At 29.4% G+C, this 57,671-nt stretch carries 61 protein-coding genes (2 of these 61 running past the window's edge); 39 read left to right on the top strand and 22 right to left on the bottom strand.

Features of this window, described 5'->3' with window-relative positions; translation table 11 throughout:
• The 3 genes in view from BTO07_RS07490 to BTO07_RS07480 are tightly spaced (at most 21 nt apart) and all read right to left on the bottom strand, a layout consistent with a single transcriptional unit that may run on beyond the window.
• Nucleotides 1-638: the beginning of a glycosyltransferase family 2 protein gene (locus BTO07_RS07490; protein ID WP_087520642.1), read on the bottom strand. Its footprint begins 796 nt before the window's first position; the window shows 638 of its 1,434 coding nt (coding positions 1-638); it begins with the start codon at nucleotides 636-638; the stop codon falls past the left edge of the window.
• 1 nt (nucleotide 639) lies between these two features.
• The gene (locus BTO07_RS07485) at nucleotides 640-1,743 is read right to left on the bottom strand and encodes a HEAT repeat domain-containing protein (protein WP_087520641.1); all 1,104 of its coding nucleotides are present in this window, start codon (nucleotides 1,741-1,743) and stop codon (nucleotides 640-642) included.
• A gap of 21 nt (nucleotides 1,744-1,764) precedes the next feature.
• Nucleotides 1,765-2,124 carry a response regulator gene (locus tag BTO07_RS07480; RefSeq protein ID WP_087520640.1) on the bottom strand — a complete coding sequence of 120 codons (360 nt, stop codon included), beginning with the start codon at nucleotides 2,122-2,124 and terminating at the stop codon, nucleotides 1,765-1,767.
• Between the two features lie 432 nt (nucleotides 2,125-2,556).
• Here BTO07_RS07480 and BTO07_RS07475 point away from each other — a divergent pair, with 432 nt between their 5' ends.
• Entirely contained in the window at nucleotides 2,557-3,213 is a 657-nt protein-coding gene (locus tag BTO07_RS07475; protein WP_232457103.1) for an SGNH/GDSL hydrolase family protein, read from the top strand.
• A 1-nt stretch (nucleotide 3,214) separates the two neighbouring features.
• Here the strand turns inward: BTO07_RS07475 and BTO07_RS07470 are convergent, their stop codons facing one another.
• The 9 genes from BTO07_RS07470 to dnaK form a co-directional block, all read right to left on the bottom strand.
• Entirely contained in the window at nucleotides 3,215-3,838 is a 624-nt protein-coding gene (locus BTO07_RS07470; RefSeq protein ID WP_087520638.1) for a hypothetical protein, read from the bottom strand.
• A gap of 46 nt (nucleotides 3,839-3,884) precedes the next feature.
• Nucleotides 3,885-4,313 carry a DUF2141 domain-containing protein gene (locus BTO07_RS07465; protein WP_087520637.1) on the bottom strand — a complete coding sequence of 143 codons (429 nt, stop codon included), beginning with the start codon at nucleotides 4,311-4,313 and terminating at the stop codon, nucleotides 3,885-3,887.
• Nucleotides 4,314-4,591: 278 nt separating this feature from the next.
• Nucleotides 4,592-6,748, bottom strand: a complete 2,157-nt coding sequence (locus BTO07_RS07460) for a TonB-dependent receptor (protein WP_087520636.1) — start codon at nucleotides 6,746-6,748, stop codon at nucleotides 4,592-4,594.
• Nucleotides 6,749-6,840: 92 nt separating this feature from the next.
• Nucleotides 6,841-7,191, bottom strand: a complete 351-nt coding sequence (locus tag BTO07_RS07455) for a hypothetical protein (protein ID WP_087520635.1) — start codon at nucleotides 7,189-7,191, stop codon at nucleotides 6,841-6,843.
• Between the two features lies 1 nt (nucleotide 7,192).
• Entirely contained in the window at nucleotides 7,193-7,501 is a 309-nt protein-coding gene (locus BTO07_RS07450) for a hypothetical protein (RefSeq protein WP_087520634.1), read from the bottom strand.
• Nucleotides 7,498-8,799: an NAD(P)/FAD-dependent oxidoreductase gene (locus tag BTO07_RS07445; protein WP_087520633.1), complete on the bottom strand. Its 1,302-nt coding sequence runs from the start codon at nucleotides 8,797-8,799 to the stop codon at nucleotides 7,498-7,500. The genes BTO07_RS07450 and BTO07_RS07445 overlap by 4 nt, the downstream gene beginning before the upstream one ends.
• 309 nt (nucleotides 8,800-9,108) lie before the next feature.
• Entirely contained in the window at nucleotides 9,109-9,633 is a 525-nt protein-coding gene (locus BTO07_RS07440; protein ID WP_087520632.1) for a hypothetical protein, read from the bottom strand.
• Nucleotides 9,634-9,752: 119 nt separating this feature from the next.
• Nucleotides 9,753-10,724 (bottom strand): IS110 family transposase, encoded by a 972-nt coding sequence (locus tag BTO07_RS07435; RefSeq protein WP_087519519.1) that lies wholly within the window; start codon nucleotides 10,722-10,724, stop codon nucleotides 9,753-9,755.
• A gap of 373 nt (nucleotides 10,725-11,097) precedes the next feature.
• A complete protein-coding gene (gene dnaK, locus BTO07_RS07430; RefSeq protein ID WP_087520631.1) occupies nucleotides 11,098-12,996 on the bottom strand; it encodes a molecular chaperone DnaK in 1,899 nt (632 codons plus the stop codon).
• A 243-nt stretch (nucleotides 12,997-13,239) separates the two neighbouring features.
• Here dnaK and BTO07_RS07425 point away from each other — a divergent pair, with 243 nt between their 5' ends.
• Together BTO07_RS07425 and BTO07_RS07420 are read left to right on the top strand one after the other, a co-directional pair.
• Nucleotides 13,240-13,578, top strand: a complete 339-nt coding sequence (locus BTO07_RS07425) for a DUF2853 family protein (RefSeq protein WP_087520630.1) — start codon at nucleotides 13,240-13,242, stop codon at nucleotides 13,576-13,578.
• Nucleotides 13,579-13,663: 85 nt separating this feature from the next.
• On the top strand, nucleotides 13,664-15,088 hold the full coding sequence (locus BTO07_RS07420) for an L-serine ammonia-lyase (RefSeq protein ID WP_087520629.1): 1,425 nt from the start codon (nucleotides 13,664-13,666) through the stop codon (nucleotides 15,086-15,088).
• 112 nt (nucleotides 15,089-15,200) lie between these two features.
• Here BTO07_RS07420 and BTO07_RS07415 read toward each other — a convergent pair whose 3' ends face one another.
• Together BTO07_RS07415 and yaaA are read right to left on the bottom strand one after the other, a co-directional pair.
• Nucleotides 15,201-15,848, bottom strand: a complete 648-nt coding sequence (locus BTO07_RS07415) for a SanA/YdcF family protein (protein WP_087520628.1) — start codon at nucleotides 15,846-15,848, stop codon at nucleotides 15,201-15,203.
• A 57-nt stretch (nucleotides 15,849-15,905) separates the two neighbouring features.
• On the bottom strand, nucleotides 15,906-16,664 hold the full coding sequence (gene yaaA / locus BTO07_RS07410; RefSeq protein ID WP_087520627.1) for a peroxide stress protein YaaA: 759 nt from the start codon (nucleotides 16,662-16,664) through the stop codon (nucleotides 15,906-15,908).
• A gap of 143 nt (nucleotides 16,665-16,807) precedes the next feature.
• On the opposite strand from yaaA, the gene BTO07_RS07405 reads away from it, so the two are divergent.
• From BTO07_RS07405 to BTO07_RS07355, 11 genes are all read left to right on the top strand, one after another.
• Entirely contained in the window at nucleotides 16,808-17,893 is a 1,086-nt protein-coding gene (locus tag BTO07_RS07405) for a DUF2652 domain-containing protein (protein ID WP_087520626.1), read from the top strand.
• Between the two features lie 59 nt (nucleotides 17,894-17,952).
• Nucleotides 17,953-18,492, top strand: a complete 540-nt coding sequence (locus BTO07_RS07400) for an RNA polymerase sigma factor (RefSeq protein ID WP_087520625.1) — start codon at nucleotides 17,953-17,955, stop codon at nucleotides 18,490-18,492.
• Nucleotides 18,493-18,533: 41 nt separating this feature from the next.
• The gene (locus BTO07_RS07395; RefSeq protein ID WP_087520624.1) at nucleotides 18,534-19,070 is read left to right on the top strand and encodes a hypothetical protein; all 537 of its coding nucleotides are present in this window, start codon (nucleotides 18,534-18,536) and stop codon (nucleotides 19,068-19,070) included.
• A gap of 71 nt (nucleotides 19,071-19,141) precedes the next feature.
• Nucleotides 19,142-20,014 (top strand): hypothetical protein, encoded by an 873-nt coding sequence (locus BTO07_RS07390; protein WP_087520623.1) that lies wholly within the window; start codon nucleotides 19,142-19,144, stop codon nucleotides 20,012-20,014.
• A 53-nt stretch (nucleotides 20,015-20,067) separates the two neighbouring features.
• Nucleotides 20,068-20,544, top strand: a complete 477-nt coding sequence (locus tag BTO07_RS07385) for a hypothetical protein (protein ID WP_157663306.1) — start codon at nucleotides 20,068-20,070, stop codon at nucleotides 20,542-20,544.
• Between the two features lie 11 nt (nucleotides 20,545-20,555).
• The gene (locus tag BTO07_RS17520; protein WP_232457102.1) at nucleotides 20,556-21,464 is read left to right on the top strand and encodes a hypothetical protein; all 909 of its coding nucleotides are present in this window, start codon (nucleotides 20,556-20,558) and stop codon (nucleotides 21,462-21,464) included.
• Between the two features lie 168 nt (nucleotides 21,465-21,632).
• Nucleotides 21,633-21,959, top strand: coding sequence for an ArsR/SmtB family transcription factor (locus BTO07_RS07375; protein ID WP_087520621.1), 327 nt, complete (start codon nucleotides 21,633-21,635; stop codon nucleotides 21,957-21,959).
• A 12-nt stretch (nucleotides 21,960-21,971) separates the two neighbouring features.
• Nucleotides 21,972-22,439 carry a DUF6428 family protein gene (locus BTO07_RS07370; protein WP_087520620.1) on the top strand — a complete coding sequence of 156 codons (468 nt, stop codon included), beginning with the start codon at nucleotides 21,972-21,974 and terminating at the stop codon, nucleotides 22,437-22,439.
• Between the two features lie 150 nt (nucleotides 22,440-22,589).
• On the top strand, nucleotides 22,590-22,832 hold the full coding sequence (locus BTO07_RS07365; RefSeq protein WP_087520619.1) for a type II toxin-antitoxin system ParD family antitoxin: 243 nt from the start codon (nucleotides 22,590-22,592) through the stop codon (nucleotides 22,830-22,832).
• Complete coding sequence (locus BTO07_RS07360) at nucleotides 22,829-23,131, top strand: type II toxin-antitoxin system RelE/ParE family toxin (protein WP_087520618.1); 303 nt, start codon at nucleotides 22,829-22,831, stop codon at nucleotides 23,129-23,131. Before BTO07_RS07365 ends, BTO07_RS07360 begins: the two co-directional genes overlap by 4 nt.
• A gap of 24 nt (nucleotides 23,132-23,155) precedes the next feature.
• Nucleotides 23,156-23,479, top strand: coding sequence for a hypothetical protein (locus tag BTO07_RS07355; protein WP_087520617.1), 324 nt, complete (start codon nucleotides 23,156-23,158; stop codon nucleotides 23,477-23,479).
• Nucleotides 23,480-23,602: 123 nt separating this feature from the next.
• Here the strand turns inward: BTO07_RS07355 and BTO07_RS07350 are convergent, their stop codons facing one another.
• Nucleotides 23,603-24,643 (bottom strand): RluA family pseudouridine synthase, encoded by a 1,041-nt coding sequence (locus BTO07_RS07350; RefSeq protein WP_087520616.1) that lies wholly within the window; start codon nucleotides 24,641-24,643, stop codon nucleotides 23,603-23,605.
• Nucleotides 24,644-24,858: 215 nt separating this feature from the next.
• The gene (locus BTO07_RS07345; protein ID WP_087520615.1) at nucleotides 24,859-25,416 is read right to left on the bottom strand and encodes a PASTA domain-containing protein; all 558 of its coding nucleotides are present in this window, start codon (nucleotides 25,414-25,416) and stop codon (nucleotides 24,859-24,861) included.
• Nucleotides 25,417-25,508: 92 nt separating this feature from the next.
• Between BTO07_RS07345 and BTO07_RS07340 the strand changes: the two genes are divergently transcribed.
• The 7 genes from BTO07_RS07340 to BTO07_RS07310 all read left to right on the top strand — a co-directional run bounded on the left by BTO07_RS07340 (nucleotide 25,509) and on the right by BTO07_RS07310 (nucleotide 31,994).
• Nucleotides 25,509-26,483, top strand: coding sequence for a D-alanine--D-alanine ligase (locus BTO07_RS07340; RefSeq protein WP_087520614.1), 975 nt, complete (start codon nucleotides 25,509-25,511; stop codon nucleotides 26,481-26,483).
• A 197-nt stretch (nucleotides 26,484-26,680) separates the two neighbouring features.
• Nucleotides 26,681-27,043, top strand: coding sequence for a four helix bundle protein (locus BTO07_RS07335; protein ID WP_087522577.1), 363 nt, complete (start codon nucleotides 26,681-26,683; stop codon nucleotides 27,041-27,043).
• Nucleotides 27,044-27,162: 119 nt separating this feature from the next.
• Nucleotides 27,163-27,621, top strand: coding sequence for a pantetheine-phosphate adenylyltransferase (coaD, locus tag BTO07_RS07330; protein WP_087520613.1), 459 nt, complete (start codon nucleotides 27,163-27,165; stop codon nucleotides 27,619-27,621).
• Nucleotides 27,622-27,643: 22 nt separating this feature from the next.
• A complete protein-coding gene (locus tag BTO07_RS07325) occupies nucleotides 27,644-28,606 on the top strand; it encodes an energy transducer TonB (protein WP_157663305.1) in 963 nt (320 codons plus the stop codon).
• Between the two features lie 6 nt (nucleotides 28,607-28,612).
• A complete protein-coding gene (locus tag BTO07_RS07320) occupies nucleotides 28,613-30,358 on the top strand; it encodes a M14 family metallopeptidase (protein ID WP_087520611.1) in 1,746 nt (581 codons plus the stop codon).
• A 13-nt stretch (nucleotides 30,359-30,371) separates the two neighbouring features.
• Entirely contained in the window at nucleotides 30,372-30,884 is a 513-nt protein-coding gene (locus BTO07_RS07315) for a pyridoxamine 5'-phosphate oxidase family protein (RefSeq protein ID WP_087522576.1), read from the top strand.
• Nucleotides 30,885-30,890: 6 nt separating this feature from the next.
• On the top strand, nucleotides 30,891-31,994 hold the full coding sequence (locus BTO07_RS07310) for a lactonase family protein (RefSeq protein WP_087520610.1): 1,104 nt from the start codon (nucleotides 30,891-30,893) through the stop codon (nucleotides 31,992-31,994).
• 25 nt (nucleotides 31,995-32,019) lie between these two features.
• Here the strand turns inward: BTO07_RS07310 and BTO07_RS07305 are convergent, their stop codons facing one another.
• A complete protein-coding gene (locus BTO07_RS07305; protein ID WP_087520609.1) occupies nucleotides 32,020-32,418 on the bottom strand; it encodes a DNA-binding protein in 399 nt (132 codons plus the stop codon).
• A 388-nt stretch (nucleotides 32,419-32,806) separates the two neighbouring features.
• Here BTO07_RS07305 and dcm point away from each other — a divergent pair, with 388 nt between their 5' ends.
• The 5 genes from dcm to BTO07_RS07280 are packed head-to-tail and all read left to right on the top strand — an operon-like array spanning nucleotide 32,807 to nucleotide 39,533.
• Nucleotides 32,807-34,105, top strand: coding sequence for a DNA (cytosine-5-)-methyltransferase (gene dcm / locus BTO07_RS07300; RefSeq protein WP_087520608.1), 1,299 nt, complete (start codon nucleotides 32,807-32,809; stop codon nucleotides 34,103-34,105).
• Nucleotides 34,098-35,630 carry an ATP-binding protein gene (locus BTO07_RS07295; protein WP_087520607.1) on the top strand — a complete coding sequence of 511 codons (1,533 nt, stop codon included), beginning with the start codon at nucleotides 34,098-34,100 and terminating at the stop codon, nucleotides 35,628-35,630. Before dcm ends, BTO07_RS07295 begins: the two co-directional genes overlap by 8 nt.
• 3 nt (nucleotides 35,631-35,633) lie before the next feature.
• Nucleotides 35,634-37,802: a Z1 domain-containing protein gene (locus BTO07_RS07290; RefSeq protein ID WP_087520606.1), complete on the top strand. Its 2,169-nt coding sequence runs from the start codon at nucleotides 35,634-35,636 to the stop codon at nucleotides 37,800-37,802.
• 1 nt (nucleotide 37,803) lies between these two features.
• Nucleotides 37,804-38,787 carry a PD-(D/E)XK motif protein gene (locus BTO07_RS07285; protein ID WP_087520605.1) on the top strand — a complete coding sequence of 328 codons (984 nt, stop codon included), beginning with the start codon at nucleotides 37,804-37,806 and terminating at the stop codon, nucleotides 38,785-38,787.
• Nucleotides 38,788-38,807: 20 nt separating this feature from the next.
• Complete coding sequence (locus BTO07_RS07280) at nucleotides 38,808-39,533, top strand: hypothetical protein (RefSeq protein ID WP_087520604.1); 726 nt, start codon at nucleotides 38,808-38,810, stop codon at nucleotides 39,531-39,533.
• A gap of 98 nt (nucleotides 39,534-39,631) precedes the next feature.
• Here the strand turns inward: BTO07_RS07280 and BTO07_RS07275 are convergent, their stop codons facing one another.
• Together BTO07_RS07275 and BTO07_RS07270 are read right to left on the bottom strand one after the other, a co-directional pair.
• Complete coding sequence (locus BTO07_RS07275) at nucleotides 39,632-41,524, bottom strand: SulP family inorganic anion transporter (protein ID WP_087520603.1); 1,893 nt, start codon at nucleotides 41,522-41,524, stop codon at nucleotides 39,632-39,634.
• Nucleotides 41,525-41,566: 42 nt separating this feature from the next.
• Entirely contained in the window at nucleotides 41,567-42,172 is a 606-nt protein-coding gene (locus BTO07_RS07270) for an NUDIX hydrolase (RefSeq protein ID WP_087522575.1), read from the bottom strand.
• Nucleotides 42,173-42,179: 7 nt separating this feature from the next.
• Here BTO07_RS07270 and pyrE point away from each other — a divergent pair, with 7 nt between their 5' ends.
• Together pyrE and BTO07_RS07260 are read left to right on the top strand one after the other, a co-directional pair.
• Entirely contained in the window at nucleotides 42,180-42,821 is a 642-nt protein-coding gene (gene pyrE / locus BTO07_RS07265; protein ID WP_087520602.1) for an orotate phosphoribosyltransferase, read from the top strand.
• A 12-nt stretch (nucleotides 42,822-42,833) separates the two neighbouring features.
• The gene (locus BTO07_RS07260) at nucleotides 42,834-43,223 is read left to right on the top strand and encodes an orotate phosphoribosyltransferase (RefSeq protein WP_087520601.1); all 390 of its coding nucleotides are present in this window, start codon (nucleotides 42,834-42,836) and stop codon (nucleotides 43,221-43,223) included.
• Here the strand turns inward: BTO07_RS07260 and BTO07_RS07255 are convergent.
• Entirely contained in the window at nucleotides 43,220-43,951 is a 732-nt protein-coding gene (locus tag BTO07_RS07255) for a biotin--[acetyl-CoA-carboxylase] ligase (protein WP_087520600.1), read from the bottom strand. The two genes, BTO07_RS07260 and BTO07_RS07255, sit on opposite strands and share 4 nt — an antisense overlap.
• Nucleotides 43,952-44,038: 87 nt before the next feature.
• Here BTO07_RS07255 and rsfS point away from each other — a divergent pair, with 87 nt between their 5' ends.
• From rsfS to BTO07_RS07210, 10 genes are all read left to right on the top strand, one after another.
• Nucleotides 44,039-44,407, top strand: coding sequence for a ribosome silencing factor (gene rsfS / locus BTO07_RS07250; RefSeq protein ID WP_087520599.1), 369 nt, complete (start codon nucleotides 44,039-44,041; stop codon nucleotides 44,405-44,407).
• A 20-nt stretch (nucleotides 44,408-44,427) separates the two neighbouring features.
• Nucleotides 44,428-46,419 (top strand): ATP-dependent zinc metalloprotease FtsH, encoded by a 1,992-nt coding sequence (gene ftsH / locus BTO07_RS07245; RefSeq protein WP_087520598.1) that lies wholly within the window; start codon nucleotides 44,428-44,430, stop codon nucleotides 46,417-46,419.
• An 18-nt stretch (nucleotides 46,420-46,437) separates the two neighbouring features.
• Nucleotides 46,438-47,022, top strand: a complete 585-nt coding sequence (locus BTO07_RS07240; protein ID WP_087520597.1) for an LUD domain-containing protein — start codon at nucleotides 46,438-46,440, stop codon at nucleotides 47,020-47,022.
• 1 nt (nucleotide 47,023) lies between these two features.
• Nucleotides 47,024-47,818, top strand: coding sequence for a phosphatidate cytidylyltransferase (locus tag BTO07_RS07235; RefSeq protein ID WP_087520596.1), 795 nt, complete (start codon nucleotides 47,024-47,026; stop codon nucleotides 47,816-47,818).
• A 2-nt stretch (nucleotides 47,819-47,820) separates the two neighbouring features.
• Nucleotides 47,821-48,477 carry a phosphatidylserine decarboxylase family protein gene (locus tag BTO07_RS07230; RefSeq protein WP_087520595.1) on the top strand — a complete coding sequence of 219 codons (657 nt, stop codon included), beginning with the start codon at nucleotides 47,821-47,823 and terminating at the stop codon, nucleotides 48,475-48,477.
• A 5-nt stretch (nucleotides 48,478-48,482) separates the two neighbouring features.
• Nucleotides 48,483-48,749 (top strand): acyl-CoA-binding protein, encoded by a 267-nt coding sequence (locus tag BTO07_RS07225; protein WP_087520594.1) that lies wholly within the window; start codon nucleotides 48,483-48,485, stop codon nucleotides 48,747-48,749.
• Between the two features lie 4 nt (nucleotides 48,750-48,753).
• Nucleotides 48,754-49,383 carry a YceI family protein gene (locus BTO07_RS07220; protein WP_087520593.1) on the top strand — a complete coding sequence of 210 codons (630 nt, stop codon included), beginning with the start codon at nucleotides 48,754-48,756 and terminating at the stop codon, nucleotides 49,381-49,383.
• Nucleotides 49,384-49,504: 121 nt separating this feature from the next.
• Nucleotides 49,505-53,083, top strand: a complete 3,579-nt coding sequence (locus BTO07_RS07215; protein ID WP_087520592.1) for a T9SS type A sorting domain-containing protein — start codon at nucleotides 49,505-49,507, stop codon at nucleotides 53,081-53,083.
• A gap of 16 nt (nucleotides 53,084-53,099) precedes the next feature.
• Nucleotides 53,100-53,276 carry a hypothetical protein gene (locus BTO07_RS17415; RefSeq protein ID WP_198342523.1) on the top strand — a complete coding sequence of 59 codons (177 nt, stop codon included), beginning with the start codon at nucleotides 53,100-53,102 and terminating at the stop codon, nucleotides 53,274-53,276.
• 72 nt (nucleotides 53,277-53,348) lie between these two features.
• Nucleotides 53,349-53,798 carry a hypothetical protein gene (locus tag BTO07_RS07210; protein WP_087520591.1) on the top strand — a complete coding sequence of 150 codons (450 nt, stop codon included), beginning with the start codon at nucleotides 53,349-53,351 and terminating at the stop codon, nucleotides 53,796-53,798.
• Between the two features lie 3 nt (nucleotides 53,799-53,801).
• Here the strand turns inward: BTO07_RS07210 and BTO07_RS07205 are convergent, their stop codons facing one another.
• The gene (locus tag BTO07_RS07205) at nucleotides 53,802-54,680 is read right to left on the bottom strand and encodes a TIGR01777 family oxidoreductase (RefSeq protein WP_087520590.1); all 879 of its coding nucleotides are present in this window, start codon (nucleotides 54,678-54,680) and stop codon (nucleotides 53,802-53,804) included.
• A gap of 63 nt (nucleotides 54,681-54,743) precedes the next feature.
• Entirely contained in the window at nucleotides 54,744-57,365 is a 2,622-nt protein-coding gene (locus BTO07_RS07200) for a zinc-dependent metalloprotease (RefSeq protein WP_087520589.1), read from the bottom strand.
• Nucleotides 57,366-57,603: 238 nt separating this feature from the next.
• Between BTO07_RS07200 and BTO07_RS07195 the strand changes: the two genes are divergently transcribed.
• Nucleotides 57,604-57,671: the 5' portion of a vWA domain-containing protein gene (locus tag BTO07_RS07195; protein WP_087520588.1), read on the top strand. 1,057 nt of this gene lie beyond the right edge of the window; 68 of the gene's 1,125 nt are visible here — the first part of the coding sequence; the start codon lies at nucleotides 57,604-57,606; the stop codon falls past the right edge of the window.

Genomic DNA, 57,671 nt, shown 5'->3' with positions numbered 1-57,671 from the left:
GAATTAGCAATTCTTATAACTCCGCCAGAAGCAATAACTTTTCTATCTGTATACTCTAAAAATGGCTTTATCATTTTTTGTAATGAATCTTCGAGTAACAGGCAATCTACATCTATACAAGCTATATAATCATTTCTACTGAAGTTTAAACCCACATTTAAAGCATCTGCTTTCCCTCCATTTTCTTTATCAACAACAATCAATTTTTCAAAAGCAGGATTGGTAGATTTAAAGACACCTGCTCTTAATGGCATTGTTTCTATTTGTTGATTTATTAAGTAATCAACCTTTACCAAATCATAAGTAGCAATGAGTTTTTCTAAACTATCATCTTTACTCCCATCATTCACAAGAATCACATCATAATGAACATAATGACTAGACAATAAGGATCTAACATTTTCAACGATATTTAAACTTTCATTATATGCTGGTGCAATAATAGAAATAGAAGGAGCAATTTCTGAAGACAAAATATCTTTATAGTTTACAAAACTATTTTTACGGATATAAGAAACTGTTTCTTTCATAGAAAATACAGCTAATATAATATATGATAAAAACACACAAAAAGCATATATGAATAAAAGATATTCAAATGCCAATAATATATAGTTAAACCAATTGTGCGTTTCCATTTTAATTATTTTCTATAAATCGAATAATTTCTTTATTAGAAATGTCTTCGTTACATATTTTAAACTCCTGAAATTTTACTGTATTAATTCTCTTTAAAATTTTTATAGCCAATACTTTTATTTCAAAAACAACATCATTTAAATGCTTTAAAACAAAGGATTCATCTTCTTGATCGGCCATGTTTTCTAGCAGTTTAAAAACTGCTAGTTGTTCTTTTTCTGTTAATTTTTTGTACACTTTTAAAAGTTGTTTTTTTGCTTCATTTATGTGAAAATAATTTAGAACCTTTATAACCTCAAACCTAATTTTGGGATTTTTATGATTGATTAACTGTAATAGACTTTCTTTATTTTCAATTCGATTGTGAAATTTTACTAGTTGAATTGTAAATAAAACCACGGAATCATTTTTAGAATTAAGCCATTTGGTTAAACTTGGCATTTCTTGATCATCTATTTTTCTTAGTATTTCAAGAAAACCTATTTGATCCCATATAGAGATCTCACTTTTTAGTTCGCTTAAAAAATCTAATCCTTTGTACCCAAACACACTTAAAAAATACAAATTTACCTGTCTGCGTACTTCTAATCTAGGGTGGTTAATATGCTTCGCTATTTCTTCATGAACTTCAACAATTTTTAGCATTCTTAAATCTCTAATTCCGATTACAACAATGTGCCAAATTCTATGTTTTAACTTAGATTTTGCTTGTTTTAACAAACCCAATTCAATATAAAGTTGACGAATTGAGTTCGTCATTTCTCCAGAAATCTCTCCAAGCAACTTAATAAGTATCTGTACTATTAATTTCCTTTTAGAATTGAGAAACAGACCTCTCTTTAACTTCGTAATTATTTTTCTTTGAGCTCGACTAATTACTTCACCTTCTTCACTCGCATATAAATAATTCACAATTTGCTGTTCGCATTTATTTATATATTGCACTCTAGAAACTCCTTCTTTTCTTAAACGATGCCTCAATCTTTTTAAATTAAAAACGGAAACGAGTATAACTAAGGAAAAAACAACAATAAGCAGCCACATTATTTTAACACCAACTGGTAAATCCTCAAAAAAAGATACTAAATTTAGTGTGAAAATCATAATAACACTAGGTTGTTAATGCTAGATTAATATTCTTTTTATTCTAATTATTAATTCATTGGGATTTAAAGGTTTACCCATAAAGTCATTTGCTCCTAAATCAAAAGATTTGATAACCATTTCTTCTTGACCTATGGCAGATAAAACAATAATAGGGGTTTGTTTTTTTAAAACATTTCGGACATGACTTATAACTTCTAAACCACTCACGAAATCCATCATAATATTTGTTAAAATTAAATCAGGATCTTGGGCTTCAATTAATTCAATTGCTTTTTTCCCATCTTCTGCTATAAATAATTGGTATCCTTCCTTTTCTAATAGAAGTCTTATTAGCAATAAAAACACTGAATTATCTTCTGCTAAAACAATTTTTTTCATAAAGCTCTTAATACGTTAAATTATATTTATGTTATATAATGAACCTCTCTTAAATATATTTAAAAATAGACTCCACAGAAAGAAAACGATACCAAAATATTTAATAGTAAGGTAGTTGATTTAAGTATCTCATAAAATGATATAGAACAGTTGTCTTAAATAATAGTTTTCTCACTAAGCAAAGTCTTGACAAAAGAAAACGTCTTGGAGTTTTTTGTAAAAGGCAATGGAATTGAGATTAAAAAAGAATTTCAAAATAAAATTTTCTTAATACTTTAGCGATTATATTTCAAAAAGAATATCATGAAATCTGGGAAGAAAATGTTTTGTATTGGCTTTTTGGTGATGATGAAAAAGTAAAATAAGATTGATAGATAAATTTTAGGATAGTTACATATGAAGTCTAGTTTCAAAAAAATAATCGTCGTTTTAATGTTTAGTTTTTTTACATCTGTAAATGCTCAAAAAATATTGTTTGTAGGAAATAGTTTAACCTACTCAAATAATTTACCAGACATTCTTGAAGATATTGCTAATAAATCAGGAATAGAAATTAAAACAAAAAGTTTGTGTTTTGCTAATTACGCAATCGCAGATCATTTAAATGAAGGGAAACTTCACAAAACACTATCTAAAAAAAAGTATGATTATGTTGTTGTACAACAGGGTCCATCGTCTCAATTAGAAGGAAAAAAAATGTTAATAGATGATGGAAGAATTTTAAAAAAGGTTTGTGATAAATATAATACAAAACTCGTTTATTTTATGGTTTGGACTTCTAAAAAATGGTATCACACATTAGATTTAGTAATAGAAAACCATAAAATTGCTGCTAAACAAAATAATGCTTTATTGTTTCCTGTAGGAAAAGTTTGGAAAGAATATAATAAACATAAAAACGTAGAATATTTATATAGTTTAGACGGTTTTCATCCATCTAAAGCAGGAAGTTTTTTAGCTGCTTTAACGATGTTTCATCGTTTATATCCAAAAGAAAATCTTCATCTTTTAAAATTCCCTGATTATAAGAAATGGATAAAAAATGAAGACTCTTTTAAGTTGATTATAAAACTAATTGAAGATAATTAAATTATCCCTGACATTGTTTTAAAACCCCTTCGGCTCTTGATAACATAAACTTCGGATAAAACTCAATGTCAATTTTTTCTTCTTTACTAAGTTCAATTGCACGTTTAATTTCGGCACAATAAGGTTTTGTAGACTTTCCGAAGAATTTGGCAGAACCCATATTCCATTCTGCGTTTCCTAAAATTACTCTTGGATTTTTTGGAGCAATTTGTAATGCTTTTGCATATAATTGGCTATTTTTTCCAGCTAAAGTCATACCGTATTTTTGTCCGTCAAAAGCAATATAACCTAAGTTTAAAAAAGCTTGTGTAATTAGTATTTCTGGGTTGTTATCTGAGTTTGATTTTGCAGCATCTAAAAACTCCTGAGCCTTTGTTAATTTTGCTTTTAATACAGTTTCGTCTTTTAAGCCAAAACTGCCTATAATTTCTACAGTTGCTGCATAATAAGTTGGTAACCATTTTGTTGGTTCTGCTTTAGAGATTCTTTCAAATAGTTGAGAAGCTTCTGTCATTTTTCCTTGTTCCCATAATCCGAATGCTTTTTGCATTCCTGTTTGGTATTTTGTTTGCGCTGTTACATTTAAGGCAATAAAAAGCCCTATGAATAAAAATAATTTTTTCATAATAGTTTGATTTTAAGATGTTTGTTGTTTTTTTGTTAAAGTGTAACTAGTTTACTTTTATTGAAATGGTTTTGTCTGAATCTACATTAAATTTAGAGTCTTTATATTTTGGAGGTCCCATAAAACCAGTTGCGTCATTAGACATTCCTATTGGTTCTTTCGGAATTCCAAAAAAGTTTGTGTCCATTTTTTTGTTATCATTTGCATCGTGGAAAGCAGAAATTGCATACACTCCTTTTGGCAAATTCTTAAATACAACTACTGTTTTTTTATTTTTGATTTCTGCAATTTCTCCTCTGTAACCTTTCTTTAAAAAGTTAGTTTTATTATTGTAAAGAGCTACAAAAAGACTTCCTTTATCAGATTTCATACCAGAAAATTCTACCGTTAAATTCATTGTTTCTTTTTCTTCTTGAGCATTTACAGTATTTGTAAAGCTAAAAATTAAAGTTGCTATTAAAAGTAGTTTTTTCATAGTTGTTGTTTTAAGATGATTCAAATATCTGATGTTTCTACGTGAAATACACAAGAATAATACCGAATTGTTGTTTTTTGATTCTGAATTGTTTTTTTTAGTCATAGCGGGAATGAATGACAAAGTAATTTGTTTATTTATTAAGAGATTGCTTCGTTCCTCTCAATGACGTTATTGTAAAGTTTAGCCCAGATTGAACGGTTTGTTTGAGCTCTTTTTTATTCCTTTTTAGGATAAAAAAAGCGAGTAGTGAAAGCTGGAAATAGCTTCTAATAAAATTATAAATTATCTAACTGATTTGTTTTTTTATTATCGCTAATTGTCCAGAAGAAACCTACAAAAAAGAACCTATCTGCATTTGGAATAATTGCTTGTCTATCGAAATTTCCATTTGGTTCTGCTGTGTTTTTGTAATTGTAACCAAATACATTTTGAGTGGCTAAAACGTTGTTTACAGAGAAATACAAAATCTTTTGTTGGTCTATTAAATACGCCCAATTTAAACTTAATGAATTGTAATTCTTCGTTTCATTATTTAAAAAACCAGTTTCATTTGGGTTTGTGTAATTTCTGCCAGAAGCAAAGTTGTAACTGAAACCAATTTGACTTTTCCAATCTTCGACCCAATGTTTGGCAACTACAGATAAATTATGTTTGGACGCAAAACTCGGTCTTGCTGCAGTTGGATAATTTTTGTAATCTCTTTCTGTGTCTAAATATGAATATGAAACCCAATAATCGGTGTTTTTAATTTTACCATTTTGTCTCCAGAAAATATCGAAACCTTTAGCAAAACCACTTCCGTTATTATTAAAATTACTGTTGAAAATTGGGGTATTATCATCGTATTTTACCAAGTCTTTGTAATCTTTGTAATAGGCTTCGATTCTAAAAATCTGACCTTGTTTTGTAGCTTGATAATTGGCAATTAAATGTGAAGTGTTTTCAGCTTTAAAATCTTGACTAAATTTTAAATATTCGTTTTTAGGATTCTGATAAAATTGACCATAAGCTAAAGAAAACTGCGAATTCTTACTCGCTTTATAAGCTAAAGAAACTCGAGGAGAAATTGTAAACTCGTTTAATAACTCTGAATGTTCTGCTCGAATTCCGATTTTTGTTGCTACGTTTTTAGAAAAGAAAATATCAGTTTCTGCAAAAGAAGCAAAAATGTTATTGTTAAAGCCATATTCAAATTTATTACTGTTGATAGCTGTGTAATCTTCATTAAAATCTGTCATAAAATATTCTGATCCGAAACTAATTTTAAAACGATTAGAAAACTGCTTTTTCAACTTCACTTTAAAGTGCATTGAGTTTTCGTTGTCTGTAACTAAATTATCAATAATTTTAAGATTAGAGTAATCATTTGTGAAACTCATACCTGTTTCTATTTTCCAATTATCACCAAATCTATTCTTGTAAGAAGTATTAAAATAAAGGTTTCTATTTTTTAATCCGAAACGAAAACCATCAACAAAATTAATGTCATCTTGTATTAAATCGAAATCTGTATAACTAAATGCCCCGTACAATTTTAATAAAGATTCATTCTTGAATTTATGTCTGTACACCATTTCTCCGCTTAAAGCTTGAACCGGTTTTTTCCAAGTATTTCTATCGGGGAAAGCTTCTTGATAAGGAGCTAAATTTATATAAGAAGTATTTACGCTAAAAGAATTGTTACCCCAAATCTGCGTGTTTCCAACACCTAAACCTAAAGTCATAAAAGACAAATCTGTTTTTTCTTCAACAGGTTCGTCAATGGTATTTAATTGCAAAACGCTAGATAATGCTTGTCCGTATTCTGCAGAATAACCACCTGTAGAAAAAGAAATTCCTTTAAATAAAAACGGTGAAAAGCGTCCACGAGTTGGAATATTTCTTGCGGAAGCTGCGTAAGGAGTGAAAACACGAATTCCATCAATAAAAATCTGAGTTTCTTCAGCTTCTCCTCCACGAACAAAAAGGCGTCCGTCTTCATCTACTGTAGAAGTTCCTGGAAGTGTCTGTAAAGCGCCCATAACATCGCCCAAAGCACTTGCAGTTGTAACAATGTCTAATGGTTTTAAAACAGTGACTTTTGCTTTTTCTCCGGCTTCAAAAGTTCCTGCATTTATAACAACAGCATCCAAAGCATTCACATCATCTCTTAATTTTATTTTTAAGTTTTTGAATGATGAAATATCGGCTGTTTTAATATAGGTTTCAAAAGAAATAAATGAAATTACTAAAGTTTGTGTTCCTTTTTCTGATGTAGAAAAAGAGAATTCACCTTTATCATTTGTTGAGGTTCCATCGTAAGTTCCGTCTAAATATACACTAGCGCCTAAAATAGGGTTGTTTTTAAAATCAGTAACTTTTCCTGAAATTGTAGTTTGTGCAATTAGAGAAAATTGACAAATTGTAAATAGTAAAAATAGAATGCGTTTCATCTTTATGGTTTTTGATGATACAAAGATGTGGCGTCCTTCTCTCTAAAAGTAAAAACAAATACCGAGTTGTAATTTTTGAATGATGAATTGTATTATTTTCTCTTTTGTAAGAAATAGAATAAAAATCCGCTTGCAAAGTATAAAATAACATCAATAAAGTCTTTGGTATATCTTGCTAAATATTTAGGAAAAATGTATTCGAATAAAATGCTGTACATCAAACATAAATATAAAATAACCCATAAACTTAAAGTATAATTTTTGTCATTTTTAGACCATTTTAGGACTTGTAAACTGATATAAAGAATGATTGGAACAATTAAAAAGTCATTTACATAATAACGAACAAATCGTGGTAATTGAAAATTAAAGTAAGAAGAAAAATAAATAAAACTGCCTGCTATTACAGAGAAGATAAAATAATATAAGAGTGCTTTTTTCATTTTATCCTGCTGCAACCATTGTAATAAACCAAGCTAAACCAGCACCAATTGCACTAACTATCATTATTGATGAATATAAAATCCAACCAATAATTCGATATAAAAAGAAAGGATGTTTTTTTAAACGTTCTGCTAAATTAGGATTCTCTAACTCATAAACAGCAGCCTCAATTCGAGTCTGTTTAATTTTGGCTTCTTTTATTTCTCTTTTCTTTTGATGAGAAATTAGTGTATTGCAATTCTCACAATAATCACGATTGGTATTAAAAACACCACAATTCGGACATTTTATAATCCTTTTTCCACTCATAATTCATCTCTAAAAGAAAACTTATTTTTCTTCTTATAAGGTCTTATAATTAAACGAGTTTCTCTATCAAAACGAATATAATTATACACCCAATTTAGAAAAACAATTGCTTTATTTCTAAAACCGATTAAAGAAAACAAATGCACAAACATCCAAACAAACCAAGCAAAAACTCCTTGAAATTTCCATTTAGGTAAATCTACCACAGCTTTGTTTCTACCAATTGTTGCCATTGAACCTTTGTCATTATAAACAAATGCTTTCTGTTTTTTATTGAATAATTTTGCTAAAATATTTTTTGCGGCTAATTTTCCTTGTTGAATAGCAGGTTGTGCCATCATAGGATGTCCGTAAGGATTTTTTTCAGAAGACATACAAGCTACATCACCAATTGCATATACATTTGGATGATTTAAAACTTGACTAAATTCATTCACTTTAATTCTTGCAGCTCTTTCTATTACACATTCTGTGTTTAAGCCATCAATCATTTTACCTTTTACTCCAGCTGCCCAAATTACAGTTTCTGCTTTAAAATGATCTTCACCATTTGTAGTAACCGTTTTTCCATCATAATCTAAAACACGTAAATCTTTCCAAACATTTACACCTAAATCAATTAAAAAATCTTCTGCTTTTTCAGATGCTTTATCACTCATTCCTTTTAACAAACAACCAGAACTTTGTATTAAGTTTATCTGCATTTGACGGATATCTAAATCAGGATAATCTTTTGGTAAAATCCCTTTTTTCATTTCTGCTAATGCTCCTGATAATTCAACTCCTGTTGGTCCACCACCAACAATTACAAAATTCATTAAAGCATTTCGTTCTTCTAAATCTGATGTTAATAAAGCTTCTTCAAAATTCTCTAAAATTAAACTTCTAATGTTTAATGATTGAGGAATAGACTTCATTTCCATGGTGTATTTTTGGATATTTGTATTTCCAAAAAAGTTGGTTGTAGAGCCTGTCCCTATAATTAATTCATCATAATCTAGATTTCCAATAGAAGTTTCAATTGTATTATTTTCAGGATTGATTTTATGCACTTCTGCCAATCTAAAATAGAAATTATCTACATCATTGAAACGTTTTCTTAAAGGAAAAGCGATAGAATCTGGCTCTAAACCACCAGTTGCAACTTGATATAATAAAGGTTGAAATGTATGGTAATTGTGTTTGTCTATTAATACAACTTGTAATTCTTGTTCTTCTAAACCTTTTGCAGCTGCTAAACCTGCAAATCCACCACCAATAATTACAACTCTAGGAAAACTTGTTTGTGGAATGTTCATATCAGATTTTTGGATTGTTAGATTTTTAGAAGGACAAATTTACTGAAAAGGAATTTATTGATTGAAAGAAAAATTACTTGAATTTTATATCTTTTTATGAGGCTTCTCGATACAAAATTCTCGAAAAAAGAATTTTACTCGAAGTGACAGGATGTTTATTAGAGTGGTTTTTTTGTATTTCAGAGATACGATTACTTTACGAAATAAATTAAACATACTATTTGTCACGCTGGAAGCGTCTCACGAAATATTTAAAAACATTGTGCAGAGATTCCTACGGAATGACAAACTGTGTGGGGAAAATGAACTTTATTTAAAACCTCTTTTTATTTCTTGTAAAGTCTTATCAGAGTTGATGAATTCAGAAATAACTTCTAAGTATAAATCGTCAATATTTTTATCGAAATATTTCGCCCATTTATCATCTAAAAATAATTGAGTTATTTGTTTTGTTCTTTTTTGTGCTTCAGAAAACGTAAACAAACGGTTTGTAGTTTTGTCGTTTTTAGTTTGAAGTTTCACTGATTTATTATCAAAATTAACTTCAATATAAAATATTTTTTCCGTGGAGTTAATAGGGTAGAAGTCTGCCCATTTTGCAAAACCAATAACTATTTGTTGATTCTTGTAATTTTCGTTAGAAATTAACTTCCATCTGCAATTGGCAACTCTTCCCCAATGATTAGATTTTCTATACACACCTTCATAAGTATAGAAATACATGCTTTCAGATTTACTTTTGTAGTTTGTGTCTTCAGGAAATTCAAAGTTATCTATTTGTGTAAATTCACAAAAAGTATGTTTAAAAAAGCTGTTTCTGTTGTAGGTTTTCAAAATTGTAATTTAAAACGTTTTGCGAAAATAATGAAGCAATCTGAATTATCATAATGAGATTGCTTCGTTCCTCGCAATGATCTGTGTTAAAAAACTATTATTTATTGTTAAAATTTCTTTTATTTCAGAAAATATAAGTTTTGATGATTTTCATTGTAAATTTGTTTGTTAGTCGCAATAGAAAAAATTTGCTTTATTAATTTATTAGCTATTGCAATTTTAATTACTCTCTCGGGTTTTCCTTTTTCTTTAAGTCGTTCATACATTTCGATACAATTTTTATTTACTCTTTTTGCAGACCAACTACATAAATACAAAAGTTTTCTAATTTGAGGTTTGCCCATTTTACAAATATGTCCTTTACCTTTTACACTTGTTCCTGATTGATATAGCCTTGGACTAAATCCTACAAAAGCTGTCAGTTGTTTATAGTTATCAAATTTTGTGAAATTATCTGTAATAACACTCATCATAATAGCCGTTTTTAGCCCGATTCCTGGTATCGTTTTTATTCTTTCAACCGTGTCTTTATAAGCTAATCTTCCTATTTGCTCTATCTTTTTTTCAAACTTATCAATACGTCTTATTAATAATATTAGTACTTGTTTTAATTCTTTTCTAAGATCCGAACTCAACAAACCTGTTGCTTCAAAGGATTCTAATTGTCTTTTTGTTTGATGTTTTTGTTTTTTTAGTAATTCTAAAGCTGTGTAAAGTTGTTTAATTTCTATACTAGGTTTACTCTCTGGACACCATCTTTTTAACTCATATTGAGCACCATATTCGGCAATTGTCTTTGCGTCTTTTTTATCTGTTTTTGCTCTATATAATCTTGTTTGACTATATCTTCTAATTATCAAAGGATTTAATACACATACATTAAAACTAGATGCATGTAAAAAAGTTGCTAACTGAACATAATAAGGACCACTAGCCTCCATTACAATCCAGTCTGATGCACTAATCAATTTAATAAATTGCTCAAAACCTGTATTTTGATTCTTAAAAATTTTGTGAATCCATTTATCTTTTTCTAAATAAGAAACATCAAAGGTTTGCTTACTAATATCAATTCCTATAATTTTACTCATATCAAATGTTTTTATAGAAAAATTACTACATTTACTTATCAATCCTAAATACAGACTTGATGGTCTAATGATCTGTTCAAGTTTATGTAGTAAGGGGTAAAGTGATTAGCATTGCGAACGGTCTTTAATGACAAATGACGGACTATAATCTTTTCCTTTACCCTTACTTTTCTTGTTAAATATTAAATCTAATTTAAGCTTTTTAAAAACAGATCCTTATTTTTACAAACATAGGATGACGCATAAAAAAACGCAATCAAATGAATGATTGCGTTTTATTTATTTAAGAAAGTATATTTCTTTTGAATAGATTCCGTCTTTCAACGGGATAAGCGATTCACATAAAATTTCTAATGAAATTTTTGTTCTCTGCTTACTTTACCTCTTCAAAATCTACATCTTCAACATTGTCTCCTTGAGCGTCAGCTTCTGGTTGCGCTTGTTGTGCACCAGCATCAGCTCCTGCAGCACCACCTTGAGCAGCCATTTCTTCAGATGCAGCTTGCCAAGATTCGTTAATTTTAGCTAAAGCAGTATCAATAGATGCTAAATCTTTAGATTCATGAGCAGCTTTTAAATCAACTAAAGCAGCTTCAATTGGTGCTTTTTTATCATCAGATAATTTATCACCAAATTCTTTTAATTGCTTTTCAGTTTGAAAAATCATAGAATCTGCTTCGTTGATTTTTTCTGCAGTTTCTTTTGCAGCTTTATCAGCATCAGCATTTTCTTCTGCTTCTTGTCTCATTTTAGCGATATCATCTTCAGATAATCCAGAAGAAGCTTCAATTCTAATTTCATGAGATTTGTTTGTTCCTTTGTCTAAAGCAGAAACTTTAATAATACCATTTGCATCAATGTCAAAAGTAACTTCAACTTGAGGTACACCTCTTTGTGCTGGAGGTAAACCATCTAAATGGAAACGTCCAATTGTATTATTATCTGCAGCCATAGCTCTTTCACCTTGTAAAACGTGAATTTCTACTGATGGTTGATTATCTACTGCTGTAGAAAATACTTGAGATTTTTTTGTAGGAATAGTTGTGTTTGCATCAATTAATTTTGTGAAAACATTACCCATTGTTTCAATACCTAAAGATAAAGGTGTAACGTCTAATAACAATACATCTTTAACATCTCCAGATAAAACTCCACCTTGAATAGCAGCTCCTAAAGCAACAACTTCATCAGGGTTTACACCTTTACTTGGCGCTTTTTTAAAGAATTTTTCAACAGCTTCTTGTACAGCAGGTATTCTTGTAGAACCACCAACTAAAACAACTTCATCAATATCAGAAATTGTTAAATCAGCATTTCTTAATGCAGTTTGACAAGGCTCAATAGTTCTTTTTATTAAATCGTCAATTAATTGCTCAAATTTAGATCTAGATAAAGATCTTACCAAGTGTTTTGGTCCACTAGCAGTAGCAGTTACATAAGGTAAGTTAATTTCTGTTGTAGCAGAAGAAGATAATTCAATCTTCGCTTTTTCAGCAGCTTCTTTTAAACGTTGTAAAGACATTGGGTCATCACGTAAATCGATTCCTTCGTCAGATTTAAATTCTTCAGCTAACCAGTTAATGATTTTTTCATCAACATCATCACCACCTAAATGCGTATCTCCATCAGTAGCTAATACTTCAAAAACACCATCTCCTAATTCTAAGATAGAAACATCATGTGTTCCACCACCAAAATCAAAAACAACGATTTTTTTATCGTCATGAGATTTGTCTAATCCATAAGCTAATGCAGCAGCAGTAGGCTCATTTATAATTCTTTTTACCTGTAAACCTGCAATTTCACCAGCTTCTTTTGTAGCCTGACGTTGTGCATCGTTAAAATATGCAGGTACAGTAATTACTGCTTCAGTAACCTCAGTTCCTAAATAATCTTCAGCAGTTTTTTTCATTTTTTGCAATACCATTGCAGAAATTTCTTGAGGCGTATATAAACGACCATCAATATCTACTCTTGGTGTATCATTATCTCCTTTTACTACTTTATAAGGAACTCTTTTTGCTTCTTTAGTAGATTCAGAAAATTTGTTACCCATAAAACGTTTAATAGAATAAACAGTTTTTGTTGGGTTCGTCACAGCTTGTCTTTTAGCTGGGTCACCAATTTTACGTTCTCCTCCTTCAACAAAGGCAACGATAGATGGTGTAGTTCTTTTTCCTTCTGCGTTAGGAATTACAACTGGCTCATTTCCTTCCATTACAGAAACACAAGAGTTTGTTGTACCTAAATCGATTCCAATTATTTTACTCATAATATTTGTTTAATATGTTTTAATTCAACTTTACATTTTCTATTAGTCAAACTGTATGCCAACTGCTTTTTGACTTGAAAATGTCAGTTTTTTAAAAAAATATTTTAAAATGATGTGACATTGTGACATAAAATGTATCTAATATATTGAATAGGAAGAATTTTTGAAAAGCATTTTTATTTTCTTATATTTGGATTGTTCAATTAGAATGAAACATTATTTAATAAAACTAAACACGTAATTATGAGTAAATTTGACGAGAAAGTAGCACAGTATTCTAAATTTATGGACGATAAAGGTCTAAAATATGATGCAGACTTATTAAAAGCTGTAACAAAAGGTTTAGGGCCATCTATATATAAAAGAGATGCTGAAACAGTTTCTGGTTCTGATGCAAAAGAATTATTAACAGTTAAGAAGAACTTTTTAATGAAAAAGTTAGGTTTAGATGACGGACCAAAATTAGATGAAGCTATTGCTAAAGTTGTTGAAGCTATTGGTAAATCTGAAAGAAGCAAGTATAGAGCAGTAGTTTACTATATGTTAGCCGTTGAATTCGGTAAAGAATCTATTTACAATTAATATAATCTTATATTTTTGATAAAAAATCCAACTCATTGAGTTGGATTTTTTACATTTACCGCGATTCTTAGTTTAAATTTTACGAATGTCGCAATTTATAAGTGTTTTCGATATGTTGAAGATTGGTGTTGGTCCATCAAGCTCACATACTTTAGGTCCTTGGCGTGCTGCTGAGCAATGGATTTATCAATTAAAAGAAAATAAAAAGTTTAATTTAGTTGATGCAATTCAAGTTGATTTATATGGATCTCTTTCTTTAACAGGAAAAGGACATGCTACAGACTTAGCAATTCAATTAGGTTTAAGTGGTGCGGATCCAGAATATGTGCCAATTAAAGATATAGCAGGAATCATAGATGACATTAAAAATAAAGAAAAACTTTTTTTTAATGACGAAAAAAATGTTCCGTTTTATAAAACTTCAATAGTATTTAATAGAGAATTCCTTCCTTTTCATGCAAACGGAATTAAATTTACAGGTTTTTTTAAAGGTGATGAAGTTTCTACTCAAACTTATTATTCTATTGGTGGAGGTTTTATTGTACAAGAAAACGATCATTTAGAAGAAGAAATTAAAATTAATAAAAAGAATTTCCCTTTTCCGGTAAACAGAGCGATTCAATTAGAAGAATATTGTGAAAAAGAAAATTTATCAATTTCAGAAATTGTTTATTTAAATGAATTAGAACTTAATTCAGCCGAATTTATTGATAAAGAAATTCATAGAATTTGGGATACCATGTTAGAATGTATGTACACAGGCTGTCATACAGAAGGGAGACTTCCTGGAGGATTAAATGTAAAAAGACGTGCTTTTGATACGCATAAAAAATTAATTAAAGATACAAGTTATACAAATCCAAAAGAATGGATTACTGCTATAAGAAGTACAGAAGTAAAGTTTAGAGAAATTTTAAAATGGGTAAGTTGTTTTGCTCTTTCTGTAAATGAAGTGAATGCAGCTTTGGGTAGAGTAGTTACAGCACCAACAAATGGAAGTGCAGGTGTAATTCCTGCTGTTTTAATGTATTATATGGTGATAGAAAACCATGAAGCTGACTTTAATCAAATTAAAAAATTCTTATTAACTGCAGGAGAAATTGGCAGTATCTTCAAGAAAAATGCTACAATATCTGCAGCAATGGGAGGTTGTCAGGCAGAAATAGGAGTGTCATCTGCAATGGCAGCTGGAGCTTTAACCGAATTGTTAGGCGGAACAGCAGCTCAATGTTTATCTGCCGCAGAAATAGCAATGGAACATCATTTAGGTTTAACCTGCGATCCTATTGGAGGTTTGGTACAAGTACCTTGTATTGAAAGAAATTCTATGGGAGCAATAAAGGCGATTCATGCAGCAGAAATTGCTTTAGAAACAGATCCAAAAGAATCTTTGGTACATTTAGATGAAGTAATTGATACCATGTGGGAAACTGCCAAAGACATGAATAAGAATTACAAAGAAACTTCTGAAGGAGGTTTAGCAGTAACGGTAAGGATTGTGGATTGTTAATTTAGTATTAAGTCTCAGTAAGCAGTCTCAGTTGGCAGTGATGTAAGTTGTTTCTTAACAATTGACATTGCTAGTTTACGAAGCAATCTCTTTATAAAATTGAGTTTTTTATTTATTTTACTTCTATTTTTTTACCTAAAAATTTAGGTTGAACATTAAAAAGTATATCAACAAAAACTTTAACTCTTGCTAAATGTTCACGTAAACGAACTTTTAAACCATATTTACCAGAAATACCTTTTGCATTAAAACCAATTGCTTTAATATTAAAATGTTCTGCTAAATAAATAGCTCTTTCGTTATGGAATTGTTGCGAGATTATTGTCACAGAATTCTGACCAAAAATTTTTTTTACTCTAACAACAGAATCTAAAGTTCTAAAACCTGCATAATCTAAAAATATTTTATTTTCTGGAATTCCTGCTTTTATGAGATCGTTTTTAAAATCTGTTGGCTCATCATAACTTTTAGAACTATTATCACCACTAATAACTATAAATTCAATTTTATTAGATTTAAATAATTGAATTGCAGCATTCAATCTATACTTGTAGTATAAATTTATGTTGCCATTTCTTAATAGTTTTGAAGTTCCTAAAATTAAACCAACGTTGTTTTTAGGTATGTTTTTAGTTTCTGAATAAATTTTTCCTTGCGCATTTTTTACAATTAATTTATCAGATAAAAAGATGCTGAAAACAGAAACAATTATAAAGAATAAAAATATTTTTACGAGTTTAATAAAAGTTTTCTTTTTCAATTAGATCTTATTTTTTGAAGAGTATTATGACTGCAACTGAATACTGAATACTAATTTCTATCTAGTAAAAACTAAATCATTTCCTGTAGATAATTCTTCAGAAAAACGATATTTATCAACATTAAAACCTTTTAAACCATCAATTGTCTTTACATTATTTTCAATAATATAACGGACCATTAATCCACGTGCTTTTTTAGCGTATGTCATAACAATTTTATATTCTCCGTTTTTAAAATCTTTAAAAACAGGTGTAATCATTGGCACTTTTAAAACTTTTTTAGGAATCACTTTAAAATATTCTGAGCTTGCCAAATTAACAAGTAACTCACCATCTTCTAATTCGCTATTTAAAGATTTTGCAACAGTGTCATCCCAAAATTTATATAAATTTTCTGTGCTACCAACTTTTAATCGTGTTCCCATTTCTAAACGGTAAGGTTGTATTAAATCTAAAGGTTTTAATACACCATATAAACCAGATAATATTCTTAAGTTATTTTGAAGTAGTGGTAATTTTTCTTCATCCAAAGAATTTACATCAATTCCTTGAAAAACGGCACCAGTAAAAGAGTAAATAGCTTGTTTTGAGTTTTCTGGAGTAAATGGAGTTTCCCAAGTTTGATTTCTATCATAATTCAATGCAGACAAATCATCAGAGATTTTCATCAATTCTGATAACTTTTTCTTTGAAAGTGTTTTTAGTTTTTTATTCAACTTTTTAGATTTCTCTAAAAAACGAGGTTGCGTATGTAAACTTGTTGGTGCTTTGCTTTCGAAATCTAAAGATTTTGCTGGAGATATAATGATTTTCATTGAATGCTTTTATTATGAATGTAAAAATACAATTGAAAAAAGAAATCTCAAACTTTTTAAGAATGGAATAACTGATAATTAAATAACAATTGTTGATATAGAAATTTTAGTTAGTTTCATGTTTTAAAATCGACAAACAGAGCATGAACAAATCGTTACTTTTTTTACCAGATATTTCAGGATTTACAGAATTTGTTCAAACAACAGAGGTAGAACACAGTCAGCATGTAATTTCTGAATTATTAGAAGTATTGATTGCTGCAAACACAGAAGATTTACAATTAGCAGAAATTGAAGGAGATGCATTGTTCTTTTATAAAGAAAAGGAAATACCTTCTTTAGAAAGATTATTGGCTTTAACAGAACACATTTTTACGGCATTTTACAGCCATTTAAAATTATTAGAAAAAAACAGAATTTGTCCTTGTAACGCATGTTCTTCAGCACCTAAATTGCAATTGAAAATTGTTGCACATTGTGGTGAATTACAGTTTTTAACGGTTCAGAATAATAGAAAGCCTTTTGGAAGTCAGGTGATTGAAGTTCATAGATTAATGAAAAATTCTGTTGAAAGTGATAATTATGTTTTGTTTAGTAAAGAACTGACGGATAATATTGGTTTGTCAGGCTATTATCAATCAAAATTATATGATTTTAAAAAAGGAAGTGATAGTTATGATGGTAAACAATTAGATTACTTATTTTCTGTAATTGATAATGATAATTTAAAAATAAAGTCATTTCCTACAGCAAGTAAAGTTACTTTCAATAAACCGCCAACGTTCACTTTTGAAAAAGAATTTCCAGTGTCTGCGAACGTTTTATTAGAATCTATATCTAATTATTCTTATAGAAAACAATGGACAGAAGGTGTTGATGAAATTAAGTTTAATGTAAATGAAGTTACACGTTTAGGTTCTGAACATATATGTGTTATCAATGAAAAGAATTTAGATTTTGTAGTTGTAACAAAAGATGTAAAACGTGGTCAATTAGTTTATGGTGAAATGACAAAAAGTCCATTTCCAATAAACGCGTTATATCAGTTTTATGTTATAACTCCATTAAATTCAGGGTCTTGTCGTTTAGTTTTAGAGAATTATATTGAAGCAAAATCACCAATCAAAAAGTTGATTGTTTTTTTAATACTCAAAAAAATATTCAAAAGAAATTTTGAAAAAGGATTGCATAAGTTATTTGATTTCGTAAAAACGAAGAATAATTTATAAGGCTATCCAAACTATTTGATTTATCTTGGGTCAAAGAATAGAAATCAACATAACAATACTTGAGTAAAGACGCTGAACTTGTAAAAAAGTTAAAGGATGCTACATTAAAAGATACTGCTTTTAGTGAGTTGCTTGACGTCTACCAGGAACGTTTGTATTGGCATATTAGAAAGATAGTTACCACGCATGAAAATGCTGATGACGTCTTGCAAAACACCTTTATTAGAATCTACAAAAACATTCAGAAATTTGAAGGAAAAAGTAGTTTACATACTTGGATGTATCGAATTGCTTACAATGAATCCATTCGTTTTTTAGAGAAAAACAATAAGAAAAGGTATGATAATATAGATGAAGTTTCAGAATCTAATTTAGAAGCTTTATTTGAAGATGCTTATTTTGATGGAGATGAAGTTCAGAAAAAACTAAATACTATTATTGATGGATTTAAAGAGAAACAAAAGCGCGTGTTTCAAATGAAATATTTCGATGATTTGAGTTTTCGGCAGATGTCAGTAATTTTAGAAATATCAGAAAGCACATTAAAATCGACTTATTATTCAGCAGTAAAAATTATTGAAGAAAAAATATTTTTATAAATCCAAACTATTTTTAAAAAGTAGGGTCTAACTAATACATTATGAAAAAATCAACAGAAAATAACAACAAAAAGAACTTTCTAAAAGAAGGTTTTAAAGGTGATATTTCTAAACATCATAAAGAATCTTTAGGAACAACGATTCCTGAAGGATATTTTGCGAAATCTAAAATGTCAATCTTAGATAAAATAAAAGAAGAAGCGATAATAGAAGTGCCAAAAGAAACTAAGAAACAAAACGTTTTTTGGATTCGACCTCAATTTAGATATATGGCTGCAGCTTCTTTAGTTTTTATTTTGAGTTTAACAATTTGGTTGCAAAGTGCAGATAATAATAACGTAGATGAAAATAATATTGAGTTTTTATCCTTTTCAGATGATAATTTAATCAACTCTTTATTAATCGACGATTCTGAATTTGAAGCATTTGCAGATGCTACTTTAATTAATGAAGTTTTGATTAAAGCAGAACTTTCGGAACAAGTAATGGATGATTTATTTTTAAATTCTTTGTTTGTAGAAGATTCATTAATAGATGATTATACAGATGATAAGTTTTTAGAAATAATTATTTTATAAATTTTTCAAACTATTTAAAAAAACATAGTTCTAAGTAAATAGAAACAATTATTAATTAAAAACTTACAATTATGAGAACTTCAATTTCTAGTAAAAGCATTCAAAAAGGGAGTGTTTTATTTTTATCAATTAGTGCGTTTATTTTATCAATGTTATTGTTTACTTCCTGTTCAGAAACAGAAAATGTTGAAACAGTAGCAGATGATGCCACTTTAATTTCACAAATAGAAAGCGCAAAAACAGTTACAGTTGATGCAAGTAGTTTACCAGCAGCAACAGCATCCGTTTTTAACGGAGATTTAGCAGATAGCTTTATCACAAATGTAGAATTAGCTTCAGGTTTAGGATATGAAGTTTCTGTAAGTACTGATAATGAATCAAGAGAAGATGTAGCAAGTACTGTGTTTTTCTCTACAAATGGGAATCAATTAGCAGATTCAAATACAAAAAGAAAAAAGAGAAGACATCAATGTTTCCAATTTGTATTTCCTATAGATTTTATCATGGCAGATGCAACTTCAATTACTTTAAATAGTAAAGAAGATTGGATTTTAATTAGAGATTGGTATAAAGCAAACCCTGATGTAACAGAAAGACCAGAATTAGTTTTTCCTATAGATATTACTTTAGAAGATGGAACTGTGCAAACTTTAATTGATAGTGATGAATTAGCTACTGTTAAAGATTCTTGTAAAAAAGGAAAAAACAAAAAAAAGTGTTATAAACTAGTTTTACCTGTTAGCTTTACAATGGCTGATGCTTCTGTAATTGAAGTAAATGAAAGAGCTGATTTTAAATTATTAAGAGAGTGGTGTAAAGCAAATCCAGATGCAACAGAAAAAGCAAGCTTAAATTATCCTGTAGATGTTATATATAGAGATGATACAACAGCAACAATAAATGATGCAACAGAAATGCAAGCTGCTAAAGATGCTTGTAATTAATAAATAGTAATTTTGTACTTTAGATGTTTAAGAGCAAAAAAAATAAATTTAAAATGAAATTAAAAACCATCATATATACAGTTAGCTTTATGAGTTTGATGTTCTTTAATACAACACTTTTTGCTCAAGATTCTAGTTATGATTTAATTACCAAGGAGCTTACAAAAGAGCAAAGAGATTTATTACAGAAAGAAAGAACGGTAATGAAAACAAATCGTGATGCATTTAAAGCAACACTTACAAAAGAGCAATTAGCTATTTTAAGAGATAAAACCATTTCTAAAAGTGAAATAAGAGCAAAGTTGATGTCTACTTTTACCAATACACAAAAAGATTTGGTAAGAAATCAACAAGTTCGCTTAAGAAAGACGAGAGATAATTTTAGAAAAACGCTTACTGGAGAGCAACGTAAGATGCTTAAAGAGCGAATAGATAAAATTAGAGAATCGAAAGATAGGGGAGAACTTAAAGATGGTACAAGACAAAATAATGTTAAAGACGGAAAGAAAAGGAGAGTAAGAAGTAATTAGTTTTAAAATTTATGACACATCCTTTTCAGGAAATTAAAACAGCTATAAAAGTTTTAGGGTTGCTATTGTTTACAATGGCAACCTCTTTTTGTTCATATGCACAAGAAAATAAAGACGATGATATTGATGGTTTATTAGACGAACTTTTTTTTAATGATCAGCAGTTTTTAGATGAGTTGATAGAAAGCGATTTTTCTTATAGTTTTTTATATACTTCAGTTTCTTACAATAGCAATACTTTTTTTTCAGGAAGAGATTCTGGTACAGATCAGTTTAATATGGTTCCTCAAGTTTCTTATTATCATTCTTCAGGATTTAATGCAAGTATTTCAGGTATTTATTATGAAAATTTTGCCCCAAGTTGGGATTTTACAAGTGTTTCTGCAGGATATTTTAATACACTAGATAAAAAGAAAAGTATTACTTATAATTTAGGTTATACAAAGTATTTTTATTCTGATGGTTATGATGGATTTACAAATTCTTTGGATTTAAGCCTAGGAGTCAGAAATAAAAAAAGGACTTTAGGAAGTAATATTTCTGTTTCTTATTTATTTGGTACAGAAGAAAGTTATCAATTAGTTTCTAGTAGTTTTGTGAATCTTACTTTAAAAAGAAATCAAGATTTTGCATTGCGTTTAAGACCTAGGTTAAATTTTATAATTGCAAAACAAAATATTACAATCGATAGAATTGTTGTTTTAGCAAACAGAACTATCTTAAGATCCTTTAATTTTAATGTGTTCGATTTATTAAACACACAAATAAACATTCCGCTATCTCTATCCTTAAAATCTTGGGATTTTGAATTAGGTTACAATCTTAATTTACCAAATGCTTTGTCTTATGAAAGCGATCTTGAAACCACAAGTTACTTTAATTTTTCCGTTGGCTATTTGTTCGATTTAAGCAAGAAATAACCAAGTATTTAAAATCACAATTTATTCTTCTACGAGTTCAGAAAGAGATTTATAGTTTTAATTTTTTCGAATTAAATAAGTATTTACAGAACATCAATAAAATTAAATTTCAAAGAATTTAGTGTTTCTTTTATTTATTAATCGTAATATTGCAATAAACAAATTAAGATGGGTTTAACAAAGTCAGAATTTTTTACTGAAGAACAAAATGAAATTGCTGCAATTGCAAAAGTGTTAGGACATCCTGCAAGAATTGCAATTTTAGATTTTATAATAAAACTAGAAACCTGTGTTTGTGGAGACTTGGTAAAAGACATTGGTTTGGCGCAACCAACCATTTCTCAGCATTTAAAAGAGTTAAAAAAAGTAGGTATTATAAAAGGTAGGGTAGAAGGCACAAGTGTGTGTTATTGTATCGATGAAGAAAATTGGGAGAGAATAAAAAATAGATTAAATAAGTTTTTAAATAAAAATCCAACAGAAAACTGTTGTTAATACATATAGATTATGAAATTATCAGAAATTAAAAATCACTTAAAAGGTTTAGATAAAATAGGTTTTCAATTACCAAATGGAGAATTAGTAGCAAGTCATTTTCATGTTACGGAAGTTGGTAAAATAACAAAAGACTTTATTGATTGTGGAGGTAAAGTAAGAAGTGAAGCGGTTATTAATTTTCAACTTTGGGAAGAAAATGATTACGATCACAGATTACATCCAGAGAAGTTAGTACATATTATAGAATTATCAGAAAAGATTTTTAAGTTTGATGATTTAGAAATTGAAGTAGAATATCAAGGAAAAGAAACAATTGGGAAATACAATTTAGATTTTGACGGAACCAACTTTTTGTTAACCTCAAAACTTACAGCGTGTTTAGCAAAAGATGCTTGTGGTATTCCAGAAGAAAAGCCAAAACTTAAAATTATTGAAGCAGAAGGTTCTTGTTGCGGCCCTACTTCTGGTTGTTGTTAATATGAATTATATAAAAAAGTTTCAAGACTTTTGTAATTATTAAAGCTAGCTGTACTAGTTTAAAAACTGGAATAGCAAGCTTTTTTTGTGTAATTCTAGAATTTTGTTAGGTTACCAAGTTTTGGTATATTTGAATAAATATTATTCGAAATGGGAAAAAACACATCAATATCTCTAGGAAATCATTTTGAGGAGTTTATAAATTATGAAGTGAGCTCTGGGAAATACAGTTCAGTGAGCGAAGTAATTCGTTCTGCTCTGAGGCTGTTAGAGAGCGAAGAAAAAAAAGAAAGAGAATTAATTAAGGCTTTAGAAATTGGCGAAAAGAGTGGTTTAGTAGATGATTTTAACCCAAAAGAGCATCTGAAAACTTTACATCGAAAATATTTATGAAAATAAATAAATATCGAATTAGTGAACAAGCTATTAATGATTTAAATGATATTTGGATTTACACATTGCACAAGTGGTCTAAAGAACAAGCGGATAGATATTATAATTTAATAATAGAGGAAATAGAATTTATAGCAGATAATTTTATGATTGGAAAGTCTGTAGAACAAACACGAAAAAACTACAGAGTAACGAAAGTAAAATCACATTTAATATTTCATAGAAAAACTGAAAATGAACTTGTAGAAATTGTTAGAGTTCTAAATCAAAGAATGGATCTCAAAAAATATTTGAATTAAAATAGAATAAAAGCTAAACGAAATATGGTATTCTTTTATGTTTTAGGATGCATTTCCTTTGTTGCAATTGTAATCTATTTTTTCATTTATAAAGACAGATTGAATGACAAAAATAGTTTAGAAAAGGAATGGCAAAGATTCCTTAAATCTGAATCTTTGAATTACATAAAGGGAATTGCTGCTAATGGAGATAAATTAATTTGGAATACAGCTCTTCAATCTAAACAATTAGACAAAATAATTGAAGTAGTAAAAGCAAGAGTATCCAAGTATCCCGAATTGAAAAAATTAGAAAACAATGCGTTCAATAAAAAGCTGCACCAAAATAGACCTTTGAGAAGGTATTAGAAAATAATGTCAATTACTGTGTATTTAAATCAGTTTCGTGTTTTTTAGAATAAAATTAAAATCAAAAAAAAGCGATTTAGGAACTAACCTAAATCGTTTTTTTATTTTTATAAATTGAATAACTTAATCCTGTTCCACATCTTTAGAATTCTCAGAATAAGTTCTCCATTTTTCTAAACAATCCGTAATATCTTGAGGAACGTCAGAATTAAACCTCATAAACTCTCCTGTTGTTGGATGCGTAAAACCTAATGTTTTTGCATGTAAAGCCTGTCTTGGTAACACCTTAAAACAGTTGTTTACAAATTGTTTGTATTTGGTAAACGTTGTCCCTTTTAAAATATCATCTCCACCATAACGCTCATCATTAAATAATGTGTGACCAATATGTTTAAAATGCGCTCTAATTTGATGCGTTCTACCAGTTTCTAATTTACATTGTACTAAAGTTACATACGTTAAACGCTCTAAAACTTTATAATGTGTAACAGCATGTTTTCCAAAATCGCCGTCAGGAAAAACATCCATTTGTAATCTGTTTTTAAAACTACGTCCAATATTTCCTTCAATAGTACCTTCATCATCTTCTACATGTCCCCAAACCAACGCATAATACAAGCGCTCTGTAGTTCTATCAAAAAATTGTTTAGACAGATTAGTCATTGCAAATTCTGTTTTTGCAACCACTAATAATCCACTAGTATCTTTATCAATTCTATGAACTAAACCTGGTCTTTCGTTAGAGTTTGTTGGTAGGTTTTCAATATGATAAATTAAACCGTTTACTAAAGTTCCAGAATAATTTCCATGACCTGGATGCACTACCATTCCTGCAGGTTTATTAACCACCATTACAGCATCATCTTCATACACAATATCTAAAGGAATATCTTCAGCAACCAATAACTTTTCTGCTGGTGGATATGATAAAACAACTCTTACAACATCATGTGGTTTTACTTTATGATTCGATTTTATTGCAACATCGTTTACTAAAATATTACCTGATTTTGCAGCTTGCTGAATTTTACTTCTGGTAGCGTTTTCGATGAAATTCATTAAGAATTTATCGACTCTTAAAGGTTCTTGTCCTTCACTAGCTGTAAACCTGTAATGTTCGTGTAAATCGTCGTTTTCTATATCTTGAGGTTGATCTTCTTGCATTTATTTAATTTAGTTGTAAAGTTTAAAAGAGAAAAAAGTTGTAAAGTCACAAAATTTCAAAGTTTTAAAATCACAAAGTGTATGTTTGTTAGAATTTTTATTTTTGCTTACTGCTTACTGCTTACTGCTTACTGCTTACTGCTTACTGCTTACTGCTTACTGCTTACTGCTTACTGCTTACTGCTTACTGCTTACTGCTTACTGCTTACTGCTTACTAGTTCCCTTTTCCATCACCTAAAACCAAATCTACAATAGAATTTAGTGGTAATTTATCTCCTGTGTTTAAAATTTGTCCTTTATAACGCAATCCACGTACAACATCTTTACCAATATCATTTACAAACGTGAAATTTGTACCCACATTTAATCCTTTAGCACGTAATTGAGAAACAGCTTGTCTTTTTGTTCTTCCATTTAAATCTGGGATGGTAACATCTCTATATTTAGATGGATTTAAAGTCAAATAAATTTTACGTTTTTCTTTTACAAAATCTCCAGTTTCAGGACTCTGTTCTATCACAGATTTCTTTGGATAGTTTGGATTGTAACTTGCGCTATCAATTACGATAAAATCTAAATCTAATTCTTTCAGTTTTTTACCTACATCTTCTAAAGACATTTTATGTAGGTTAGGAACTTGAATTTTTTGATCGTGATTGGTAGAAAAACCTAACCAATATTTTAAGGCAAAAATAAATACCAATAAACCTACAATTGCAATAGCAATTTGTATAAAGAAGGATTTACTTTTTATAAATTGAAAAACACTCATTTTTTGATTTTTAGAACATACAAAGATATAAAAAGTAAACGTTGCTATTTCTATAAATATTTTGATAAATTTGTTTTATTATTTTAGAACCAATGAAGAAGAATATTGCAATTGTTATGGGTGGTTATTCATCCGAAGTTAATATTTCACTTACGAGTGGAAATGTGGTTTATAACCACTTAGACAAAGAGAAGTACAATTCTTTTAGAGTCCATATTTTAAAGGAAAAATGGGTTGCTTTAGATGCTTCTGATACAGAATATCCTATTGATAAAAACGATTTTTCTTTTATACTTAATGGCAACTGCGTTGCCTTCGATTGTGTTTTTAATGCAATTCATGGAGCGCCAGGAGAAAACGGAATGTTATTGGCGTATTTTAATCTCATCAATTTAAAACATACTTCTGCCCCTTTTTATCAAATGGCGTTAACTTTTAACAAGAGAGATACGTTAAGTGTTGTAAAAGAATATGGCATTAAAACAGCCGTTTCTGTCTATTTAAATAAAGGTGATGTTGTAGATTTAGATAAAATAATTGCAAAAGTAGGTTTGCCATGTTTTGTGAAACCGAATAACGCAGGTTCTAGTTATGGTATTTCTAAAGCACATACAAAAGCAGAAATGTTACCCGCTTTAGAAAAAGCATACAAAGAAGATGCTGAGATTTTAATTGAATCTTTTTTAGACGGACCCGAGGTTTCTGTTGGTGTAATTCAATATAAAGGAGCCATAAAAGTGTTGCCAATTACAGAGATTGTTTCAGAAAATGATTTCTTTGATTATGAAGCAAAATATGAAGGGAAATCTCAAGAGATAACTCCTGCAAGAATATCCGAAGAAATAAAAATTAAAGTTGAAGAAGTGGCGAAGAAAGTATATTCGATTTTAAATATGTCTGGGTTTTCGCGTTCAGAATTTATTTTGGTAGATAATGAACCACATTTCTTAGAAATGAATACAGTTCCTGGTCTTACAGAAAATAGTATTTTGCCTCAACAAGCACAAGCAGCAGGAATTTCGTTAAAAGAATTATTCGATAATGCTATTGAGAGTGCTTTAAATTAGAAGATTCTTTAGAAACAAGAAACAAGAAACAAGAAACAAGAAACAGGACTCTTTTGAAACAGGAGACAGGAGACAGGAGACAGGAGACAGGAGACAGGAGACAAGATTATGATTTTTAGCTTTTTAAAGAAATAAATGATCAATAAGTGCTATTTAATGCTACTTTTTATGTTTATTTAATAAAAAAAAAGAAAGCTATGAAAAGACATAATTTTAAAAAATTACAAATTTGGCAAGAAGCAATTGATTTAGTTACTAATAATTATCAGTTTAAGGCTACATTACCAGATTATGAAAAATTTGGATTAAGAAGTCAATTAAATAGGTGTTCTGTGTCAATTGCATCAAATATATCTGAAGGTTCAAGTAAAAGGACTAATAAGCATTTTATGAAATATTTAGATGATAGTTTGGGTTCTGCTTTTGAATGGGAAACACAAATGATTATTTGTAAAAATTTAAATTTTATTTCACAAGAAAAATTTGAATACTTAGAAATAAAAATTAATAAATTACAACAAAAAATATCAAATTTCATTGATAGACCAGAAGAGAAATAATTATATAGAATAAGGAATCAAAAAATACGTTAGCGTCCTGATTCCTGTTTCAAAAAAATCAAAACCATCAAAAATCAAAAACATCAATTAAAAAAAAAAAAACATCAAATAAAAAATATATGAAAAGAGCTATTTTCCCTGGGTCATTTGATCCTTTAACTTCAGGACATTATGATATTATTAATCGTGGAGTTACTTTATTTGATGAACTAATTATTGCCATTGGTGTAAATGCAGATAAAAAATATATGTTCACTTTAGAAGAACGTAAAAAATTTATTGAAGATTCTTTTTCTGATAACCCAAAAGTAAAAGTAGTTACTTACACAGGTTTAACGGTAGATTTTTGTGCTAAAAACGATATTGAATTTATTTTAAGAGGTTTAAGAAATCCTGCAGATTTTGAGTTCGAAAAAGCAATAGCACATACAAATAGAGAGTTATCTACTATAGAAACGGTGTTTTTATTAACAGCGGCAAGTACCTCTTATATTTCTTCTTCAATTGTAAGAGATGTAATTAGAAATAACGGAGATTATACAAAGTTAGTTCCTAAAGCGGTTAGAGTAAAGAAGTAATTAATAAACTAAATCAAGAGAAATGAAAAAAATTGTAACTACAGTCATATTAATGATCATAACATTTGTTGGGTTTTCTCAAAAAAGTTCTTATTATAAAGTAGGCGATACCTTGTATTATGAAAATAATAGAGCAACTTATGGTAAAACCAATACGCTAGTGATTCTTAAAGAAACTAATGTAGCTAATGATACTTATAAAGTAGAAAAGTATTTGTTAGATGAATCTAAGAATACATACATTTTAGATTCTAAATTTACAACCAATGGTTTACAAATATTAATGTCTAATGGCGATTATATTTCTTATCACAAAAATGGTAAAAAGGCTTCTGAAGGACAAACTGTAAATGGTAAAAAAGGTGCTGGTATTTGGACTTATTTTTACCCAAATGGAGAAAAGAAATGTGAACAGAAAGAAGTTTCTGAAAATTACTTTAATGATAAAGTAAAAAAGGTAATGGTTAATTTTTGGGATGAAAAAGGAAGGCAAACTGTGAAAAAAGGAAATGGTTTCGTTCAGTACAAAGATGATGATGGACTTTTAATTAAAGGGAGTTACAAAAAAGGAGTAAGAAATGAAACTTGGACTGCTTTTGATGGAAAAGTGAAAAAGTATGAAGAAACTTATAAAAAAGGAGTGTTAACTAAAGGAACTAGTTGGAATACTGAAGGTGCTAGTTTTGATTATAAAGAAGTGTTTGCACCCGCTTATTATAAGAAAAATGACAAAAGTTCTGTAAGAAAATATGTGGATAACAACTTTAAACCAAAGAAAGTTGGAGTTGGTGGAGATATTAATGTAAAGTTTTTAATAACCAAAGAAGGACTTGTTCAAAATGTAAATATAATAAGAGGCTTAACGGGAGATTATAATACAGAAGTAAAAAGAGTATTGTCAGAAATGAAAGGATGGTTTCCTGCTAAAAAAAGAGGTCAGGCTTATGATTCTACCTATTCTTTAGATTTACATTTTTCAGAATAAGTTTTTATGAAGAAATTAATGCTGTTTCTTTTCGTGATTTTGATGGTTTCTTGTGGAAAAGATTCAGAGAATAAGAAAGATTTTACAACACTTTTTGAAACGTCAGAAGGAACTGAAACTCCAGTATACAAGGATGTCATCTCTTTTTATAAAGAATTGTCTGAAGCCTACGCAAATGTTTCTCTTTTTACCTTCGGACAAACAGATTCTGGCGAACCATTACATTTAGTGGTTTATAATAGAGAAGGCGTTTATAATATTGATGAAATTAAAAATTCAACGAAGCGTAAAATTCTAATTAATAACGGAATTCATCCAGGAGAATCAGACGGAATTGATGCTTCTATGCTGTTGATTAGAGACATTGTTCAAAACGATTCTTTAATAGAAAAATATAAAAATGCTATTGTTTGTGTCATTCCTGTGTATAATATTGGTGGTTCTTTAAATAGAAATTCACATACAAGAGCAAATCAAAACGGACCTTTAGAATACGGATTTCGAGGAAATGCTAGAAACTTCGATTTAAATAGAGATTTTATCAAACAAGACAGTAAAAATGCAGCCGCTTTTTCGGAAATTTTTCATACTGTAAATCCAGATGTTTTTATAGACAATCATGTTAGTAATGGCGCAGATTATCAATATGCAATTACACATTTATTTACGCAACATAATAAACTAGGAGGGAAGTTAGGTGCTTTTTTAGAAAATGAAATGCGCCCAAGTTTGGAGCAATCTTTGCAAAGTAAAAACATAGCAATTACGCCTTATGTAAATGTTTGGGGCACAACGCCAGAAGCAGGTTTTTCTCAGTTTTTCGATTCACCAAGATATTCTACAGGTTATACAACCTTATTTAACACCTTAGGTCTTATGGTGGAAACGCACATGTTAAAACCCTATAAGGTTAGAGTAACACAAACCTATGAGTTGCTTTTTTCTGCATTGGATTTTACTCAAGAAAACTCTCTAAAAATTAAAGAATTAAGAGCAAAAGCAGTGGAAGAAATTTTATCTAAAGAAAAGTATCCAATTGCTTTTGCTGTTGATACAAAAAATCCTACAGAATTACAGTTTAAAGGATATGAAGGTACTTATATAGATAGTAAAGTAACCACAGGAAAACGCTTGTTTTACGATACTACAAAGCCTTACATAAAACCCGTAAAATATTACAATAATTTTGTGGCAACAAAGTCTGTTGATATTCCTAAAGCCTATATTTTACAACAAGGTTGGCATAAAGTTGTAGCGCGTTTAAAAAACAATAACATTGCGTTTACACGTTTAGAAAAGGATACGTTGATTTCTGTTGAGGTGAACCATATTGATGCTTTCGAAACCCGAAAAACGGCATATGAAGGTCATTATTTACATTACAATACAACCATAACGAAAACAACACAAGCTATTCAGTTTAGAAAAGGAGATGTATATATTGATACAAATCAAAATGGCGTTCGTTATTTGTTAGAAACGTTGGAAGCAGAAGCGACAGATTCATTTTTTAATTGGAACTTTTTCGATACGATTTTACAGCAAAAAGAAGGCTTCTCTTCGTATGTTTTTGAAGATGTTGCAGCGCAAATTTTGGCAGATAATTCAGCAATTAAAAGGGCGTTTGATGAGAAAATGAAAAACGATACAGTGTTTGCTGAAAACCCGAGAATGCAATTGAATTTCATTTATAAAAATTCTCCTCATTATGAAAAAGCACATTTACGCGTACCCGTTTTTAAAATCTTTTAAATTTTTAAGTTTGATGAAATCAGTAGTTTTTTCGTTGTTCTTCATTGTTTTATTCAGTTGTACTAAAGCACCAGCACCCGTAAATACAGATTTAAAAGAAATTGCAAAAGAAATTATGGTTGCTGCAAAAAACTGTGCCTTAATTACGGTAGATTCTTTAGGAATTGCACATGCAAGAGCGATGGATCCTTTTTTACCACAAGAGGATTTTACCGTTTGGATGGGTACAAAATCGAAGAGTTCTAAAGTCAGCCAGATACAACAAAACCAAAATGTAACCTTGTATTATTTTGATAAAGAAAATGCAAGTTATGTAACTTTACAAGGAGTTGCAAGCATTGTAAATACGCCAAAAGAAAAAGAACAGTTTTGGAAAAACGAATGGAAAGACTTTTATAAAAATAGAAGTACAGATTATAGGTTGATAAAATTCACACCCAAAACAGCCAATGTAATTAGTGAAAAACATGGTGTTTTTGGAGATTCCATTACTTGGGAAACTCCAATAATAAAATTTAAAAAATAAATAAATATGAAAAAGATATTAGTAGTATTCGCCTTTACAATCCTTTTTAATTGTCAAGATTCAAAAATGAAAGAAGAAATAACAACCCCTTTTTATGTGGGAACTTACACAAAGAAAGATTCTAAAGGAATTTATAAATACGAACTTTCTAAAGAAGGAATACTCAAACAAGTTGGTTTGGTAGCAGAAACGATAAACCCCACTTTTTTAGTAAAATCTAATGATGATAAAACCCTTTTTGCAGTTGGTGAAACGAATAAAAACGGAACAGGATTTATAAAGTCTTTTAAAATTGAAAAAGATGCTTTACAATTGATTAGTAAAGAAGAAACAGGTGGAGCAGGACCTTGTTTTGTCGCAATTAATGAGGAGAATTATATTGTAGCGGCAAATTATGGTGGAGGAAGTGTTGGTTTATTAAAAGCGGAAGCTTCTGGTACATTATCAACATTATTAAATGTGCAACAACATACAGGTAAAGGAACCACAAACAGACAAAAATCTCCGCATGCACATTCAGCTTGGTTTCACCCAACTAAAAAAGAAGTGATTTCTGTAGATTTAGGAACCAATCAATTATGGTTTTCTACCATTGATACTCAAAAAGGCGCACTTGTATTTACAGCACAAAAAACCTTACAAATGGCTGAAGGAGCAGGTCCAAGACACTTAACTTTTCATCCAAATAATAAATGGATCTATGTTTTAAATGAATTGAATAATACAGTTTCGTTGGTAAAAGAAAAAAACGAATCTTATTATGTAGATTTCTCAATAGCTACCTTACCAAAAGACTTTACCGCATTTAGTAAAGCGGCAGATATTCATATTTCTAAAGATGGTAAGTTTTTATATGCTTCCAATCGTGGACATGAATCGATTGTAATGTATGAAGTAAATCCAGAAAACGGAACGTTAAAAACAATTGGTTACCAACCTGTTTTAGGAAAACATCCTCGTAACTTTTCTTTATCTCCAGATGAAAAATACCTATTGGTTGCAAATCAAGATACCAATAACATCGTTTCTTTTAAACGCGATGCCAAAACAGGTAAATTAACATTTGTAAGTGAAGTTGCTGCGCCAATGCCCGTTTGTATTTTGTTTTAAATAATATTGTAACGTAACGTAACAATTACACACTTCTGCTACCTTCTTTATAGGTGGTAACTTCCCCTTTTAGTTTTCTTTTTAACTTTACAGAGGGTTGGTAATTGATATGGTATTTCTGAATGTTTTTTTTAGGTGATAATTTTGCAGGATCATCTTCTGCGGTACTTTTAAAGCCCATTTTAAATTTACCAACATCACCTAAATCTACAATATTACCACGTTGTAAATAATAGTCTAACTTTATACCCAATGCCATTAACACTGCTTTTACATCAACTTCGTGTAAACTACACTCATTACTAATGGCGCTACTTATAAAATCTAAATCTATTTTACCAGTGTGTACAGCTTGCATGATATACTGTTCTTGTTTATTTTGTATGCTATTACTTCTTTTTGTAATTCTGTAACGGATAGCCATAATTTGTGCTTTTTATTTTGTATCTTTAAAATTGAAGGGTTCTACCTTAGGTACAGGTTGTTAAATGCCTTAGTTGTAAAAATACTACAATTTATTATATTTTATATTAGTATATTTTTTTAAATATACTAGTACTTTTATGTATTTATACTAGTGTTTTTATAAAATAGATAGTGATGCGTGTTGTAAAGGTATCGTGCTTATGTTATAGAGGATACCTGTTAATCCTAATGTTTATAATACTTCATTAATAAGTTATACATACTTCCTTTTTATTTGTGATAATTTAACGAGGCATAGGATAAGTTATTGCAAATAGTTTTTTACTTTAGATGGCTTGTAAAAGATATGTAAAATATAATTTAATTTATTAAAAAAGATAACATGAATGCCTAGACAAAATTTAAAATTTATAGACTTATTTGCTGGTCTTGGTGGTTTTCATTTAGCACTTCAGTCATTAAATCATACTTGCGTATTTGCTAGTGAACTAAATATTGAACTTAGAAAGTTATATAAAGAAAATCATAATACTGATATTGATGGAGACATCAATTTAGTTGATGTAAATAAAATACCAGATCATGATATACTCTGTGCCGGTTTTCCTTGCCAACCATTTTCAAAAGCTGGAGCAAGGTTAGGTTTAGAAGATCCAACAAATGGTAATCTCTTTTATAAAATAATGGAAATTTTAAATCGTCACAAACCAGAATTTGTTTTTTTAGAAAACGTTGCAAATCTGAAAGGACATGATGAAGGCAATACTTGGAAAGTAATATATGATGAATTATCAAAATTATATGATGTTAAAGAAGAAATATTATCACCACATCACTTTGGTATTCCTCAGCATCGTTCAAGATTTTATATTGTTGGGAGATTGAAAGAAAAAGGAGGGCTTGTTGATTTTAAATTCCCGAAAAGAGAAGAGCATGATGACATAAGTATACATAGTATCGTTATACCTGAGGATGATGATTTTATGGCTTTGAAAGAAAAAACTCAAAATCATTTGGACGTTTGGCAAGAGTTTTTGACACATTTAAAGGCAGAAGAAGTGCCAAGATTTCCTATATGGGCTATGGAGTTTGGTGCGGATTATCCGTTTGAGGGTAAAGCTCCAATAAAACAATATGCAAAAGATTTAAAAAATCATAAAGGTGTGTTTGGGGAGATCATAAAGGGGAGTTCTTTTGATGACTTATTAAAATGTTTACCTACATATGCGCAGGACGGACTTAAAAAAAATCAATCTGAATTTCCTCATTGGAAAAAAAACTATATCAGATCGAATAGAGCGTTTTATGCAAAACATAAAGAATGGTTAGATACTTGGATTCCAAAAATTAAAGAATTTGAAAATAGCCATCAAAAGTTTGAATGGAATTGTGGAAACAAAGATCCACTTATAATAAAGGATAAAATTGTTCAATTCAGACCATCTGGTATTAGAGTTAAAAAACCAACCTATTCCCCTGCATTGGTTTTAACTACTACTCAAATCCCTATTTTTCCTTGGCTAAAAAGATATATGACTAGAAATGAGGCTGCAAAATTACAATGTATGGAGGAATTAAATCAATTACCAGCAACAAGTGCTAAAGCCTTCAGAGCATTAGGAAATGCGGTGAATGTTGGTGTAGTAAAAAAAATAGCTATTAATCTAATAAGGGATTATGAATAATATAGAAAATGTATCAATAAAAATTCAAACTGGTGTTTATGGTCAGTTTAGAAACTTAAATAATACTGCCTGGTATGCTTTAGGTGAATTTGTAGATAACGCTGTTCAAAGTTTTGAAAATAATAAAGTAAGATTATATAGTGTTAATGATAATTATCAGTTCGAAGTTAGAATAACAATAGATAAAGAAAATGACGAAATAAAAATATATGACAATGCTGCTGGTATAGATTTTAAAAATTTCCAGAGAGCCTTTGAACCAGCAAACATACCAATTGATAACACCGGATTACACGAATTTGGTATGGGGATGAAAACTGCATCAATATGGCTAGCTGATATTTGGGCTGTGCGAACAGCCGGTCTTAATGAAAAAGAAGAAAGGTTAGTTGAATTTGATTTAAAAAAAGTATTAGCTGAAGATAAAGAAATATTAGTGGTTAAAAAGAAGGAAAAGGAAGTAAATAACCATTTCACGGAACTAACACTAAATAAACTTTCCTTTAACTCACCTTCTAATCATCAGATAGATAAAATAAAAAGACACTTAGTTAGTATATATAGGAAATTTATACGAAATGGTGATATGAAACTTTTTATTAACGATGATGAATTAATATATGAGGAACCTGAAATTTTAGTAGCACCTTTTTACAAGGATAAGAATGGAAAGCTAATAGAGTGGAAAAAAAATATAAGTTTCACAACTGGTAAATATAAAGCTACTGGTTTCATTGGAGTTTTAAATACCATGAGTTCTAGCACTATAAATGGGTTGTCACTTTTTCGGAGAGGACGTGTAATTGAAGGGAGTCATGATGAGAAATACAGACCAAAAGTACTCTGTGGTCAGAATGGTTCACCGAGATATAAAAGGATTTTTGGAGAATTAGAATTAGAAGGATTTTCAGTAAGTTTTAATAAAGGGAGTTTTCAAGAACATGAAGACCTAGAAGCTTTAATGGAGGCTCTAAAAGCTGAAATTTCTAATAAAGAACTGGATTTATACACGCAAGCTGAAAAGTATATAAAGCCAAAAACAAATTTTCATAACAAAACAGTAGGTAAAAGCATTGTTAAAATTTTGAAAAAAAGCAATGATAAGTTAGCTTTAAATGAAAACATTGACTTTTCTATAAGAGAAATTGAGGAGAAATCATTATCAGAAATAAATATTGAATACTCTAAGAAAGAAGGTACAATTGATTCTCATGAAAACATTATTGAATTAAAAGGCGAGAAATATAAATTGATTTTGAAACTGATAACCGACGAGGTAGTTTCGGATTTATATTCAATGACAATTCATGAAGATGAACTTTTCCATAAAAAAATTATCTATACAATAAATTTAGCTCATTCATTTTTTACAGGTTATGACAGCCTAAAGAAAGAAGAAGATTATCAACCAATAATTCAAATAATTAGATCACTAGTTCTTGCTGAAATCATTGCACCTTCACAAGGAACTACATCTGCAGGAAATATAAGACTGAACTTTAATTCATTTATTAAAAACCTTTAACAGATGTCTGAAAAAATAAAAATAATTAACAAAAAAGAATCTACTTTTAGTATTTGTCAAGGTGAAAGAACAGTCGATTTAATCTCTCGATTGGATAAATTAGACAAAGAAGAGAAAGAGACTTTGCTATTTGAGTCAGAAAGTCTTTTGAAAAATTGTATCAACCCAATTGACACGATCGGAAGTACAACAGGAATTGCAATTGGTTATGTTCAAAGTGGTAAAACAATGTCTTTTACTACATTATCTGCTTTAGCAATTGACAATGGATTCCGAATAATTATTTATTTTGCTGGAATAAAACTTAATTTATTAGATCAAACTACAAATCGTTTAAAAAAGGATTTATTAACTGATTCAGATAATAGCCGCTATTTTAAAGTTTATGAGAGTCCGAAAATAATGGATAATATGCACTTAAAAATTAAAAGTGCCCTTTTGCTAAAAAATAAACCTGCTATTCTTATTACAGTCTTAAAACATTATAAACATATTGCCGAATTAACAAAGATTTTTGAATCATTTGAAGTAAAAGAAGCACTTGGCAATAATGGTGTTTTAATAATTGATGATGAAGCAGACCAGGCAAGTTTAAATACCTATGGAAGAAAAAATAGTAAAAATGAAGATTGGGATGAAGATGAGTTTAGTTCTACCTATTCTAGTATATTAAATTTAAGAGCAAAGTTACCCAATCACTCCTACATTCAATATACTGCAACACCGCAAGGTCCATTGTTAATAAATATAATGGATTTACTATCTCCTAAATTTCACAAAGTACTAACTCCGGGTAAATCATATACAGGAGGAAAAACATTTTTTCAAGAAAACACGGATTTAATTATCTCTATACCTGAAAATGAAGTTTATCATCATAAAAGAAATCCACTTGCAGAATGTCCACAAAGTTTGATCAATGCTTTTCAAGTTTATATTTGTGGAGTTGCTATTATCGTTAATATACAAGAAAAAGAAAAGTTTTTATCTATGCTAGTACATGCTGATAGCCTTAAAGATACAAGTCGTCAATTCCATGACTGGATAAGGCTATTAAAAGATAGTTGGGAAGATCGTTTAGGGTTGAATGATGGAGATCCAAGTAAAAATGAATTAATAGAACAATTTAAGGATAATTATACAGAGGCTGTAAGAAGAATTCAAAACCCACCTACATTTGATGAGGTTTTAGAGGAGATTTTACAAGTTTTATTAGATACAAATATTGAATTAGTAATTTCTGGCTCTAAAGAAATAGACTGGAGTAATGCAACTGCACATATACTAGTAGGTGCTGATATGTTAAATAGAGGTTATACGGTTGAGGGGTTAATGGTTTCTTATATGCCTCGTTATAGTCTTGGGAAATCTAATGCAGACACCATTCAACAAAGATGTCGTTTTTTTGGATATAAGAAAAATTTTATAGATAGTTGTAGAGTTTATCTACCAAACGATTCAATTTTAGAGTACAGAGAGTATGTTGAACATGAAGAAATATTTAGAGCTAATTTAAAAGAACACACTCTTGAAGAGTATGAACAATTATTAATTATAAAAGGAAATGTAAACCCAACTCGAAATAATATTTTGTCAGTTAATCTTGTTAAACATAAATTAAGAGGATGGCGCCAAATTAACGCTTTACAGCACATTTCTGAGAACAATAATTTTATTGAAAAATTTATTTCAAATTGCACTTTTCAAGAATTTAGAAAATATGACAGTAAAGATAGGTGTCATAGATATCTTAAAATTGATATTATTGCAGCAATTGAATTTTTAAATAACTTCAAAATTGCAAATATGCCAGATACATTAAGAAAATCATCAACCATTCAGTATTTGCGTTTTCTTGCTGATAAAAAGATAATAGACCATGTTTATATTTTTGAGATGGCTTATTCAGTAACGAAAGTTAGGAGAAGAAGTTTAATAGATAGAGATCATAATTTAAAAATTAATAATATTTTCTCAGGACGATCTACTTCAGGAGTTGAAATATATCCAGGAGATAAGGGGATTAAATTTGAAGATTCTATTTGTATTCAGATTCATAAAATTAAAATAAAACATGATTCCTTGCAATGGGATAATAAATTAGTGCATACGCTAGGTTTGTATTATCCTGAAGAGTTTTCACATTCATTTGCTGGCATAAACAAAATTTAATATGAATTCTATATTCAAAATATTTCAAGAACTTAAAAAAAATAACACTTCTAATAATGAAGGCTTTGCTATTGCTTCTTTGCCCAAAATAAAGAAACATAAAATTGGTTTATCTGTAAAAGGATTACCACTATTTTTTATAAATAGTGAAATCAAATCACAAGAAAAGGTTCTTGATATAAATTTATCGGCAATTTCAATACATTTTAATCAAAAATGTAGTTTAGTTTCTAGTAAAAAAATAGAAATAGAAGGGGTTTATACTATTATAGCTTTGAAAACGAGTTCGGTTGATTTACAAGAATATTTTTTAAACATAATATATTTACTTGTTTTAAAACTACCAGAAGTTACTAAATTAAAAGAACTTAAAGTTGAAATTGAAAATCTAATTAGTCTTTTTAATAGATTTACAAAACTTCCAATAAAAACAATTCAAGGACTTTGGTCTGAATTATTAGTTATAGAACAATCGAAAAACCCTGAATATTTGATTAACTCATGGCATGTATCCCCTTCTGATAAATTTGATTTCAACGATGGTATTGATAAAATAGAAGTAAAGAGTACTTCTAAAAGTAAGCGAATTCACACCTTTTCACTAGAGCAATTAAATCCAAATAATAATTCAAAATTAATTATAGCATCATTATTTACTGTTGAAACAGGTATGGGGAAAACTATTTTTGACTTACTTGAGTTAATAGCTGAAAAAATATATAATAAAGAAATAATAATTAAAATAAATCAGATTATTTTAAATACATTAGGTTGTGATTTTGAAAAATCTTTTGATAAATATTTTGATTATCATATGGCAATTGACTCCTTAGCATTTTATGATAGTAAATTAGTGCCAAAAATTGATAATTTATTAATTGGTTCTGAGATCTCTAGAGTTCATTTTGATTCCGACTTATCAAAAATAAAGCAAGTTATTAATATTAACGAGGATTCGTTACTTCATTTAAGTTTAATAAATTAAACTTATAATTAATACATAATATGAGAAAGATATTAGCTAAAGACCTAAAATTAAAATTTGTAGAAACTTTAAATGAAATTGAAAGTTTTAGCTATAAAGATGGAAATCCTTTTTTAATACAAATTCATGAAAAGGAGTTTTTTGTTTTTTTAAAAAATATATCTTCTGCTTATTTCAAAAAATCTCCAGATATAACTCGAGTTCAATTGCCATTTAGTGAGCATTTTAATGAAATTTTTAAGGCAAAAATACCATTTATTATCCTTGGCTATGATGTGGAAAATGATTCTATGGTCAGTTGGAATCCTGGAAAAATAAAAGACAGGCTAAATGCAAAAAATAATGTATCATTATATTCAAGACACTCACTTCAGTCTAATTTTGAAAAAAATAAATTCAACTCAGGTTTTCTGAAAAATGGTGAAAAGATAATAATTTTTAGTCGTACTAAATTAGAACAATTCTTTAAAATATTACCTGAATTATTTGAGTTTAATAATTATGAAAATAATAATAAAAAGAATGAAGTAAATGAGTCTAAATTAAAATTGAATCCTGGTAAAATTGTAGAGGTAACTGATTTTAAATTATTGAATACTATAAATCCTGTAATAGAAAATAATAGAGTACTTGAGGCTGTAGAGCTTTGTATGAAATATTACGAAAATGAATTTAAGGAAATGACGTTTAAAGATTGGTTTAAAATAGTTAATAATCTTTACAAAAAATCTAAATTTGATAAGTGAATGTATATTTAACAGTTATCACATAAAAATTATTCTAAAACCATAAAAAAAGCTCAACTTTTAAAAGTTGAGCTTTTTTATTATGTTTTTAAAAGTCCTTAAAACTTATACTCACCTAAAGGTTTTGGGAAATCTTCAGGATTCGCAGCTAAGTGATAACGAGGGTCATCAATACCTTCTTCAATAACATCTTTAAACGTTGGGCTAGATTTGTATAACAATAGTTTACAATCTTCACTTAAATGTTTCAATGTAATTTTCTTACCTGCAGCTTGGTATTTTTCAACCAAAATAAAGATAGCTTCTATACCTGAGTGATCAGAAATACGCGCTTCTACGAAGTCAATTTCAATAACATCAGGATCATTTTTTATATCAAACTTATCATTAAAGTCAGTAATACTTCCAAAGAAAAGAGGTCCCCAAATTTCATAAATTTTTGTTCCATCTTCTTTAAAACGTTTTCTAGCTCTAATTTTCTTAGCACTTGTCCAAGCAAAAGATAAAGCAGAAATAATAACACCCACAAATACTGCAATTGCTAAATCAAAGAAAACAGTTACTGCAGAAACAATGATTAATACAGCGGCATCAGACATTGGTATTTTCTTTAAAATTCTAAAACTAGACCAAGCAAAAGTTTCTATCACCATCATAAACATCACACCAACAAGTGCTGCAATGGGTACTTGCTCAATATATTTATCAGCAAATAAAATAAAGGTTAATAAGGTTAACGCCATCATTACACCCGATAAACGTCCACGTCCACCAGCATTTATATTAATAACGGTTTGCCCAATCATACCACAACCACCAGTTCCTCCAAATGCGCCACTTACAATGTTACCTGCACCTTGCGCAATACATTCTTTGTTTCCATTCCCTCTAGATTCTGTTAATTCATCTACCAAATTCATAGTCATTAACGTTTCTATTAAACCAACAGAAGCTGCTAAAAAAGCATAAGGAGCTATAAATTTTAAAGTATCTAAATTAAAAGGAAGGTTGCTCCATAATTCTAAAACGTTTAAATTCTTAGAAAGTTCTGCAATTCCGTTTAAACCTGCGCCACCACCATCTCTAATAAAATCGCCAACATTAATAGAACCCAATCCACTAAAAATTGAAATTAAAGTAACAATTAAAATAGCAGTTAATGCAGCGGGTATTTTTGTGGTTATTTTAGGTAAACCCCAAACAATTAACATAGTTAGCAAAACCAAACCAATCATTATATATAAAGTTTTTCCTTGCATGGTTGTTTTTACAACACCGCTATCTTTTACGGAATAAAAGCCTTCTTCTGACGCGTTAAAAACAACTTTCTTTGTTTTTGCATCAAATACTTGTCCGTCAGATAAGAAAAATACTTCTTCCTTTGTAGTACTGTTTTTTATTGATTTACCATCAATTGAAAATAACACCGTACCAGACATGATATCTTTTACTTGGTTGTTAGATACATTGTAAACCAACTCTTTCGATTCGGTATTACGCATGTTTTGTCCGAAGAAATCTTTTTTATTTTCTTTAAACATCCCTAATTGCGCCATAAAAATAACAATGGCCAATCCGTTTACAAATCCCATCATTACAGGATGAGGAATTAAACGTACAAATTTTCCTAGTTTAAAAACACCGGCAAAAACCTGTATAATTCCCATTAAAACAACGGCGGCTAAGAGATAAAAATAACCCATATTTTCTACAGGCGTATCAAAAAGCAATCCTTTTGCGTGTCCTTCTTGTATCATATGTACAAAAATAACAGCTACTGCACCTGCTGCTCCAGAGATTAATCCTGGTCTTCCACCAAAAACGGCAGAAATGATTCCTACTACAAAAGCACCAAACAAAGCTACTATTGGGCTTATTTGTGCCACAAAAGCAAAAGCCACAACTTCTGGAATCATCGCTAAAGAAACGGTTATTCCTGCAAGGACATCATCTTTTGCATTCGGCATTATTTTTCTAATAAAATCAGTCATAATTTTGGTAATTTTTACAAGTCGGCAAAGATAGGTGGTTTTTTAAGAAAACGATCCTTCTTTGTAAGTATCGTACACTAATTTAATGTTTTCGTAGGTGTTTTTGAAAACTTCTTCGGTTTCTGCCTCATTTTTGAAAGCAACTTGGGTAATTCCTTCTTCTATTTGCGGAATTAATTCTTTCTGATAATCTGAAGTCATTAAAAACCAATACGTTTGTTTTAGTTTAGCGCCTTTATGAAAATAAATATGATACGTTGTAATTAAAGGTTTAATCAATTTTAAATTGAAAATACCACATTCTTCTTCCACTTCTCTAATAGCAGCTATTTCAATGGTTTCTCCCTTCTCAATCCACCCTTTTGGTAAATCCCAAACACCATTTCTGTAAATAAATAACACCTCGTTTTTAGAATTTAAAACCAAGCCACCTGCAGCAGGAATTACCTTTAAATTTGTAAGAAATAACTTCCAATCGTTCTCTATATCAGTAGAATATAAGTTAATGCCTTTTAGCTCTTTATTTGTAAGTTTTTGGATAATTTCATCGAAAACAACATTTTTAAAGTGGTAAGTAGGAAAGGAATTTACTTTTTTTATAGAAGAAGTGATAATTATTGGAGTATCATTTACAAAAACTTTATACATTTGCTTTATGATTTTAAACAAAGATACGGCAAAAAAAACAGCTGCACATTTATTGCAAATTAAAGCAATAAAATTGAGCCCTAGTGATCCATTTAATTGGGCGTCAGGTTGGAAGTCTCCAATATATTGCGATAATAGAATTACGTTATCTTATCCACCAGTTCGTATTTTTTTAAAAGAAGAAATTGCAAAAATTGTTGAATTAGAATACGGTAAGCCAGATGTAATTGCTGGTGTTGCTACAGGCGCAATCGCTATTGGAATTTTAGTAGCTCAAGAATTAGGTGTTCCTTTTATCTATGTTAGGCCAGAGCCAAAAAAACATGGTAGAAAGAACCAAATTGAAGGGCATTTAGAAAGCGGACAAAATGTTGTGGTAATTGAAGATTTGATTAGTACAGGAAATAGTAGCTTAAATGCAGTGGAAGCTTTAAAAGAAGCAGGTGCTGTAGTTAAAGGTATGGTTGCTATTTTTTCTTACGGATTTGACGTTGCTGACAAAAATTTTGAAGAAAAAGGAGTTCGATTATCTACGTTAAGTAATTACGAAAGTTTATTAGAGCAAGCTTTAGATAGTAGTTATATTACCGATAAAGAGCTAATTACTTTAAACGACTGGAGAAAGAGTCCGAGTGAGTGGAAACAATAAAAAAACTAAAGAATGAATATAAACGGAAATACAGTAGTTGTTGAAAAATCTGCTGAAGAAGTATTTACTTTTTTTACAGACTTAAAGAATTTTGAAGGAATCATGCCTGAGAATATTCAGAAATTTGAAGTTGATGGAGAGTCTTTTATATTTGGACTACCAGGAATGCCGGAAATTAGATTGGTTTTAAAAGAGAAAACGGAGTTTTCTAACATTACGTTAGGTGCAGCAAGTAGTAAATTACCTTTTACATTGGCAGCAGATATTAAAGAAATTTCAGAAAATAAAACGGAAGTCAAGTTAGATTTCGCAGGAGATTTTAATCCAATGATGGCAATGATGATTAAAAAACCATTGACAAAATTTGTAGATACACTTACAGAAAATATAGGGAAACTTTAAAGAATAGAAACTTCTTTAATTCCGAATTCTGCGATAGAATCATCTTCTAATTGAATTTGTAAATTTCCATCATCAGAAACACCGGAAATAAATCCCATAAAAATCTCATCCTTACTATTTTTAAACATAGTAGGGATGTTTTTTTTGTACAAAACATCTAAATATTGTTTTTCTAAAAGATGAAAATATTTAGATTCTAATAACTTAATGTTATTTTGAAGTTCAATTAAAATATCATTTAGCAAAACATCTAAATCAGATGTTATTTTAGTTTCTAATTTTAAAGAAGTAACGTTAGGAAGTGAGTTTGGGAAAATTTCTTGATTCACATTTAACCCAATTCCTACAATAGCACTCTTTATTTTGTCTCCAAAAAAACTATTTTCTATTAAAATTCCACAAATTTTCTTGTTTGCTGACAGAATGTCGTTGGGCCATTTAATAGAAAGTTTCGATATTTTTTTATCAAAAAGTACATTATAAATGGATAAAGAAATTGCGAAATTTAAATATCTTCTATGAATTATTTTCACATCGTTAAGTGAGATAAATACACTGAACGTAAGGTTTTTGTAGGGTTCAGAAATCCATGAACTTTCTTGTTGACCTCTTCCTTTTGATTGCTTTTGGGTAACAACTACCGTTAGATTTTCTAGGGCAGAAGTTAGCGACAAATTCTTTAAAAAAGAATTTGTAGAATCTATGGCATCAAGTTTGATTATTTTCAAGTGTTAAATAAACTGTAAACTACTGTAATAATACACAAAATACTCGCAAAAATATAATAACTTTGCGTTAAATTAGAAAGAAAGTTAATGACGAAGAAACAAGTAAGCACAGATGATTTAATTGCTTTTATTATTAAAGGGATTGATGAAGTTAAAGGAGAGAATATTCAATTATTAGACTTACGAGATATAGAAAATACTGTTTGCGATTATTTTATAATCTGCTCTGGTAATTCAAATACACAAGTAAATGCGATTTCTGGTTCTATTCAGAAAATAGTTAGTAAAGAGCTTAAAGACAAGCCTTGGCATATCGAAGGACAAACAAACTCTGAATGGATTTTAATGGATTATGTAAACGTTGCAGTGCACGTTTTTCAAAAACATATTCGTGAGTTTTATGATATTGAAAGTCTTTGGGGTGATGCAAAAATTACAGAGATAAAATCAGTTTAATTTTTTTATTTTATAACTAAATGAGTGATTCAAAAAAAGATAGTAAGCCTAATATGCCTAAATTTAAGTTTAATGCATATTGGATATATGGTGCAATATTTGTAGTAATAATCGCATTTCAATTTTTTAGTAGTGGAGATTTAGCTACTAAAAGTATTACGAAAAATGAGTTTAGTGAAGTATTAAAAGAAAATGACATTTCTAAAATTGTTATTTTAAATAATAGTGTCGCTCAGATTTTTATTAAGGAAGAAGCATTAAGTAAAGAAAAATACAGTAAACTTTTAAATTCTGCTTTTTATACAAAAGGCGCTTCTTTATATGAGTACAATATTGGGAATCTAGAGAATTTTGAGAACAACTTAGAAAAAGCTAAATTAGAAAATGGGTTAACCTTCGATGTAAAAAACGAAGACAAGACCAGTTTTGTAGATATGATTATTGGTTTCTTACCATTTATTGTTTTAATTGCAGTTTGGTTATTCTTTATGAAAAGAATGTCTGGTGGTGGAGCAGGATCTGGTGGTGGAGGTCAAATTTTTAGCATTGGTAAATCTAAAGCGAAACTTTTTGATAAAGACACAAAGGTGAAAACTACATTTGAAAATGTAGCAGGTTTAGAAGGTGCAAAAGAAGAGGTTCAGGAAATTGTAGATTTCTTAAAAAACCCAGAAAAATATACATCTTTAGGAGGTAAAATTCCAAAAGGAGCATTATTAGTAGGGCCTCCAGGAACAGGGAAAACATTATTAGCTAAAGCTGTTGCAGGTGAAGCTGATGTTCCTTTCTTCTCTTTATCTGGTTCAGATTTTGTTGAAATGTTTGTAGGTGTAGGTGCTTCTCGTGTAAGAGATTTATTTAAGAAAGCTGCAGAAAAATCACCTTCTATTATTTTTATTGATGAGATTGATGCTATTGGTAGAGCTCGTGGAAAAAATAGTATGACTGGTGGTAATGATGAACGTGAAAACACGTTGAATCAATTATTAACTGAAATGGATGGTTTTGGTACAGATGTTAATGTTATTGTATTAGCTGCAACAAACAGAGCAGATGTTTTAGATAGTGCGTTAATGCGTGCAGGTCGTTTTGATAGACAGATTTATGTAGATCTACCTAATATTAATGAAAGAAAAGAAATTTTTGAAGTACATATTAAACCTTTAAAATTAGCAGAAGATGTTAAGATTGATTTCTTAGCACAGCAAACTCCTGGTTTTTCTGGAGCTGATATTGCTAATATGTGTAATGAATCTGCTTTAATTGCTGCTAGAAATGGTAAAAAAGCAATTCATCATCAAGACTTTTTAGATGCTGTAGATAGAATTGTTGGTGGTTTAGAAAAGAAAAATAAAGTGATTACTCCAAAGGAGAAAAAAGTGATTGCTTTTCATGAAGCGGGTCATGCAACTATAAGTTGGATGTTAGAACATGCTGCTCCATTGGTAAAGGTTACAATTGTTCCTAGGGGTCAATCTTTAGGTGCTGCTTGGTATTTACCAGCAGAAAGAATGATTGTTCAAACTGAACAAATGTTAGATGAAATGTGTGCTACAATGGGTGGTAGAGCAGCAGAAAAAGTAATGTTTGATAAAATTTCTACAGGAGCTTTAAGTGATTTAGAAAAAGTTACTAAGCAAGCTAGAGCAATGGTTACTGTGTATGGTTTAAATGAAGAAATAGGTAATATTACGTATTATGATTCTTCAGGTAATGATGGTTTTGTAAAGCCTTATAGTGAAGAAACTGGAAAGAAAATCGATAAAGAAATTTCTAAAATGATTGAAGCTCAATATGAAAGAGCTATAGAGATTTTAGATGAGAATAAAGATAAATTGACTGTTCTTGCTGAATTGTTATTAGAAAAAGAAGTTATCTTTAAAGATGATTTAGAAAAAATATTTGGAAAAAGGCCTTTTGAGGATATTTTACCCCAGGTTGAAGCAAAAAAAGAAAAAGTAATTGAAGAAAAGGAAGATATTCAACCAGTAGCAGAAAGCACTGAAGAATAATTAAACATCTTTAATTATATGAGTTTTTTTAAAAAGTTATTCAATATCCCTATAAAGGAAGATAAAGAGATTCAGAAGCAAGAAGTAGCTCTTTCTTTAGATGACTTATTTGTACATAATTTTGTTGAAAAAGGAGGGAAGTTCCTGTATTCTTCAGATAAATTAGAAGTTACAGATAACTTAAAGAATATTTTAAAAGAAAATAATTGGAAACAGTTAACTCTTTTAGATAGTAAGTTATCTGCTTTTTTTAGTGAAAAAGATGTAAAAATAAGTAATAATTTTAATGCTGATGTTCCTGTTTTCTTGAATTGCGAGCATTTAATTGCTGATAATGGAGATATTTTATTTTCTTCAAATCAGTTAAAAAGTTCGAAGTTATCTGAGATGCCGCAAAATTTTATTGTTTATGCAACTACAAGTCAGTTGGTTAATGATATGGGGCAAGGTTTAACTGGTATTAAAATACATCATAAAGGAAATCTACCTACAAACATTTCTGCCATAAAAAATTACAGCATTAATAAAAATGATGATAATTTCTTAAACTATGGAAACAGTAACTCAAAAAACTTATATTTGCTGCTATTAGAAGATTTATAATATGAGTAACCTTTTAAAAAGGAGTCTATCAGGCATTATTTACGTTTTAATTTTTTTATCTGCAATTCTTTTTTCAAAAGAATCGTATATAATTTTAACCTCTTTATTCGCATTAATATGTGTTTGGGAGTTTTCTAAATTAATACAATTTAAAGGTTTAGTTGGGTACGTTTTTTTCTGTCTAACATTATTTTTAATATTAAAAAGACCTGAAAGTTATGCCGTTATTGGTGTTTTAGGAATCACTATAATTTCTTCGTTATTCTTAATTTACTATTTGTTTGCAAAAAAAGAAATTACATTTTCTAATGATAGATCTAAGTCAGGTTTATTAATAAGGTATGTTATATTTTCAATGATATTTTTAGTCCTTTTACCTATCTATAAAGGGGCGTACAATCCATATTTAATGATTTCTATATTAGTAATGATTTGGGTTAATGATAGTTTTGCTTTTTTAGTTGGTAAGAATTTTGGAAAAAGAAAGCTATTTGTTTCAGTTTCTCCAAAAAAAACACAAGAAGGATTTTTAGGAGGTTTAGTGTTTGCTCTTATTTCTGCCTATATTATTAGTCAATTTAATAACGACTTTTCAACTATTAACTGGTTAATTATAGCGCTTATTGTAAGTGTAATTGGTACTATAGGAGATTTAGTAGAGTCTAAATTTAAAAGACAAGCTAACATTAAAGACAGTGGTACTATTATGCCAGGTCATGGAGGTATGTTAGATCGATTAGATAGTTTGCTGTTTGCAGCTCCGTTTGTATATTTGTATATTAATTTTATAATTTAAGTATGATTCGTTTTCACAAAGAAGGATATAAAATAATTACTATTGCTTTAATTTTATCTGTTGCAGGTATTTTATTAGCAGAAAATTTCATTGAAATACCTTGGTTGGTAAAAGCTATTCAGATTCTAATTATTGGGTTTTTAATAATTATTTTACAATTTTTTAGAAATCCTAAAAGAGTCGCTCCTTTAAATGACAATGTGTTAGTTGCACCCGTTGATGGTAAAGTTGTTGTTATAGAAGAAGTAGAAGAGCCAGAATATTTTAAAGGTAAAAGGCTACAAGTATCTATTTTTATGTCTCCGATTAATGTGCATGTTACTAGATATGCAATGAGTGGAGTTGTAAAATATAGTAAATATCACCCTGGTAAATATTTGGTTGCATGGCATCCAAAAGCATCTACAGAAAACGAAAGAACTTCAATTGTAGTAAATAATAAATCTTTTGGAGATGTATTATACAGACAAATTGCAGGAGCTTTAGCAAAAAGAATCGTAAACTACGCCAAAGTAGGAGATAAAACAATACAGGGTGCTGATGCAGGATTTATTAAATTTGGATCTAGAGTAGACCTTTTTCTTCCATTAGGTACAAAGTTAAACGTATCTTTAGGAGACAAAGTTAAAGGTGGTGTTCAAGTAATTGCAGAAAAATAGTATTTATGGAATCTGATTTAGACAAAGAGTTTAATGAAGCTTTCGATAGAATTTCTAAATTAAGGAAAGCGATTGCTCCGGATATAATGCTAAAATTTTATGCTTATAACAAGCAGGCAAATTTTGGTAATAAATTTTCTTTTAATAGCGAACTTAATGTAAGAAGTGCATTTAAGTTAAATGCATGGATGCAATTAAACGGAATGAAATCTGAAGTTGCAAAAAAAGAATACATAAATTTAGCGAAAACAGTTTTAAATCATAAAAAATAACATCATGAAAAGAGGTATAGTATTATCATTATTAATGTTTGTAGCGTTTAGTTTTTCATCTTGTAAATCAGAAAAAAAAGCAGATGCTGATAAAGTAAACAAAATTGAAGCTAAAAAAAGTATTGCAGCTTTTTCATTAGAGAAAGCTTCAAATGAAATAAACTTTACAGCTTATAAAACTACTGATAAAGTTGCTGTAGGAGGTCAATTTAAAAAAGTTGACATTACCTCTGGAGGTGAAGGAAACTCAATTAAAGAAGCTATTAATAATGCTGAATTCTCTATACCTGTAAGTAGTATTTTTACAAAGGATACGAGTAGAGATTTTAAAATTAAAAAATTCTTTTTTGGTGTTATGGATAAAACAAAATTATTATCTGGTAAGCTAGTTTTAGAAAATGACTCAATTGGTTATGCTAATATTAAAATGAATGGAATTACAGAAAAAGTAGCCTTCTTTTATACTATTGAAGCAAATACTTTTTCTATGAATGCAACTATGGATATTACCAAATGGAACGCTTCTGAAGCATTGAATTCTTTAAATACAGTTTGTAAAGACTTGCATAAAGGAGCAGATGGAGTTTCAAAAACTTGGAGTGAAGTTGCACTAAATATTAAATCTACATTTTAAATTTTTATTTTTTTTATAGTTTTATTAAAAAAATTATATATATTTGAACATATTTAAAATTAATTAACCCCTAAAAATTAATGATTAAGTATTAACAAAATACTTTTCTGTCCCCTACCTAATGACTAAAAAAATTTCCCCTAATTTTTTAAGACATTCTACTGTCTTAATAATATTTTTACAATCATTTCTAATTTTTTCACAAAGCGTTGATGTAACTATAGCTGTTGATTGGCCTGAATGGTCATCTGAAAATAAAATAGAACTTTTGGCTACAAATGGAGACATTTTGGCGACTGTTGATAATGGTTATACTGGTTCTGGTAATGCAGCGTTTGATAATAATTCATCACTTAGTACTACTCCTGTGGTTGTTAATGATAATGTTCCAGAAGGTTCTGGTTATTCAGTAAAGATATATGATAAGTTTGGTGATGGTTGGAATGGAAGCGGTTATGCTACAGTTAATGTAGATGGAGTAGATGTTTTAACTCTTAATGATGCTTTTTTCGATAATACTTCCCTTTCTAATGTAGAAATTTTTAAAGAAATTCATTTTGCTGTAAATGAAGCTCCTGTTTTAGATGATGCTTCTTTTAGTTATCCAAGTGCTTCAGTAGCTATAACAGACTCAGACCCATCACCTACAATTACCGGAGAAACAGGTGGGACTTTTACATCAACCTCTGGTTTAAGTATTAATAATTCTACAGGAGTAATAGATGTTTCTAATTCTATTGTAGGTAGTTATGTTGTAACTTATACTACAACTGCACCAGATCAAAATAGTGCAACTTTTAATGTAACAATTGCTTTTGCAGTTTCACAATACTTTGATTCTAGTAAAAAATATATAGAATACATTCCGGGAAATATGCCTGTAATTATTTCTGCTCCTCATGGAGGAGTTTTACAAGCTGGTTCTCAAGATTGTTGTTTAAGCAGTACTACATATCCTCATAATGATAGTGATTTATCGAACAGAAATTGTGGTTCTGATGAGCGAGATGATAATACAGATATCTTAATTCGTGAAATTCAAAAAAAGTGTTACGAACAATATGGTTTGTATCCTTATATTATTATTAATAATTTACACAGGTCTAAATTAGACCCAAATAGAGATATAGTTGAAGCAACTTGTGGAAGTTCAGGTTCAGATAAGTATTATAATGCTTTTCATAATTTTATAGATGCTGCAAGTGCAGATATTACAGCAAATTTTGGTAAAGGATTGTATATAGATTTACACGGACAAAGTCATTCAGTGCCTAGAATTGAAGCTGGTTATAATTTACCTAGTAGTTCTTATGATGAAGACTTAAATAATTCAGCGACAAATGCTACAGAATTGTCAAGAGTAACAATTAAAAACCTAATTAGTGATAACCTTCAAAATTTAACTTTTGAAGATTTAGTTAGAGGTTCCGAAAGTTTAGGAGGTTTATTACAAACTACTGGTGGAAGTGAATATTTAGCAATTTCAGATAATACAACATGTGGTAAAACTGCTGGTTATAGAACTGTGCCAAGTCATATTGGAGACGGTAATCAAGGAAGTTGTGATGATACAAACCCAGGAGGTTACTCTTATTTTTCTGGTGATTACTATAATAATATTAGACATGGATCTGGTAGTACTTCGCATGCAAACTCTATAGTAGGAGCAGGAGGTAGTTTAAATGGAGGTGGTGGAACTATTGATGGTATAATGACTGAAGTAAACAGACGTGTAAGAGACATGGGGTCTACTTATTCTGGTTATGCATATCCTTACAATAGAACAGATTCAAGAAGTGCAACAATTCCTTATTTTTCTAGAGATTATGCTACTGTTATAAAAACATATATAGATCTACATTACAATGATTTTTCTAAGTTTTCATATGCTACAAGTAATTACTCTATTTATGGTTTAGATGCTACTCCAACTATTGCTGGAATTTCAGGAGGAACTTTTTCAAGTACTTCAGGTTTGTCAATTAACGCATCAACAGGTGTTATAGATGTATCTGCATCTTCTACAGGAACCTATACGGTAACTTATATAGCTCAGAATATTGCTAATTATTATAAACAAGAAAAATCAATAACTATAAATAATAATGCAGTTACAAATACATTTACTGCTTCAAATGGTGATTGGTCATCAATTTCTAATTGGGATTTAGGAAGATTACCAATTGCAAATGATTTAGTTTCAATTCCATCAGGGAAAACAGCAAATTTAGATGTGTCATATATTACGGTTACTGACGTTTCTGTTGTAGGAACATTAAACATAAATTCGGGTAAATCAATTACTATTACTGGAAATTTAACAACAACAGGTACTACAAATATTAAATCTGATGCTACAAGCAGTGGTTCTATAATAGTTGATGGAAGCTCTATAGGTAACATTGTTTATAATAGATATATAAAAGATAATGCTAACTGGTATATAATTTCGAGTCCAGTAGAAAACCAAGATATTGATGTTTTTGCTAATGCTAGTTCATTAGTTGCTGGTGCTGGTAATGATAATAGAGGTTTGGGTTCTTATAATAATGCAACTCCAGCTTGGGTATATTATCAAAACGGAACAACGACTTCTGGAGATTTTGAATTAGGAAAAGGATATTCAATAAGGTTATCTTCAGCAGGAAATGTAACTTTTGCAGGAAATTTAAAAACGGACGATGTTGTTAAAAATGTAACAGTTGGTTCTAATGGATGGAATTTAATAGGAAATCCTTATCCTTCATTTGTTAACGTAAATAAACCTGCAGATGCTGCCAATAATATTTTAGATTTAGGTATAAACTTTTCTATTTTACAATCTGGTTTTAAAGCAATTTACTTCTGGGATACTGTTTCGGATACTTATAAACCAATTAATAATACTTCAGATGCAAAATATTTAGCGCCAGGTCAAGGTTATTTTGTAAGAGTTAATGCTGATGGTTCTATTACTTTGAATGAAAAGATGCAAAGTCATAGAACTGGAGATTATTTCTCAAAAAGTAGTTCTGATAGATTTGAAATCAAGTTAAAAATCAATAATGGTTTATCAACGGAAAAAAATACTGATATAAAATATATAGCAGGAACTACAACTGGTTTAGATGAAGGCTATGATGCTGGTTTATTTAATACTACAGCTTCATACTCTATATACACTCATTTAGTGTCTGATAAAGACGGAACAAAATATGCGCTACAAGCATTGCCAAATAGTAATTTTGATACAATGGTTGTTCCTGTAGGTTTGAATGCTAATAAAGATTCTGAAATTATTTTTTCAGCGGATATGAATAACATTCCTACTGGTGTAAAAGTCTACTTAGAGGATAAAGTAGAAAATGTTTTTACAAGAATTGATGAAGGCTCTTATAAAACAATTTTAGAGGAAGATGAAAATGGTATTGGTCGTTTTTATCTTCATACAACATCAGAGACTCTTTCGGTAGATAATTTAGTTTCTGGTTCTAAAGTTAAAATTTATAATACAGACTCTAATTCAATAAAAGTAATAGGTCTTAATATTGATGAAGCTTCTTTTAAGTTAATTTCAGTTTTAGGTAAAGAAGTTTTAAGTACAAAACTTAGTAATAAAGCAATTCAAGAAGTAGCATTGCCTAAATTAAATACAGGAATCTATTTTGTTCAAATAAAATCTCAATCAGAAGAAATTAGTAAAAAAATTATTTTAGAGTAACCCTAACTTTAATACAATGAAACAAATAAACGGTAAAAATAGCATAGAAGAAATTTCTAGAAAAGAAGCTATAAAAAAAATTGGAAATTATGGTAAATATGCCGCTTTAACAGCATTAGGAACCTATATGATTTTAAACCCTCAGAAAGCACAAGCATCATCATTGGCTGAACCAGGAACAGGTTTTTTCTAAATAAACAGTTATAGTAAAAAATTAAATAAACACCCCTAAAAATTAAATTTTACACCCCTAAACTTTAACAAAATGAAAAATTTTAAAAACAAATTATTTTTAGCAATTATTTTATTATGTGCTTTTTATGTAAATGCACAAGATTATTTAATGACATTAAACCCAACAGCATTAAACTTTATAGACAAAGATGCTAAAGAATTCGAAGGAGAAACTTTAGTCAATGATGGTACTTATACTTACGTATATGATGGAGGAGAAGTAGAAGTTGTTTATAAAGGTGACGAGCATTATGAGTTTCATGATAATAAAAAATACTTTATTAAATCTAAACTTTTTTGGGTATCTGAAGATTTAGTGTATGTAACAATAGAAGATTTTACAATACCTAACTTTCCTTTTAAAAGAGGAACAAAAATGAAAATAGAAATTACAAAAATAGAAAAAGGGTTTGTTTATTATAAATCGACTCTAGGTGGAAGAACTTGGCTGGGGAAAATGAAGGAGAGTAACTTAGAATAAATTTTATTGTAAGTTACTTAAAGCCTTCTGGAGCTTTGAAAATCGGAAAGAATTTATATTCTTTTCGGTTTTTTTTGTTGAAATTCTACTTCCTTTTAAAAGGATAACAGCCATTTCTCCAAATAAAATTTGCAATATAAAACTCGGAACTCCAATCCCAAAATAGGGTCTTTTTATACTTTTAGCTAATGCTTTAGAAAAAGAAGTACTTGTATGATGTTCTGGAGCAACTGCGTTAAAAACCCCAATTAAATTATCTTCTATTGCTGCAATATATAGATTGCAAAGATCATCAATATGAATCCAAGGAATATATTGTTTTCCAGAACCTAATGGAGTTATTACAGGAGTTTTCATTTTATCTAATGCTCCGCCTTTTTTAGCTAAAACAATTCCAGTCCTTAATATAGTTACTGGTATATTTTTTGTTGAAAATTGATGTGCAGCTTGTTCCCATTTATAGCAAACATCACCTAAGAAATCAGTACCAACTTTAGCTGTTTCTTCAAAAATTGTTTCAGAAGTTACTGCTCCATAGTAACCAATTCCTGAAGCAGAAATAAACCCCTTTAAGTTGATTTTTAAAGCAGTTATCTTATCAAAAAGTAAGTTTGCAGTTTTAACTCTACTATCAATAATTACTTGTTTTCTTTTCTCAGTCCAACGTTTATCTGCAATTCCAGCTCCTGCTAAATGAATAATGTAATCTGTATTTATAAGCGCTTTTTCATCAATATAATTAGATGAAATATCCCATTTAAATTCATTATCATTTTTTGGGTTTCTGCTTAAAATTACAACTTCATGATTTTTATCAATTAACATATCTGTTAATCTTTTTCCAACTAAACCTGTACCACCTGTAATTAAAATTCTTGCCATACTGTAAAAATAAAAAACCGCAATCAATTTGATTGCGGTTTTTAATAGAAATATTTTATAAGATTATTTAATCTCCTTCATTGCATTTGTAATTAATGTTTTTAAATGATTTTTATGTGCTTTTGTAGCTAAATCACCTTTACCATTACTAACCCAAGTTTTAATATTCTTTAGATTATAAATAGCCATAGATTTTGCAGCAACTGTAAATCTACTGCTAGCTTTACCAGAAATCATATCAATTAATCTTTTTGTGTACACAGCTTGCAAATTCTGACGAAAAGAATTGATACTTCCATAAACATCTTGTTTAAATATCATGCTATTTAAATCAGTCATAAATGAAGATAACTTGTATTCGTTACCATATAATTCTGAGTTAGAAATTCTTTGTAAAGTATTTGGATGCATTAAATGAGATAATACAGATGTTTGATATGCTAAAACTTGTTCGTTAATTTTTGGATCTTCTGTTCTTCCAAAGAAATTATATCCTCTTCTTTGTCTCGCTAAATAGTTATAAACTTCTTTAGGAGCATCAAATGCATCTGAAGCAAAAACATATTTTTTCATAGCAGCCATTGCTCTTTTTTGATCTGCTAAACTAACAGGTGTATAAGGTTGTGTTCCGCCTTCTTGACCAAATGTTGATCTGTCTACATAAACACCTCCAATAAACCTAGAAACAACACCACCAGCAACTCTGCTTTGATTTTGTAAAGTGTAGAATGCTCTTCTTAAATCTTCATAAGTTTCACCTTTTTTTGTGAATTGAGTTTTTAAGTTTTTCATCATAGAATTAACCAATTCAAATCTATTTACAGAATATGTAATTTGATCATTAGATAAATCTCCAATCATAACTCTTGGATCTATACCATTACTTGATGAACGCATGTCATCTGCATCATTACCAAAAATTAATTCTGGTTTTGTTGACTGATTTAATAATGAACTCATTTCTGAATTATTTTTAAAATCTTGATACCCGAATTGAATTGCCCAAACATCATAAGGTCCAACAGCCATATCAGCATATTGTCCTTGTTTACTTCTGTCATTTGTAATATTAATACCTGCATAATCCATAACAGAACCTGTTAAAGCTTTTCCTTTAATAAAAGCAGCATCTGCTAATTGTGCAGGAGAAAATAATTGACTTGCTTTCATATTATGATTCAAACCTAAAGTATGTCCAACTTCGTGCATAATTAAAGATTTCATTCCTTCTTTTTTAAGAGCTTCCATGTCTAAATCAGAAGCACCAGTTGCTTGTAAAACTGCAGACCCTAATTGCATGTTATTATGCATTACATGTCCCATAGAACAAAATGTATGTTTCTTGTTTTCGAAGAATTGTTTTGTTTTTAATTCTTCTAAAGTTTCTAATTTCATATTAGCTGCAGCATCATTATATAATTTATCCGCGAAAACTCTATTTGTAAAATGTACAAATTCTAACATAATGTCTGCACCTAAAATTTCTCCTGTTCTAGGGTTTACAAAACTAGGTCCATAACCACCAAATGGAGGATTAGGAGAAGAAGTCCAACGTAAAACATTGTAACGTACATCACCAGCATCCCAATCTGCATCATCTGGTTGTACTTTTACAACCATTGCGTTTTTAAATCCTGCTTTTTCAAAAGCAACATTCCATGCTAAAACTCCTTCTTTAATTGTTTCTCTCCATTCTATTGGAGTTGTATTTTCTATCCACCAAGTAATTGGTGTTACAGGTTCTGAAATAGCAGCATTAGAATCTTTTTTAACCAACTTCCATCTATGAATCATATCTCTATAATTAATAGTTTTAGTTGTTGTCATATCGTTTGTTTCAGTTAAGAAATATCCAACTCTAGCATCATCCATTCTTGGTGAATAATCTTCTTCTGGCATATTCATAAACGTATGAAAAACTTTGATAGAAACATTTCTTCCATCAGTAACTGCAGCAGAACCACCATTTAATACAGTAGGATTACTGTAAACATATTCTGTTTTTACATTTGTATTTTCTGGATAATTTTTAATCTCATTTATTTTCGATTTATTCTTGTCAAATCTCCCTAAACTAAAAGCTAAAGGAGAACTACCTGGTCTTTTAGGTCCTTTAACTCTTGTAAAAGATTCTGATAGAAATAACGCATCAGCATCAATTAAATATTCACCTTTTTTAGTATCTGTTGCTAATATTTTTCCACTAGCAATAACTGCATCACTTATATTCGCATTTGCAGATTTTGAAAGTGCGCTTTTTTTATCAAAATAGAAAGAAGTATTAGGAACAAAAAAATCTAATTTATTAAAATATTTTTTCAAATGAAAAACACTTGAACCTTGGTATGCTCCTCTAAATTGACCAGCATCTAAAACACCATCTGCAATTTGTGAGAAATAAATAAAATCTTTGTTAAGCTGGTCTTCTTTTATTAAAAGTTTAACAGAACCAGTTACAGTATCTTGATAAATAGTAAATAAACCTTCAATTTTTTTACTGCTTTTCGTTAAATCTTTAATTGATTTTTCTTTCTTTGTTGGAGGCGTTTTTTTATCAGAAGTTTTACTTGTTTCCGTTTTTTTCTTTTTCCAAAATTGTGCGTTTGCATCCTGTATTCCTAAAACTGCTAGCGTTAGAAACAGAGAGCAAAGAACCTTAAATTTACTTGAATAGATTGTTTTCATATGAATTAGTAAGTTGGTTAAAAATAATTTTACAAGTTAGTTTTTGCCTAGTAATTAAAATGTTAATTTTATGATAAAAGTTGTATGCAGTCTAAAAATAGATGTTTTTATATAAATACTTTCTTAATCTGTTTATTTTATTGAGTTTATCGTAACAATAAATAGAAATAATAGTCACATCTATTAAAGCAATGTTAAACTTTAATAAAGCATCTTTTAAAGATGTATTTTTATAGAAATGAAAAATGACACTAAAAGAAAAGGTTTTGTTTTTAAAACCTACGAAGCAGAAAATCAATCTCCTTT

Origin of the sequence: Polaribacter sp. SA4-12 (assembly GCF_002163675.1) — a bacterium.
GTDB lineage: Bacteria > Bacteroidota > Bacteroidia > Flavobacteriales > Flavobacteriaceae > Polaribacter.
The sequence above is the reverse complement of the archived record's forward strand: the minus strand, read 5'-3'. Positions and strand labels throughout refer to the sequence as shown.

Excerpts from the sequence above, each read along its gene's own strand:
- BTO07_RS07485 (WP_087520641.1), bottom strand. The coding sequence starts at position 1,743 with ATGATTTTCACACTAAATTTAGTATCTTTTTTTGAGGATTTACCAGTT.
- BTO07_RS07480 (WP_087520640.1), bottom strand. The coding sequence starts at position 2,124 with ATGAAAAAAATTGTTTTAGCAGAAGATAATTCAGTGTTTTTATTGCTA.
- BTO07_RS07475 (WP_232457103.1), top strand. The coding sequence starts at position 2,557 with ATGTTTAGTTTTTTTACATCTGTAAATGCTCAAAAAATATTGTTTGTA.
- BTO07_RS07470 (WP_087520638.1), bottom strand. The coding sequence starts at position 3,838 with ATGAAAAAATTATTTTTATTCATAGGGCTTTTTATTGCCTTAAATGTA.
- BTO07_RS07465 (WP_087520637.1), bottom strand. The coding sequence starts at position 4,313 with ATGAAAAAACTACTTTTAATAGCAACTTTAATTTTTAGCTTTACAAAT.
- BTO07_RS07460 (WP_087520636.1), bottom strand. The coding sequence starts at position 6,748 with ATGAAACGCATTCTATTTTTACTATTTACAATTTGTCAATTTTCTCTA.
- BTO07_RS07455 (WP_087520635.1), bottom strand. The coding sequence starts at position 7,191 with ATGAAAAAAGCACTCTTATATTATTTTATCTTCTCTGTAATAGCAGGC.
- BTO07_RS07450 (WP_087520634.1), bottom strand. The coding sequence starts at position 7,501 with ATGAGTGGAAAAAGGATTATAAAATGTCCGAATTGTGGTGTTTTTAAT.
- BTO07_RS07445 (WP_087520633.1), bottom strand. The coding sequence starts at position 8,799 with ATGAACATTCCACAAACAAGTTTTCCTAGAGTTGTAATTATTGGTGGT.
- BTO07_RS07435 (WP_087519519.1), bottom strand. The coding sequence starts at position 10,724 with ATGAGTAAAATTATAGGAATTGATATTAGTAAGCAAACCTTTGATGTT.
- dnaK (WP_087520631.1), bottom strand. The coding sequence starts at position 12,996 with ATGAGTAAAATAATTGGAATCGATTTAGGTACAACAAACTCTTGTGTT.
- BTO07_RS07425 (WP_087520630.1), top strand. The coding sequence starts at position 13,240 with ATGAGTAAATTTGACGAGAAAGTAGCACAGTATTCTAAATTTATGGAC.
- BTO07_RS07420 (WP_087520629.1), top strand. The coding sequence starts at position 13,664 with ATGTCGCAATTTATAAGTGTTTTCGATATGTTGAAGATTGGTGTTGGT.
- yaaA (WP_087520627.1), bottom strand. The coding sequence starts at position 16,664 with ATGAAAATCATTATATCTCCAGCAAAATCTTTAGATTTCGAAAGCAAA.
- BTO07_RS07405 (WP_087520626.1), top strand. The coding sequence starts at position 16,808 with ATGAACAAATCGTTACTTTTTTTACCAGATATTTCAGGATTTACAGAA.
- BTO07_RS07395 (WP_087520624.1), top strand. The coding sequence starts at position 18,534 with ATGAAAAAATCAACAGAAAATAACAACAAAAAGAACTTTCTAAAAGAA.
- BTO07_RS07390 (WP_087520623.1), top strand. The coding sequence starts at position 19,142 with ATGAGAACTTCAATTTCTAGTAAAAGCATTCAAAAAGGGAGTGTTTTA.
- BTO07_RS07385 (WP_157663306.1), top strand. The coding sequence starts at position 20,068 with ATGAAATTAAAAACCATCATATATACAGTTAGCTTTATGAGTTTGATG.
- BTO07_RS17520 (WP_232457102.1), top strand. The coding sequence starts at position 20,556 with ATGACACATCCTTTTCAGGAAATTAAAACAGCTATAAAAGTTTTAGGG.
- BTO07_RS07375 (WP_087520621.1), top strand. The coding sequence starts at position 21,633 with ATGGGTTTAACAAAGTCAGAATTTTTTACTGAAGAACAAAATGAAATT.
- BTO07_RS07370 (WP_087520620.1), top strand. The coding sequence starts at position 21,972 with ATGAAATTATCAGAAATTAAAAATCACTTAAAAGGTTTAGATAAAATA.
- BTO07_RS07365 (WP_087520619.1), top strand. The coding sequence starts at position 22,590 with ATGGGAAAAAACACATCAATATCTCTAGGAAATCATTTTGAGGAGTTT.
- BTO07_RS07360 (WP_087520618.1), top strand. The coding sequence starts at position 22,829 with ATGAAAATAAATAAATATCGAATTAGTGAACAAGCTATTAATGATTTA.
- BTO07_RS07355 (WP_087520617.1), top strand. The coding sequence starts at position 23,156 with ATGGTATTCTTTTATGTTTTAGGATGCATTTCCTTTGTTGCAATTGTA.
- BTO07_RS07350 (WP_087520616.1), bottom strand. The coding sequence starts at position 24,643 with ATGCAAGAAGATCAACCTCAAGATATAGAAAACGACGATTTACACGAA.
- BTO07_RS07345 (WP_087520615.1), bottom strand. The coding sequence starts at position 25,416 with ATGAGTGTTTTTCAATTTATAAAAAGTAAATCCTTCTTTATACAAATT.
- BTO07_RS07340 (WP_087520614.1), top strand. The coding sequence starts at position 25,509 with ATGAAGAAGAATATTGCAATTGTTATGGGTGGTTATTCATCCGAAGTT.
- BTO07_RS07335 (WP_087522577.1), top strand. The coding sequence starts at position 26,681 with ATGAAAAGACATAATTTTAAAAAATTACAAATTTGGCAAGAAGCAATT.
- coaD (WP_087520613.1), top strand. The coding sequence starts at position 27,163 with ATGAAAAGAGCTATTTTCCCTGGGTCATTTGATCCTTTAACTTCAGGA.
- BTO07_RS07325 (WP_157663305.1), top strand. The coding sequence starts at position 27,644 with ATGAAAAAAATTGTAACTACAGTCATATTAATGATCATAACATTTGTT.
- BTO07_RS07320 (WP_087520611.1), top strand. The coding sequence starts at position 28,613 with ATGAAGAAATTAATGCTGTTTCTTTTCGTGATTTTGATGGTTTCTTGT.
- BTO07_RS07315 (WP_087522576.1), top strand. The coding sequence starts at position 30,372 with ATGAAATCAGTAGTTTTTTCGTTGTTCTTCATTGTTTTATTCAGTTGT.
- BTO07_RS07310 (WP_087520610.1), top strand. The coding sequence starts at position 30,891 with ATGAAAAAGATATTAGTAGTATTCGCCTTTACAATCCTTTTTAATTGT.
- BTO07_RS07305 (WP_087520609.1), bottom strand. The coding sequence starts at position 32,418 with ATGGCTATCCGTTACAGAATTACAAAAAGAAGTAATAGCATACAAAAT.
- dcm (WP_087520608.1), top strand. The coding sequence starts at position 32,807 with ATGCCTAGACAAAATTTAAAATTTATAGACTTATTTGCTGGTCTTGGT.
- BTO07_RS07295 (WP_087520607.1), top strand. The coding sequence starts at position 34,098 with ATGAATAATATAGAAAATGTATCAATAAAAATTCAAACTGGTGTTTAT.
- BTO07_RS07290 (WP_087520606.1), top strand. The coding sequence starts at position 35,634 with ATGTCTGAAAAAATAAAAATAATTAACAAAAAAGAATCTACTTTTAGT.
- BTO07_RS07285 (WP_087520605.1), top strand. The coding sequence starts at position 37,804 with ATGAATTCTATATTCAAAATATTTCAAGAACTTAAAAAAAATAACACT.
- BTO07_RS07280 (WP_087520604.1), top strand. The coding sequence starts at position 38,808 with ATGAGAAAGATATTAGCTAAAGACCTAAAATTAAAATTTGTAGAAACT.
- BTO07_RS07275 (WP_087520603.1), bottom strand. The coding sequence starts at position 41,524 with ATGACTGATTTTATTAGAAAAATAATGCCGAATGCAAAAGATGATGTC.
- BTO07_RS07270 (WP_087522575.1), bottom strand. The coding sequence starts at position 42,172 with ATGTATAAAGTTTTTGTAAATGATACTCCAATAATTATCACTTCTTCT.
- pyrE (WP_087520602.1), top strand. The coding sequence starts at position 42,180 with ATGATTTTAAACAAAGATACGGCAAAAAAAACAGCTGCACATTTATTG.
- BTO07_RS07260 (WP_087520601.1), top strand. The coding sequence starts at position 42,834 with ATGAATATAAACGGAAATACAGTAGTTGTTGAAAAATCTGCTGAAGAA.
- rsfS (WP_087520599.1), top strand. The coding sequence starts at position 44,039 with ATGACGAAGAAACAAGTAAGCACAGATGATTTAATTGCTTTTATTATT.
- ftsH (WP_087520598.1), top strand. The coding sequence starts at position 44,428 with ATGAGTGATTCAAAAAAAGATAGTAAGCCTAATATGCCTAAATTTAAG.
- BTO07_RS07240 (WP_087520597.1), top strand. The coding sequence starts at position 46,438 with ATGAGTTTTTTTAAAAAGTTATTCAATATCCCTATAAAGGAAGATAAA.
- BTO07_RS07235 (WP_087520596.1), top strand. The coding sequence starts at position 47,024 with ATGAGTAACCTTTTAAAAAGGAGTCTATCAGGCATTATTTACGTTTTA.
- BTO07_RS07230 (WP_087520595.1), top strand. The coding sequence starts at position 47,821 with ATGATTCGTTTTCACAAAGAAGGATATAAAATAATTACTATTGCTTTA.
- BTO07_RS07225 (WP_087520594.1), top strand. The coding sequence starts at position 48,483 with ATGGAATCTGATTTAGACAAAGAGTTTAATGAAGCTTTCGATAGAATT.
- BTO07_RS07220 (WP_087520593.1), top strand. The coding sequence starts at position 48,754 with ATGAAAAGAGGTATAGTATTATCATTATTAATGTTTGTAGCGTTTAGT.
- BTO07_RS07215 (WP_087520592.1), top strand. The coding sequence starts at position 49,505 with ATGACTAAAAAAATTTCCCCTAATTTTTTAAGACATTCTACTGTCTTA.
- BTO07_RS17415 (WP_198342523.1), top strand. The coding sequence starts at position 53,100 with ATGAAACAAATAAACGGTAAAAATAGCATAGAAGAAATTTCTAGAAAA.
- BTO07_RS07210 (WP_087520591.1), top strand. The coding sequence starts at position 53,349 with ATGAAAAATTTTAAAAACAAATTATTTTTAGCAATTATTTTATTATGT.
- BTO07_RS07205 (WP_087520590.1), bottom strand. The coding sequence starts at position 54,680 with ATGGCAAGAATTTTAATTACAGGTGGTACAGGTTTAGTTGGAAAAAGA.
- BTO07_RS07200 (WP_087520589.1), bottom strand. The coding sequence starts at position 57,365 with ATGAAAACAATCTATTCAAGTAAATTTAAGGTTCTTTGCTCTCTGTTT.